We start from the raw sequence: 43094 nt of genomic DNA, 5'->3' as shown, positions 1-43094 counted from the left end.
CTCGTCCCCCTTGTGCGTGTAGAGGGTGAAGCGCAGGAGCGGGGGCCGGGCGGGGTCGAAACGGCGGGCGCGGTCCTCGGCCAGCAGCCGGGCCAGCTCCGGCCCGGGGTCACCGTGCCCGGTGAGGTCGGCTTCGCGCCAGGGCACCGCCACCTCCCGCGGAATCACCTGCACCGGCCGCCCCTGACCGCGCTGCCGGAACGCGGCCCGCAGGTTCGCGTGCCGGCGCAGCAGACCCTCGGCGGCCGCACGCAGCGCACCGGTGTCCAGCGGGCCTTCGAGGTCGAACGCCACCTGCACCGCGTAGGCGTCAGGAGTTGCGGCGTCGTAGACCGCGTGGAAGAGCAGCCCCTCCTGGAGCGGTGAGAGCGGAAGGACGTCCTGCAGTCCCGGCTTCCTCATTCCCCGGCCCCCCACTCAGCCTCCAGCGCGTCGATCTCGTCCTGGTCCAGCGCGACCAAGGGGAGGTCCGAGGGCGTCCGGCCGCCTGCTCCCGGCCGGGCGGCGTGCGCGGCGAACGCCTCCAGGGCCTGTGACCACAGGCCGCTGAGTTCGTGCACGTCCTTCTCGGACAGGGCCCGCTCGTTCCATGTCCAGGAGGCCACCAGCCCGGGCCCGTCGGCACGGTTTGCGGCGAGGACGTTGACGTCCAGGTGACGTCCCGAGGGCAGCGCGGCGTCAGCGGGGTCGAAGAGGGCGTCGGCTTCCTCGGCCACGGTCCATGCGCCGGTGTCCGCGGCGGAGAAGCGTCCGAGGTAGTTGAAGCCGACTTGCGGAGTGGCCGTCCTGGACAGGCGTGGCCGGGTGGTGGGGTTGAGGTAGCGGGCGAGTCCGTAGCCGATGCCGTGATCAGGGATCGCTCGGAGCTGTTCCTTGACGGTCTTGAGGGCTTGGCCGGCGGCTTGGCCGCCTGCCAGCGCCTGGGCGAGGTCGACGTCGCGGAGGCCGAGCCGTACGGGGAAGACGCTGGTGAACCAGCCCACGGTGCGTGACACGTCCAGCCCGGGAACGAACTCGTTCCGTCCGTGCCCTTCCACGTCGACCAGCAGCTCGGCCCCTGCCCCGCCACGCCGCTGGTCCCGGGCCAGGATCGCTACGGCCAGGGCTGTCAGCAGCACGTCGTTGACGTTGGCATGGAACGCGGCCGGTACGTCGGACAGCAAGGGCGCTGCACGATCCGCGGGGATCGTCACCACCAAGGAGCGCGACGTGCCACCACCCTCCCGTGGTGGCTGATCGGCAAGGAGTGCTCCCGGCCCGTCGAGTACCCGCTCCCACCAGGCCGCCTCGGCGATCCGCTTCGGTTCGCGGGCGTGCTCCACGAGCATGTGGGCCCAGCGGCGGAACGACGTCGGTACGGGAGCCAGGTCGACGGGGCGATCCGCGGCGATCGCTGCAGCGGCTGCGGCCAGGTCCGGCAGCAGAATGCGCCAGGACACCCCGTCGACCACCAAGTGGTGCAGCACGAGCAACAACCGGCCCGGACGGGCACGGCCGGCATCGCACCACACCGCCTGCACCATCACCCCGTCACCGGGCCGCAGCCGCCCGCGTGCCCGGCGTGCCTCGTCCGCGATCACCGGGCCCAGCGCGTGCTCGTCCTCGCCGCCGGTGTCGATCCGCCGGACCAGATCCGCGGCGGTGACAGAGCCGCGAGGGCTGCAGTAGAGCGACCATGCGCCGTCGGCCGGCCGTTCCAGGCGCGTCCGCAGGACGTCGTAGTGATCGATGACCGCCTGCAGGGCACCGGCCAGTTGCCGCTCGGTCAGGTCCGGGGGAGTGGTCAGCAGGACCGCCTGGCTGAACGCGTCGAGCGACTGCTCCTGCCCCTGTTCCCGCAGCCAGTGCATGACCGGGGTGGCCGGTATGCGGCCGGTGCCGGGATCCGAAGCCCGCTCCCGCGCCTCGTCCGCGACGACGACCTCGGCGAGTGCCGCAGGGGTCTGGTGCTGGAAGACGTCCTTGGCGCTCATGGCCAGTCCGGCGGCGCGGGCCTTGGACACGAGCTGGATGGACATGATGCTGTCGCCGCCCAGCTCGAAGAAGTTGTCCTCGGCGCCTACTTCGGCCACGTCCAGCACCTGGGCGAACAGCCCGCACAGCAGCTCTTCCCGCGGCGTGCGCGCAGCCCGCGTCCTCGCCACCGCGGCGAGGCCCGGCGCCGGCAGGGCCGCCCGGTCCAGCTTCCCGTTCGGCAACAGGGGCAGGTCGTCCACCACCATGAACACCGCCGGGACCATGTAGTCCGGCAGGGCGCGCCGGGCGAACTCCCGTACCTCCGCGACGTCCACGGCCGCCCCGGCCTCCCGGACCACGTACGCCACGAGCCGTTTCCCCGAAGGCCCGTGGTCCTGGGGCACCACGACAGCCCTGGCGAGGCCGGGATGGCGGGAGAGGGCGGCCTCGACCTCGCCGGGCTCGATCCGGTGACCCCGTACCTTCACCTGGTCGTCCGCCCGGCCCACGAACGCCAGCTCACCACCGGACGTCCAGCGGACGAGGTCCCCGGTGCGGTACATGCGCGCGCCGGACGGCCCGAACGGATCCGCTACGAACCGTTCGGCGGTCAGCCCGGGGCGGTTCACATACCCCCTCGCCACGCCCGCCCCGGCCAGATACAGCTCTCCCGTCACGCCCGGCGGCACGAGCCGCAAGCCGTCGTCCAGCACGTACGCCCGTACGTTGGCGATCGGTGCGCCGATCAGCGGTGCGGCGTCCGGATCGTCGCCCGCGTACCAGGCTGTTGCGTAGACGGTGGCCTCGGTGGGGCCGTAGATGTTGGCGATCCGGCAGCCCGGCAGTGCCGTACGGAGGTCGCGTACGGTGCGTGCCGGCAGGGCTTCGCCCGCAAGGACCACCGTGCCGGCCGTGACCTCGGTGTCGCCGGCGAGCAGCGGGGACAGGGCCGACGGCACGGTGCTGATCAGGCTGCCGGTCCAGCCGCGGCCCTCGGGCCGCTCGGTCAGGGCGAGGACGTCGCGGACGACCTCGATCGTCCCGCCGGACGCCAGCGGGGCGAACATCTCGAAGACCGACACGTCGAAGTTCAGCGACGTGGAGGCCAGCACGCGGGACAGCTGTCCGGAGCCGAACTCCGTCACGGCCCAGTGGACGAGGTTCGCGGCGCTGCGGTGGGTGACCACCGTGCCCTTCGGCCGGCCCGTCGAGCCCGAGGTGTAGATGACGTAGGCGGGATGGTCGGCACCGGCCTTGCGGGCTTCGGCCGCGCCGAGGTCTCCCGTGGCCCGGCGGCCGGCGTCCTCGCTCGTCCCGGGCTCGTCGAGGACGATCAGCGGTGTCCGCGTACGGGGCAGGCCGGCGGCGACGGCGCTGGTCGTCAGCCACATCACGGGGCGGGCGTCGGAGAGCATGAACGTGATCCGGCCGGCCGGGTATCCCGGGTCGACGGGCAGGTAGGCGGATCCGGCCTTGAGCACCGCGAGCAGGGCCACCATCATCTCGGCCGAGCGGGGCACGGCGAGACCGATCAGGCGCTCCGGTCCCGCACCGCGCCCGGCCAGGTACCGGGCCAGCCGGTTGGCCCGGGCGTTCAGTTCCGCATACGACAGCTCCGTGCCCTCGAAGATCACGGCCGTTGCGTCCGGTGTCCGTGCCGCCTGGGCCTCGAACAGCTCGGAGAGCGTGGCGCTTTCCGCGAGGGCCGCGGGAGCGGGCCTGCTGGTGGCGTTCCACTCCACCAGCAGGCGGTGCCGCTCCTCGGCGGTCAGGACGCCGACCCGGTCCAAGGGCTGCCCGGGGTCGGCGGTCACCGCTTCCAGCAGCAGGCGCAGCCGCGTCACCATCGTCTCGGCGGTGGACCGGTCGAAGAGGTCGGTGCGGTAGTCGAGGCTGCCTTCGAGGCCGCCCGGCGTGCCGTCCTGCGCCGGGGATTCCCGGATGCTGACGGTCAGGTCGAGCTTGGCGACGCCGGCCTCCACGGGCTCGATCGCGCAGTCGAGCCCGGGGAGCGCGGGCGCGGCCTCCGGGGTGTTCTGGAAGGCCAGCATCACCTGGAACAGCGGGTGGCGGGCGAGCGACCGGTCCGGGTTGAGCAGCTCCACCAGCCTCTCGAACGGCACGTCCTGGTGCGCGTAGGCGGCCAGATCGGTCTCGCGGACCCGGCCGAGCAGCTCACGGAAGGAGGGGTTGCCGGAGGTGTCCGTGCGCAGCACCAGCGTGTTGACGAAGAAGCCGACCAGGTCGTCCAGCGCTTCGTCGGTGCGCCCGGCCACCGGGCTGCCCAGGGGGATGTCCGTGCCCGCGCCCAGGCGCGTCAGCAGGGCGGCGACCGCGGCCTGCAGCACCATGAACAGGCTGACCTGGTGGTCCCGGGCGAGCCCCAGCAGGGCTCGGTGCAGCTCCGGAGCGATGCGGAACGCGACCGAGTCGCCGCGGTAGCTCGCCGTGGCGGGGCGGGGGCGGTCGGTGGGCAGAGCGAGCTGACCGGGCAGCCCGTCCAGGGCGCCGCGCCAGTAGGCCAGTTGCCGGGACAGGAGGCTGTCCGGATCGTCCTCGCTGCCGAGGACGTCGTGCTGCCAGAGCGTGTAGTCGGCGTACTGCACCGGCAGCGGCGGCAGGTCCGGTGCCCGGTCCCGGCACCGCGCGGCGTAGGCCTCGCCGAGGTCGCGCGCCAGCGGCGCCAGCGACCAGCCGTCGGCCGCGATGTGGTGCACCACGAGCGCCAGCACCTGTTCCCGGGTGCCCACCGTGAAGAGCCAGGCGCGTAGGGGGAGCCCGGTGGCGAGGTCGAAGGGGTGGCGGGCGGCTGCCTGCAGCACGGCGGGCAGGTCCGCCTCGCTGGTCCGCACGATGTCGAGCACGGGCCGCTGCCAGGTGTCGGCGATGTGCTGGCGCGGCACGCCCTGTGCCTCCGGGAACGTCGTCCGTAGGCTCTCGTGCCGGCCGAGGACGTCACCCAGTGCCGCCTCCAGGGCGTCCGTGTTCACGGTGCCGGACAGCCGTATGCACAGCGGGAGGTTGTACGTCGGGCTCGGCCCTTCCAGCTGGTTGAGGAACCACAGCCGGCGCTGCGCGAAGGACAGGGGGATCTCGTCCGGCCGTGCTGCCGCGCGCAACGGCACGCGTGCGGGGGCCTGCCCGTAGAGCCGCCCGGCCAGGCCCGCGGCGGTCGGCGCGTCGAAGAGCGTGCGGACGGAGATCTCGGCGCCCAGCGCGGAACGGATCCGGGCGGCCAGCCGGGTGGCGAGGAGCGAATGCCCGCCCAGCTCGAAGAAGTCGTCGTCGGCCCCCACCGCGGGGACGCCGAGCACCTCGGCGAAGAGGCCGCAGAGCAGCTCTTCCTGCGGTGTGCGCGGCGTGCGCGGTGCCGGGGGCGCCGCACCGGCTTCGAGCGCCTGCAGCGCTGTACGGTCCAGCTTCCCGTTCGGCAGCAGGGGCAGGTCGTCCAGCACCACGAAGGCCGCCGGGATCATGTAGTCCGGCAGCGTGCGCCGGGCGAAGCCCTGCAGGCCCGCGGCGTCCACCGTGGCCCCGGCCGCCGGCACCACGTACGCCACGAGGTGCTTGCCCGCGTGCTCCCGCTCCTGGGCGGCAACGGCCGCCCGGAGGAGATCCGGGTGACGGGACAGAACGGCCTCGATCTCGCCCGGCTCGATCCGGTGGCCCCTGACCTTCACCTGGTCATCGGCCCGGCCGGCGAACTCCAGCTCGCCGTCGGGGTTCCAGCGGGCCAGGTCTCCGGTGCGGTACATGCGCGAGCCGGCCGGGCCGAACGGATCCGCGACGAACCGCTCGGCCGTCGACCCGGGACGGTTCGCATAGCCTCGCGCCAGCCCGGCCCCGGCGACGTACAGCTCGCCCACCGCACCCGGCGGCAGCAGACGCAGCGCGCTGTCGAGCACGTACACCCGCGTATTGGCGACCGGTGCGCCGATCGGTGCTGCCGGCGGCCACTGCGGGACCCGCTCCGGCAGGTGGTACGCGGTCACGACATGCGTCTCGGTGGGCCCGTAGTGGTTGTGCAGCCGCCGCGCCCCCTCGCCGAAGAACCGCCGCACCGCCGCCGTCAGCGTCAGTGCCTCTCCGGCCTGTGCGACGTGCCGCAGCGCCGGAAGCCCGCGCCCCTGCTCGACCGCCGCGGTGCACACCGCGTCCACGACCAGGTCCGGGGCGAACAGCTCACTGATGCCGTGCCGCTCCAGCCAGTCCACGAGCCCGCCGGCGTCGCGGCGGACGTCTTCGGGGGTGATCACCAGCGAGCGACCGGACGTCAGTGCGGTGAGGATCTCCTGCGCCGACACGTCGAAGCTGATGGTGGTGAACTGTGCCGTGCGACCGGCTCCTTCGCCCTCGCCGCCCGGCATGGCCGTCCTGTGCCACTCCAGCAGGTTCACCGGCCCGCGGCACGGCATGGCGACGCCCTTGGGCCTTCCGGTCGAACCCGAGGTGTAGATCACGTAGGCCAGGTGCTCCGGTGAGAGGGGGCGGACCCGGTCGGCATCGGACAGGTCCGTGCCCGGCCTCCGGCCGACGAGAGCCTCGGTCTGCGGGTCGTCGAGCACCATGCGGGGCACGGCCCCCGCCGCGGGGACTCCGTCCGCAACCGCCGTCGTGGTCAGCAGCAGCGTTGCCTGTGCGTCCTCAAGGACGAAAGAGAGGCGCTCGGCCGGGTGCTGTGGATCGAGCGGCAGATACGCGGCCCCCGCCTTGAGCACCGCGAGCAGCGCCACCACCAGCTCGGCCGACCTGGGCAGGAACAGGGCGACGACCCGCTCGGGACCGATGCCGCGCCGGACCAGCTCCCGCGCCAGCCGGTTCGCGCGCACGTTGAGCTCCGCGTAGGACAGCACGCTGTCCCCGGAGATCACCGCGGGCCTGCCCGGCGTCCGGGCCGCCTGCGCCTGCAGCAGCTCCGGCAGGCTCAGCGGCGGGACCGGCCGCGCCGTGTCGTTCCACTCCTTAAGCAGCCGGCGCCGCTCCCCGCCGGTCAGCACGCCGGTCCGCCCGACGGGCCGTCCGGGACCGGCCGCCACCGCCTCGAACAGCCGGCGGAGCCGTGCCGCGATCGTCCGGGCCTCGTCCTGTGTGAACAGATCCGGCCGGTAGCCCAGCGAGAACCGCAGGTTCTCGCCCGGGAACGCGATGAGGGTCAGCGGGTAGTGCGTCGCGTCGTGGGCCGTCAGACCCGTCACCCGGACGTCCGTCAGGGCCGCCTGCACGGCATCCGTGTCGAGCGGATAGTTCTCGAACACCGTGGTGGTGTCGAACAGCTCCCGCATCCCCGTCATGCGCTGGATCGCGGCCAGCCCCAGGTGCTGGTGCTCCAGCAGCGCCGACTGCTCGTCCTGCAAGCGCGCCAGCAGCTCCGACCAGGATGCGTACGGGTTCCAGCGCACCCGTACGGGCAGGGTGTTGATGAACAGGCCCACCATGTCCCCGACGCCGGGAATCTCCGGTGTGCGGCCCGAGACGGTGGCACCGAAGACCACGTCGCGCCGGTTCAGCAGGTGCCCCAGCAGGGCTCCCCATACCCCCTGGACCACGGTGTTGAGCGTCAGCCCGTGCGCCCGTGCCACGCCCGCCAGCGCCGACGTCAGCTCCTGCGGAAGCTCCCACCCGATCTCCTCGGGCGGGCTCACCGTGCTGCCGCTGCCGGCCGGGGCCAGCAGCGTCGGCTCCGCAACCCCCGCCAGCGCCTGCCGCCAGGCCTCCTCGGCCGCGCCCCGGTCCTGCTCCGCCAGCCAGGCCAGGTGGGTGCGGTACGGCACGACGGGCGGCAGCCCGGCAGCGTCCCCGCGGCGGGAGTACAGGGCGAACAGCTCCCGGACGAGGTTCGGCAGCGACCAGCCGTCGATCAGGAGGTGGTGGCTCAGGAACACCAGGCAGTGCTGCTCGGGGGCGAGCCGCACCAGCGTGAAGCGCAGCAAGGGCGGGCGCGCCGGGTCGAAGCGCCGGGCCCGGTCGTCGTCCACCAGCCGGGACAGCTCCTGCCGCTGCTCCTGGGCGTCCCGGCCCTCCAGGTCCACCTCGCGCCAGGGCAGCGCCACTTCCCGCGGGATCACCTGCAGCGGCTCTTCCGCGCCTTCCTGCCAGAAGCCCGCCCGCAGGTTCGGGTGCCGGTCCAGCAGCGCCGCCACCGCGGCCCGTAAGCCCGCCGCGTCGACGCGTCCGCCGAGGTCGAAGACCAGCTGGACGGTGTAGACGTCCGGCGCCTGCTGATCGAAGGCGGCGTGGAAGAGCAGCCCTTCCTGGAGCGGCGAGAGCGGAAGCACTTCCTGCACGGCCGCGGGGCCGCCCCACACCTCCGCCAGCCGGTCGCGCCGCTCCTGCGTCAGCGCGACCAGCGGCCGGTCCGGCGCGCTGCCCGGCCGCCCGGCGCCCGCCCGGTCCTCCTCGACGGGGACGGCGACCGCGGCCAGAGCCGCCGCGGTCTGGTGCAGGAACACGTCGCGAGGGGTGATGACCAGGCCCGCTTCACGGGCCCGGGACACCAGTTGAATGGAGACGATGCTGTCCCCGCCCAGAGCGAAGAAGCCGTCCTCGGCGCCGGCCCCGTCCACGCCCAGCAGCTCGGCGAAGAGACCGGAGAAGACCTCCTCCTGCGGCGTGCGCGGCGGGCGGCCGCCGGGTGCGGGCGTGACCCCGGGTGCCGGGAGGCTCGCGCGGTCGAGCTTGCCGCTGGGCAGCAAGGGCAGCTCGTCCAGCACCACGAACGCGGCCGGGACCATGTACTCCGGCAGCAGGCCTTGGAGGTGTTCGCGCAGTCCGGCGACCTCCACGGGGGAACCGGTGGCGGCCGGCACCACGTACGCCACGAGCCACCGCCCGGACGGACCGTCCTCCCGCAGCGTTACGGCGGCCCGGGCGACGCCGGGGTGCCGCGCGAGCGCCGCCTCGATCTCGCCGGGCTCGATGCGGAAGCCCCTGACCTTCACCTGGTCGTCCGTGCGGCCCAGGAACTCCAGCGTCCCGTCCGGGCGGCGGCGCACCAGGTCTCCCGTGCGGTACAGGCGGGAGCCCGCCGGGCCGTAGGGGTCGGCGACGAACCGCAGCGCCGTCGTCCCGGGCCGGTTCACGTATCCCCGGGCCAGCCCCCGCCCGGCCAGGTACAGCTCGCCCGCCACCCCCGGCGGCACCAGCTGCAGGGCGGCGTCCAGCACATGGGCCCGCATGTTCCAGATCGGCGTGCCGATCGGCACCGTCCCGGTGAAGCCTTCAGTCCCGGTGAAGTCCGCAGGGCACGCCCAGGCCGTGACGTCGACGGCGGCCTCGGTCGGCCCGTAGAGGTTGTACAGCCGCGCCGCCAGCGTCTTCCGGAACCGTGTGACCAGACCGGCCGGCAGCGCCTCACCGCTGCTGAACACCCGGCGCAGCGTCGTGCAGTCCCGCGCGGCGGGCGTGTCCAGGAAGGCCTGCAGCATCGACGGCACGAAGTGGGCCGTCGTCACCCGCTCCGTACGGATCAGGACCGCGAGGCGCGCGGGGTCCTTGTGCGCCTCCGGCGGGGCCACCACCAGCGTCGCGCCCTCGATCAGGGGCCAGAAGAACTCCCAGACCGACACGTCGAAGGTGAACGGCGTCTTCTGCAGGACGCGGTCGTCCGCGCCCAGGCGGTACTCGGCCTGCATCCAGTGGAGGCGGTTCACGATCGCGGTGTGCGGCACCGCGACGCCCTTGGGCTTGCCCGTGGAGCCGGAGGTGTAGATGACGTAGGCGGGGTGGAGCGGGCCGAGCCTGCCCGTACGACCCGGATCGGTGTCCGGGCAGGCGTCCAGGGCGCCTGCCGCGCCGAGCTCGTCCAGCGCGACGCGGGGCGTGTGCGCGGGCAGGGCCGGCCCGCTGCCGCCGGTGGTCAGCACGGCGACCGGGCGTGTGTCGGCGAGCATGAAAGCGGTCCGCCCGGCGGGCTGGTCCGGGTCGACGGGCAGGTAGGCGGCGCCGGTCTTGAGGACGGCCAGCAGGGTGACGACCAGCTCCGCCGAGCGCGGCAGGGCAACAGCCACGACGCGTTCGGGCCCGGCGCCCCGCGTCATCAGGAAGTGCGCGAGCCGGTTCGCCCGCGCGTTGAGCTCGGCGTAGGTCAGCCCGGTCTTCCCGAAGACCACTGCCGTGGCCCCGGGGGTGCGCGCGGCGCGTGTCTCGAAGAGAGCCGGCAGATCGGTCTCCGGCACCGGCCGTGCCGTGTCGTTCCACGTCGCCAGCAGGTGCTCGCGCTCCTCCGGGCCGAGGATGCCGATCCGGCCGATCGGCTGCCCGGGGTCGGCCACCACGGCTTCCAGCAGCCGCTGGTACCTGCTCACCAGGGCCCGTACGGTAGCGGCGTCGAACAGGTCGGTGCTGTACTCCACGAGGCCGTCGATGCCGGCGGGAGCGCCGTCCTCGCCCCGGCGCTCGGTGAGTTCGACGGTGAGGTCGAACTTGGTCGTGCCCGTCCGCACCCCCTCCGCCCCGGCCCGCAGGCCCGGCAGCTCCAGCCGGGGCTCGGCGGTGTTGTGGAAGGCCAGGGCGACCTGGAACAGCGGGTGATGGGCGAGGGAGCGGGCGGGCCGCAGGTCCTCCACCAGCCGCTCGAACGGCAGGTCCTGGTGCGCGAAGGCCGCCAGGCCGGTCTCCCGGACGCGCTCCAGCAGCGTCCTGAACGACGGGTCGCCGGAGGTGTCGGTGCGCAGGACCAGGGTGTTGACGAAGAACCCGACGAGATCGTCCAGGCTCTCGTCCGTGCGCCCGGCGACGGGGGAGCCGATGGGCACGTCCGTGCCCGCGCCGAGCCGGGTCAGCAGGGCCGCCAGCGCCGCCTGGGCGACCATGAAGACGCTCGCCCGGCCCTCCTTCGCCAGCCCGGCGAGCCCCCGGTGCAGCCCGGCGCTCAGCGTGAAGCGCAGATCGGCGCCCCGGTGGCCGGCCACGGCCGGGCGCGGTCGGTCGGTGGGCAGCTCCAGGCGGCCGGGGAGACCGGCAAGCGCGCTGCGCCAGTACGCGAGCTGCTGCGCCGCAAGGCTCTCCGGGTCCTCCTCGTCGCCGAGCAGCTCCCGCTGCCAGAGCGTGTAGTCCGCGTACTGGACGGGCAGCGGCGGCCAGGCGGGGGCCGTGCCGGTGACCCGCGCCCGGTAGGCGGTGCCCAGGTCCCGGGCCAGGGGTCTCAGCGACCAGCCGTCACCCGCGATGTGGTGCAGGACGAGGACCAGGACGTGGTCGCGGGGGCCGAGCGTGAACAGCGTGGCGCGCAGCGGCCGCTCGACGGCCAGGTCGAAGGCGTACCGGACCGCTTCGCCGACCCTCTCCGCCAGCTTCGTCTCGTCGGTCTCGCAGAACTCCAGGGGCGCGTCCGCCGCGTCGAGGACGTGCTGCCGCGGCAGGCCGGAGCGCTCGGGGAACGTGGTGCGCAGGGTCTCGTGCCGGCCGGTCACATCCGCCAGCGCCGCGGCGAGGGCGTCGTGGTCCACCTCCCCCGACAGCCGTACGGCCAGCGGGACGTTGTACGTGGCGCTCGGGCCCTCCAGACGGTGCAGGAACCACAGCCGGCGCTGCGCGAAGGACAGCGGGACCTCTTCCGGGCGGGGCACGGGGCGCAGCGCCGGCCGGGCGGGCCGCGCTTCGGTGAGCCGTCGGGCCAGGCCGGCGACGGTCGGTGCCTCGAAGAGCAGCCGCACCGGCAGCTCGATGCCCAGCTCCGCCCTGACCCTGCCGGCCAGCCGGGTGGCCAGCAGGGAATGCCCGCCGAGGTCGAAGAAGCTGTCGTCGACGCCGACGGCGGGCAGGCCGAGGACGTCCGCGAACAGCCCGCACAGGAGCTCCTCCTGCGCGGTGCGCGGTGCCCGGCCGGTCGATGCCGCGCCGAAGTCCGGTGCGGGCAGGGCCGCGCGGTCGAGCTTGCCGTTGGGGGTCAGCGGCAGGCGGTCGAGCACGACGACGGCGGCCGGCTGCATGTAGTCCGGCAGCCTGTCCCGCAGGTACGAGCGCAGGGCGGTGACCAGCGTGCCGGCCCGCTGACCGGCGTCGGGGTCGTTGGTGAAGGCCGGGAGCTCCTGGTGACCGGCGGCCGCGGCGGGTGCGTAGACGTCCACCGGCGTGGCCGACGCGGCCTGCGCCGCTTCGGCGAAGACGACGTCGAGGCTCCCGTCACCGGCCGTGCCGCACCATGTCACGGCGACCCAGTAGCCGAGCTCCGCGCCGAGTGCGTGGAACGCCTCCGGGTCGGGATCCGTGCCCTCCTCACGGCCGGGCTCCCGCAGGGGTTCGCCGCCGTCGTCCAGCATCCGCATCGCGGCGAGCTCCCCGGACAGCCGGGCGTTGGGGACCCCCACGAGCCGCAGCTGCCCGGGGCGCCGCGCGGACAGCTCCTCGCGCAGTTCCCGCAGCCCGCCGACGTCCTGCCCCCACCGCAGGCTCCGCACCTCGCTCAGCGCGAGGGGTTTGGCGGGCTGCTTGTGGAGCACCGCGTCGTAGCGGTGCCGGGTCAGCTCGTTGTGGTGCCGGCCGCGCTTGATCCGCAGATCGATGCCGTCGACACCCGCGACGGTGTGCCGCAGGGCGGCGAAGAACTCCGGGTCGACCAGCAGTTCCTTGTCGCGCGCCACGTTCTGCTCGACGGTGCGCCGGATGCGGGCCGCGTCCTTCGAAGGATCGGGCGTGTGCATCTGCACGGCGGTGTGGAAGCACCGCTGGAGGCGGAGGTTGCGGACGTCGCCGACGAACACGGCCCCGCCCGGGACCACCAGATCCGCCGCCTTCGCCAGCACCTCCGTCAGATAGCGGGCGCCGGGGAAGTACTGCACCACCGAATTGATGATCACGGTGTCGAAGAACCCGGCGGGCAGCCCGTCTAAGACGTGGGCCGGCTGGTGCCGCAGCGTCACCCGGCCGGTCAGCGCGGGGTCACGCCCGGCCCGGGCCCGGAGCGCCTCGATCGCCGGGGCGGAGAAGTCGGTCGCCCAGTACGCCTCGCACCGCGGGGCCAGCGGCTCCATCAGCAGCCCGGTGCCGGCGCCGATCTCCAGGACCCTGCGGGGGCGCAGGGACAGGATGCGCTCGACCGTGGCCGCACGCCACTCGCGCATCTCGGCCAGGGGGATGGGCCGGCCGTCGTAGCTGCTGTTCCAGCCCGTGAAGTCCGGGCCGGCCGGGTGCGCGGCGGCGTCCTCGTAGAGCGCGTCGTAGACCGACAGCCACTCGCCGACCTGCTGCGCCTCCGCGTCCGCCTCCGCCGGGCCGTTGCCCGCCGGCCCGTTGTCCATCGGCCCGTTGTCCATCGGCCCGTTGTCCATCGGGTCGTTGTCCATCGCGTTGTCGCCCATCGGGCCGGCTGTTCCCGCCGGCACCGCGTAGGCGACGAGGCGGTTGTCGCCCGGCCGGTGCTCGTGGGCGACGACGGCGGCCTGGGCGAGGCCGGGGTGCCGGGACAGCACGGTCTCGATCTCGCCCGGCTCGATGCGGAAGCCACGGATCTTCACTTGGTCATCGGCCCGGCCCACGAAGTCGAGGACCCCGTCGGCACGTCTGCGGACCAGGTCGCCCGTGCGGTACATGCGGGAGGCGGCCGGGCCGGAGGGATCGGCGACGAACCGCTCGGCGGTCAGGCCCGGCCGGCCGAAGTAACCCCGCGCCACCCCGGCTCCCGCGATGTAGAGCTCGCCGGTCACGCCGGCCGGCAGCGGGCGCAGAGCGCCGTCGAGCACGTACAGCCGCATGCCGTCCAGGGCCCGGCCGATGGGCACGCTGCGGCCGACGCGGTCCCGCGCCCGTACCGCGTGGCGGGCGGCGAAGGTGGTGGTCTCGGTGGGGCCGTAGCCGTTGACCACCACGGTCCGCGGGCAGTGGTCGAGCACTCTGCGGACGGCCGTGGCCGGCACGACGTCGCCTCCGGTCCACACCTGCCGGACACCCGCGAAGCTGCCGGGGAACTCCTCCGCCATCACCTGGAAGAGACCTGCGGTCAGCCACAGCGCCGTGATGCCGCCGCCGGAGACGAGGCGCGCGAGCGCCCCGGTGTCCAGCTCGCCGGGCGGCGCCACGACGACCTGGCCGCCGCTCAGCAGGGGAACCCACAGCTCGTAGGTCGAGGCGTCGAAGGCGTGCGGAGAGTGCAGCAGCACCCGCTCGTGGTCACCGCCGTGCCAGCACCGGTCCGATGCCAGGCTCAGCACGTCCCGGTGGGTGACGGCCACGCCCTTCGCCGCGCCGAGCGAACCTGAGGTGTACATGATGTACGCCAGCTGTTCCGGGTGGCCGTCCACGGCAGGATCGGTGTCGTCCTCGTGGGCGGGGTGTTCGTCCGCGCCGACGACGAGGAGATCCGCGCCGTCGTGCGGGAGGGCTTGATCCTGGGAGGCCTGGTCGGTGAGCAGCACCCGGGCCTCGGTCTCGGCCATGATGGCCTGCTTCCGCGCGGCCGGGTAGCTGTGGTGCAGCGGTACGTAGACGCCGCCCGCCTTGAGCACCGCCAGGACGGACACGACGAGGCCGGCCGATCGCCGGAGCAGGAGGGCCACCCGCGTTTCGGGGCCGACCCCTGCCGCGATCAGCCGGTGGGCCAGCCGGTTGGCCCGTGCGTTCAGTTCCCGGTAGGTCAGCTCCTCCTCGTCCGACCGGACGGCGAGCGCGTCCGGGGTGCGGGCCGCCTGCTCGGCGAACCTGCGCTGGACGGTGCCGGCACTGCAGTCCGCGGGCACGGAGCCCGCGGTGGCGTTCCACGCCGCGAGCCGGCGGTGCTCCTGCGGCGACAACAGCTCCAGCGCGCCGACCGGCCGGCCGGCGTCGGCGTCGGTGTCGTTGCCGGTGCCGAGGATCCGCAGGAAGCGCTGGTGGTGGTCGGCGAGTTCGTCCTCCTCGTACAGCGCGGGGTTGGCGTCGAAGTCGATCCGCGGTCCCTGGTCCTTCGCCCGCTGGTAGACGGTGATCGACAGGTCTTCGACCTGCCCGGCCGACAGGGTGTGGGACGTCGCGGGGGACTCGCCGAACCGCAGGTCGTAGTCGAACGGCATGATGTTGACGACCGGGCCGAACAGTCTCCGGTCGTCGCGGAACAGGTCCAGGTCCCGGCGCAGGTCCTCGTACCGGTAGCGCTGGTGGCGCAGTACGGAGAAGACCTCCTGCGACGCCTGCCGGACGAGGTCGGAGAGGACGGTGTCCGGGCGCACCGCCAGCCGCAGCGGCAGCACGTTCGACACCATTCCCGGTATCTCCTGGGAGCGCGTGGTGTCCCGGCCGGTCACGCCCAGGCCGACCGTGACGTCCCGGGCGCCCGTCATGCGGTGCAGGTAGGCGGCGGTCGCGGCGACGACGACCGCGGGCCAGGTCGTCCGGGCACCGCGGGCCACCGCGCGCAACCGGTCCATGCCCGTACGGGGGAGCTGCGCCGTCACCCGCCGCACGCTCGGTGAGGCCGTTGCGAACCTGTCGGCGAGGCTCGCCGGGTCCGGTACATCTGCGAAACGCTTCGTCCAGTACTGGCGGTCCTGGGCGAACTGTTCGGATGCGCGGTAAGCGCGTTCTTCTTCCAGGAGGAGACGCAAGGGGCCGAACGGCGCGTCGCCGGCCGGCAGGCCGCGCGACAACGCCGTGTAGATGTCGCAGATCCGCCGTATGACGAGCGCCGCGCCGAAGCCGTCCATGACGATGTGGTGGACGCGCTGGTACCAGAAGAACCTGTCCGGCGCCGCCCTGAACAGGGCGCAGGTGAAGAGCGGGACGGACGCCAGGTCGAGCGGTCGCGCCAGGTCGGCTTCCATCCAGGAGAGGGCGGCCCGTCGCGGATCCGGCTCTCCGCTGACATCGATGAGCGGTACGGCCGGGCCGTCCAGCGGGGTGACGATCTGCCAGGGGCCGGCAGTGTCGGTGACGAACCGGACCCGGAGCGCTTCCGCCTCCGCGAAGGCCCGCCGCGCCGCTTCCCCGAGCAGGGCGGCGTCCACGGGGCCGTGGATCTCCAGGTATTCCCCGAGGATGTAGGTGGGGTTGTCCGGGGCCAGCTGCTGGGCGTACCAGATGCCGGACTGGGCGGCCGACAACGGAAGACGGGTGTCCCGCGAATCGAACATACTCTCCCCGCAGAGTCCAGCGACCGATGCAGCCGGCGGTTCGAAGCGTGCTGAGCACACTCGCATCACCGAAGGTGAGGAGTGCTGAGGAGGGGGGACGACGCGTCTGTGAGCCGCCGGCTGCGATGGCATGATCAGTTCAGGTCAGAGCGATCTGCCGATTGTTGAGGGTGCTACCGGATCGTGTCAATGGAACATCACCGGCCAACTCCCGCCTCACAGAACAGGCTTGAGGGCGCTGGGGGAGCGGCCGCATCCGGCCCTCCCGTGCCCGGTCCACCGGCCCGGGGCGCCTTTCCGGCAGCGGGTTGCCGGCGGCTTTCGGCGTCGCCCGGCGATGACCGGAACGGGTACTGTCCGGGCGGGAGTTCACCCGCTGTTCACAGGCGGTGGCCCGAAGCGGAGGAGCCCCAGGCCGCCCACGCCGCCACGGCGAATCCGCCGCCCTCCTTGCGGACCTCCAGGGCGCCCGCCCCGGCGAAGTGCGCGGGAACGACCAGCTCGCGTTCGGCCGCGGCGCGTTCGAGAATACGGCGGCGGCTGGCCGCGGCCCGCTCCGGATCGAGGCAGAAGCAGCTGTTGCAGGCGGGGTGGAGGACCTGCACCGGGCTGTGGAGCAGGTCGCCGGCGAAGACGGCCCGGTCGCTCCCGGACGCGAGCCGCAGCACGGACGAGCCGGGCGTGTGACCGGGCGCGGCCTCCAGCGTGAGGTGTTCGTCGATGCGGTGGGTGCCCTCCCACACCACGGCCTGACCGGCCCGGTGAACGGGCGCGATGCTGTCCTCGTAGAGCAGCCGGTCGTCCTCCTGCAGGCCCTTCCCGTATCCGTTGCGCGGGCCGTAGTAGAAGTCGTCGGCGGCAGGCATGAGGTATTCGGCGTTGGGGAAGGCCGGTACCCACTCCGCCCCGGCCGCGGTGGTGTTCCAGCCGACGTGATCGATGTGCAGATGGGTGTTCACGACGACGTCCACGTCCTCCGGCCGGACACCGGCCTCCGCCAGCCGGCCGAGGAAGTCGCCCTGCCAGTGGTGGAAGTGCGGGGAGCCGGGCCGCTCGCGCCCGTTGCCCACCCCGGTGTCGACCAGGACGGTGCGTCCGCCGCTGCGCAGCACCCAGCTCTGCAGGGCCACGACCGCGGTGTCGCTGTCCGGATCCCAGTGGTCCGGCGCCAGCCGGGCCTCGTTGTCCTTCCACATCTCCCGGGTGGTATCGGGGACGAGGCTCCGGGCGGGGAGGAGGGGGCCCTGCCACTCGACGACGCGGATGACCTCGACGTCTCCCAGGGTGATGCTCTGTACATGCGCGTTGTTCATGTCGTCGACCGTAATCGGGCACGGATGAGCGCCTCAATGCTTGCTCTGCTCGTAGGAATACGTGAGCGTCTCATCTCTGCCGGAGGCCGGCGATAACCTGGCCCGCATGGACGTGGTCAGCGACGCGATCTCCGCCGTGCGCCTCGGGCGCCCCTCCTTCAACCGGGTGCGAGTGGACGGGAGCTGGTGCGTACGCCTGCCCCCGTACGAGGGGGCGGGATTCCACGTCGTCCTGGAGGGGAGTTGCCTGCTGGTTCCCGACGGCGGCGCTCCGGTTCCGCTCGGCACGGGCGACGCGGTGCTGCTGCCGCACGGCAACGCCCACGTGCTCGCCGACGGCCCCGTCGACGCGGCGGCGGTGGAATCGGCGATGCCGTTCGGGCAGTGGATGGCCGAGGCCGAGGCCGCGGCGCCGCGGGCAGGCACCGGACCCGGCGCGGTGGAGCTGCTGTGCGGCAAGTACCGGCTGGACCGCAGTCGCGTGCACCCGCTCATGGCGGAGCTGCCGAAGGTCGTCCACCTGCCCGGCCGCGAAGGAAGCCACCCCGAGCTCCGCGCCGCCATCGGCCTGCTGGGCGGCGAGCTGGACGCCCGGCGGCCCGGTTCGCACACGGCCCTGCCGAGCCTGCTCGACCTGCTCCTCGTCTACATGATCCGGTCCTGGATGGCCGAGAGCACGGCCGGAGCGTGGCCCGGCGCGCTCGGCGACGAGGTGACGGCCGCGGCCCTGCGCGCGCTGCACGCGGACCCGTCCGCGCCGTGGACCAACGACCGCCTGGCCGCGGAGGCGGGCGTCTCCCGTCCCACCCTGGCGCGCCGGTTCACCGCCAGGGTCGGCCGGTCTCCGATGGCGTACCTGACCTGGTGGCGCCTCACCTTCGCCGCGACCCTCCTCCGCGACACCCCGGACACGCTCGCCTCCATCGCCCGCCGCGTCGGCTACGCCACCCCGTACGCCCTCTCGCACGCCTTCAGCAGGGAGTTCGGGACGACACCGGGGCGGTACCGGGCGCGGCTGCAGGGCGGCGGCTGAGCGCGGGGCCCGGCGCTGCGGCTTGCAGGCTCGTAGCTTTCGGCCTCGGGGCCTTCTGCCTCGGGGCCTTCAGGGAAAAGGGACGGGCTCGCCGCTGTCCCGGTGACAGCGGCGAGCCCGTCCTGTGTCTTTGCGGTGAGTCCCGGCGCCGGAAGCGCGGGGCTCGCCGGTCCCTCTACGCCGTGGCGGGTGCCGCCGCCGCGTCGGTGGACTCGGCGTCGTCGCGCGGGATGCGGTGCATGCCCTTGCGGTCGTAGAAGCGGGTGACGCCGAAGCCGAAGAGCACGGCGGCGACGAACGCGATGCCCATGGAGATCCATGCGCGGGTCAGACCCGCGGCGCCCTGCGCGTCGTAGTAGAGGATGGAGCGCATGCCTCCGGTGATCTGACGGAGCGGCTCGAACTCCGAGAGCCCGCGGAAGAAGCCGGGCAGGGCCTCCAGCGGCACGGTCGCTCCGGAGGACGGGACGGCCATGGCGACGAAGACGATGGTGGAGACCAGCATGCCGGGGGTGCCGAAGACGGCGAGCAGTGCCAGCGCGCCGACGCCGACGGCCGCGATCGTGCCCACGGAGTAGAGCCACAGCAGGCCGAGGTGCGAGGCGTCCATGCCGAGGACGCCGACCGTGGCGAGCTCGACGAGGGAGCCCATGACCACGGAGAGGCCGAGCATGAGGACCGTGCCGACGCCCAGCGTGCGGACCCGGGACGTGTGCCGGACGGGCATGCGCTGGCGGAAGGGGCCGAAGTCGGTGTGCAGGTAGCCGAGCGCGGTGTCGACCTGGGAGACGATCGCGTTGGCGCCGAGCACGCCGCAGACGACGAGGACCAGCGCGTAGTAGAAGGCGCTCAGGCCCATGGCGCTGTGCGTGCCGAGCGGGTGGCCGTCCGCCACCTCGACGTTCACCGGGTCGGTGAGCATCAGCTTGGCGGCCGGGGCGAGCTGGGCCTTCTGCGCGGCGGCGCGGCTCAGGAGCTGCTTGCCGAGCTCGGCGGAGGCGGCGTGGGCCGCCTTCTGGTTCGCCTGGCTGGCCATGGAGGAGCCGATGCTGCCGGCGGACTGGTTGGTCAGCACCGTCAGGGTCGGCCGCGCGGCGTCCGCCGGCTTGGGGCTGGACAGCCCCGCCACCGTGGCGGTGAAGTTCTCCGGCACGACGAGCGCGCCGTAGACCTTGCCCTGGCCGAGCCGCTTGTCGGCCTCCTTGCGGCTGACGACCTGCCAGTCGAAGCTGTCGTTGTCCGCGGCGGACTTCTCGATCCCGGCGACGACCTGCTCGCCGAAGTTGAGGTGCTTGCCGTTGGCGTCGGCTCCGCGGTCGCTGTTGACCAGTGCGATGGGCAGGTCGCGCAGGTTGCCCTTGGGGTTCACGTTGCCGCCGACGTAGAGCAAGGCGAACAGGATGGAAACCACCGCGACGATGAGGCCTGATCCGATCCACAGCCGCGGGCTGCGGAGCACGGAGGAGGGCTCGGGGGAAGGCATATTCGCTCCGAGTTATTACCTAGAGTAACTGGATACTAGAGGTATCCAGTACCTAGATAGTGGCAGTATCTTCCAGGAGTGTCCAGTCGTCGCAGCAGGATGCCCGGCCGACGCACCCCCAGCGAGGAATCCGCATGAAGATCTCGGAGCTCAGCCGCACGACCGGCGTGCCGGTCGCCAGCATCAAGTACTTCCGGCGGCAGGGCCTCATGCCCGCAGGCAGGGCGACGGCTGCGACCCTGGCCGAGTACGGACAGGAGCACGTCCAGCGGCTGCGGCTGATCAAGGCGCTGACCACGCTGGGCGGGCTGTCCATCGCCGCCACGCGCGACGTCCTGACCGCCGTCGACCAGGCGCACAGCACCGACGGAACCCTGGGCGCGGTCAGCTACGCCCTGCCGGTGCCCGTCGCGGAGTCCCCGGCCGGTGACGCCGCCCGGGAGGCGGAGATCGGCGCGGCCGCGGAAGCGGAGGTCGCGGACCTGATCGCGGCCATGGACTGGCAGACGCCCGGCACGTCCCCGCACGTGGAGGGGCTGACGGCGGCCCTGAGGGAGCTCAGGCGGCTCGATGCGGACTTCCGCCCCGGCGAGCTCGTCGCGTACGCGCGGCTGGCCCGGTCCATCGCCCGCCTGGACCTCGACCGCGCGGCCGCCTTCGGCGACGACCCGGAGGCCCAGGCCGAGCAGGCGGTCATCGTCTTCGCCCTCTCCGCGCCCGTCCTCGAACTGCTCCGGCGGCTCGCCCAGGAGGACCAGGTCCGCCGCCGCGTCGCCGGGGACGCCCTCGGCGAGCCCGGCCCGGAGCCGGAGGACTGCGGCGCCCCGGGGTCGGATGATCGCGGTGCCCCGGCGTCGGGTGATCGCGGCGTCGCGGACGCAGGGTGACCGGGCGTCGCGGACGGCGGATGACCGCAGCGGACTGACCGGCGCACGCCCACCGCTCGCCCGGCCCGGCGGTCACAGCTTCTCGCTCGAACGTGGGAACCCTGGCGGAGTGGCCACCCTGCCGCCCCTGCCCGCACTAAGGTTCGGGATCCCCTAAAGGTTCACGGCCCCGGGGCGGGGCCGGCACGTGCGGGAGGGAAGCATCGTGTCCAGCTATCAGTACCGGTGTGCCGTGTGCGGCATCACCTGGGACGAGGTCACCAACAAACGGCAAGCCGAGCAGGAGCGCGACCGGCACCGCCGCGAGGCCCACGACGGCGGCGTCCCGGACGGCGACGGCATCCGCGCCCAGGACTCCGAACCCTGGCCCGGCCGAGGGATGCTCCTCGCCGGGCTTCTCCTGATCGTCATCGTCATCTACAGCAGCCGGCACGGCCAGTAGGTCCGAGGAGGGGCACCGCCACGTGCCGTACCGCGAGGGTTGCAGGCAACCGGCGGCGCTACCGTGCCGGGTTGAGGCGGACATCGAACACCGGCGGGATGTGCCGGGAAGAGCCGGTTCGTAGGGTCTGTCGTTGTGACGACGCGCAGGTGGACGGTGTTCCGGTCCCGTCCCGGACGCGCGTGAAGGCACACCCGGTGATGCGCCGCCCGGCGCGTCACGCCACCGAATCGGCAGGGGAGAAAGACTTGTCCGGTCGCAGAAATCTGCTCACGGCGGTGGCCGCCGCCGCTCTTCTCGGTGCACCTCTCGTCGTAGGGGCCCCGGCGTCCGCCGCGCCGGCCGCCCACGCGCCCGCGGCGGCTGCCGCCTCCTGCATAGGCGGCGCGTGGAAGTACGACAAGCCGGCCGGCTGGTCGTACGCCCCCACGGGCTCCGGCTACTACGTCACGACCAGTCGTTGTGCCGACATCCAGGTCAAGCCGGACAACGCCACCGTGATCCAGCTGTGCTACCTGAAGAACCACGACCCCTCCAAGACCACCTGTAAGGGCCAGGTCACGGTGCAGCCCGGCAAGTGGACCGTTCTGGGAACGGACTTCAACGACAACGTCTATTTCTACTTCCGGTTCACGAACGCCAGTGTCCAGAAGACGGGGCTGGTCGCCGCCTGACCACGGCTTGAGCACCGCCTGACGTGACGGCTTCGCGGCTGTCCCTGCCGATCTGACGGGCAGGGACGGCCGCGGAGTCATGTCCGGGGTGAGGGCCGGAGGGAGGCCGGTTAGGGTCACGCCATGTCTTCAGCCTCTGCAGCCGCACCCGCACCCGCACTCGCATCAGCGTCCGCACCAGCTCACACCTTCCGTCCTGCGACCCGCGCCGACCTGCCGGCCGTGCTCGCGCTGCTCGCCGACGAGGAGCGCGTGGTGGACCCGGCGACGGTCGTGGTGACCGCGGCGTACGAGAGCGCGTTCACCGCCATCGACACCGACCCCCGCAACGAACTGCTGGTCCTCGTGGAGGAGACCCGCGGCCGAAGCGGTGACGGCACGGTGGTGGGATGCCTGCAGGCGACGTACATACCGGGCCTCGGCAAGGGCGGCGTCGAGCGGGCCCTGATCGAGGCGGTGCGCATTCGCGCGGACCGGCGCGGGGGCGGCCTCGGGCGGACCCTGATGGAACGTGCGATCGCACGGGCACGCGCACGGGGCTGCGCGCTGGTCCAGCTGACCAGCAACAAGCAGCGCGTGGACGCCCACCGCTTCTACGCCGCACTGGGCTTCACGCGTAGCCACGACGGGTTCAAGCTCGCGCTCTGAGACCGCTGAGGCCGCTCACCCGCCTCTCCTGCCGCTCCTGTTCCCCTCCTGCCACCGTCCGGTTTCTGCGCGTGCCTGCGCGCGCAGTATCGAGAGGGTGGCGCAGCGGAAGGGGAGGCCATGACCGTGATCGTCGGGCTCGTGCACAACGGCCGGGTGCACCTGGGCGGGGACTCGGCCGGCGTCGCCGGCCTCAGGCTCACCGTGCGCCGGGATCCGAAGATCTTCCGCAACGGTCCGTACGCCATGGGGTTCACCACCAGCTTCCGCATGGGGCAACTGCTGCACCACGCGTTCAGGGCCCCCGTGCCCAAGGGCGACCTGGACCGCTTTATGGCCACCGTCTTCGTCGACAAGCTGCGCACGTGCCTCAAGAACGCCGGCTGGGCGCGCAAGGACTCCGAGCAGGAGCAGGCCGGGACGTTCCTCGTCGGCATATACGGTCGCCTGTTCGCCGTCTACGACGACTACCAGATCGCCGAGCCCGCCGACGGGTACGCGGCCGTGGGCTGCGGGGACGCCTTCGCGCTCGGTGCTCTGCACGCCACCGCGGGGCTGAGCCTGCAGCCGCGCAAGCGTCTGGCTCTCGCACTTGAGGCTGCCGGTCACCACAGTGCCGGAGTCTGCGCGCCGTTCAGCTACGTCACGGCGCGGAAGCGGCACGCCTGACAGCGGGGCGCTCCCGGCGGCTCACCCTAGGCCGTGGCGGGGTGGCCGTAGAGGAAGCGCTGCAGCACGTCGGCCTCCGCGCGGAGCCGTGCGACGCGGTCGGCGTGAGCGGGCGCCGTCAACTGGGCGGCGGCCTGCAGCCGTTCGGTGACCTCGGCCCGTACGATCTCCAGCACGGTGTCCTCGCTCAGCTCGCGGCGTGCTGCCTCGGTGGCGCCGGCGCCCACCGGCGAGTGTTCGAGAACCTGGCTGCCCGCCGCGGCCTCGTCCAGGGGCACCGCTTCCGCGTTGTCCAGGGCGGCGAGCGATGCGCGTATGGCGCTCACCGCCGCCTTGTCGCGGGCGCGCATCGCGTCCGGGAGGGCTTGACGCATTCGAACACGTAGAGACATATCCGGACCTTATGCGGGTGCTTCCGGTGCCGCAACGCGATATCGCCGCAGCAGCGGCGTCCTGACGGCCCGCAGGTTTCACCCGGCGTGATTGGCTACGCCGCATGGATGCCAACCGAGAGTCTTCCGGCGGCGCGCATGCGCGGCAGGGCAGCGCACCGAAGGAAGTTCTCCCCTTCGACCCCGAAGTGGACGCCGCGCTGGCGGTTTTGGGCAAGGAGGCGACAGAGCCCCTCACCCCGGACAACCTCCGGGCCCGGCAGGAGCGGGACGCCGCGAAGCGGCCCCGGCCGACCGCCGAGGACCTTCGTGCCGGCGGCCTCTTCGAGGTGACGGAGCTCAGCGTGCCCGGACCGCCCGGCGGCCCGGACGTCACGCTCGTGAGCGCGCGGCCCTCCGGGCTCGCGGGGCCGCTGCCCCTGCTGTACTACATGCACGGAGGCGCCATGATCATGGGTAATGCGTGGTCCGTGCTGCCGCGGATCCTCCGCGACTGGGCCCTCCCCCTGAAGCTCGCCGTCATCTCCGTCGAGTACCGGCTGGCGCCGGGGACCCGGTACCCGGGCCCGCTGGAGGACTGCTGGGCCGGGCTCGTCTGGGCGGCCGGGCACGCCGCCGGCCTGGGCATAGGCGCCGACCGCATCATCCTCGGCGGCAAGAGCGCCGGTGGCGGACTCGCCGCGGCCCTCGCCCTGCTGTCCCGCGACCGGGGCGGCCCCCGGCCCCTCGGGCAACTCCTGCTGAGCCCCATGCTCGACGACCGCGGCACCACCTTCTCCAGCCACCAGATGAGCGGCCGGGGCGTGTGGGACCTCACCTCCAACGCGACGGCCTGGCAGGCGCTCCTGGGCGACCGCTACGGGGCCGCGGACCTGCCGCCCTACGCGGCCCCCGCCCGCGCCACCGACCTCTCCCGGCTTCCCCCGGCCTACATCGACGTGGGCTCGGCCGACATGTTCCGCGACGAGGGCGTGGCCTACGCGAACGCGATCTGGCAGTCCGGCGGCCACGCCGAACTGCACGTGTGGCCCGGCGCCTGCCACGGCTTCGACGGCCTGTCCCCGCACGCCACCCTCACCCAGGACGCCCGCGAAACCCGCACCCGCTGGCTGAAGCGCCTCCTCACACCCCGCCCAGCCGGATGAACGCGACACGGGCGCGTCGGAAATCCGCTTGAAGCCGCCCGCGCACAGGGCTTGCTCGCTCGCCTTTGCCCGCTTCGTCGGCCTCCATCTTGCGGGGTGTCCGTTGAGGTTCATCGCTGCATCCGCGTGTGGTGCTGATCTGCGGGATGAAGGACCGCGAAGTGCGGTGGGAGCTCGATTCGTATCGTTGGATCTTGCATATCCTGTGGCGGTAGCCGCGCGCGGTACGCGAATCGCCGTGAACCGCCTTCCGTACCGTCCGCCACGTCCCGCCGGACTTGCGATCAGGGTCGCATCGGCATGTCGCCGCGATGCCGCGCCGAATCGCCTCTCACGGCTCGGCCTTGCACGCCTGCGGCATGTGGAGTCCGGTGGGCCGTCCTGGCAAGTGCCATGCTGCCGACCGCCGCTGAGAGAAGCTGCGCTGCCGGTTCGGCGCGGTGCAGATCTTGCGAAAGCGGACCTACACATTCAGTGAAGCGGCCCCCCGTGGGCGTCAGAGCCGAGGTCCCGCCGCCCCCTCCCCATGGGCGCTTCGCTCAGCCCCTGCTCTCGTGCGGCAGGGCATGTGCTTCAACTGTGGCGGGTCCGCCGGACGAGGTGGACCGTCGTGAAGATGACCACCGCCAGCAGGGCGACCACCGCGAGAACGAGGAAGGGGCCCGGCATCGACACGAACAGCGCGGTCCCTGAGAGGACCACAGGGGCGAGAGCGGTCCCCGCGACACCGGCCAGCTTGTCGCTGGCGGTCCAGCGGCGGGAGCGGAGCAGCAGCACCAGGCCGATGAGCCAGGCGACCCAGGACAGGACCGGGATCAGCCAGAACAGCACTCCTCCGGCGATCAGCAGGGTCAGGGCCACGGTGTCCCTTTTCGCGGAGCCGCCCGCTGCCCGGCTGTCAGCGGCCGGCAAGTCGGCGCGCGCGGCGGCGGCGATCTCCTGAGGGTCGCCGAGCTGGCGGAGGATGGCGCGGACCGCCGGGTCATCGCCGTCCTCCGGTGCGTTGCCGGTGCGGGCTTCGGCTCTGGCGACGGCGATGTGGGAGCGGACGTCGGCCAGCAGCTCGCCCCGTCGGCCCGCCGGCAGGTCGGCTGCGGCATGTTCCAGCTCGGCGAGGTACTTCTCGGCGATCGGGTTGGGGGGCAGGTCAACGGTCATGGCTGGGGTGCCTCGTTCTTGGAGAGGAAGTACTGGACTGCATCGTGGAAGCGGGGCCACTCGGTGGTGAACTCGTCAAGCGCGCGATGACCGGCAGGTGTCAGCTGGTAGTAGCGCCGCGGCGGCCCGCTGCTTGATTCCTGCCAGGTGGTTTCCACCAGCGACTCGCGGCGCAGCCGGGACAGCAGCGGATAGATGGTCCCCTCGCTGGTGACCATGACGTCCATCTGCCCCAGCTCACGCAGCAGCTCGACGCCGTACCGGCTGCCATCGCGCAGCAGAGCGAGCACGCAGTACTCCAGCACACCTCGGCGTAGCTGGCTCATTACCTTACTGGCGCCACCGTGTTCCATGCATTGCATGGTACCCGGCTGTGCCGGGATCACTGAAATGTGCGCTTGCGGCGCTGCCCGATGGTTCTGCCTACGCCGGACGAAACGGACAGCGCACCCGCACCGCCCCGCAAGGCGCCGTGAGTGGCGGGGCGGGCTGGTCAGAGCTGGTCGGCGACGCTGATGCCGGTGAGGTGTTCGGCTTCGGTCCACAGGCGTGCCGCGACGGTCTTGTCCTGGGCTCGGCGCGGTGGGCGGGTGGCTTTCGGGGGGCCGGTCATGACCCAGCGGGGGCCGAAGTAGCCGCCGGGTGTGACGTCGGGGCTGGTTGCCGCGTACAGCAGTGGTTCCGTGCCTTGCTCCGGGCCCTGGGAGGGCACGATCTTGGCGGCCAGCGAGGTGAACCCACCGGGTCGGTCGCCGCCGAGGGTAGGTCCCGAGGTCATCAGGTTGGTGCGGGTGGTGCCGGGGTGTGCGCCGACCGACAGCAGCGGCCACTGCTGGCGGGCTGCGATGTCCGCCAGGTGCAGGGTCATCATCAGATCGGCCAGTTTGGACTGGTGGTATGCCTTGGTGGGGCTGTAGTGGCGGGTGGACTGGAGGTCGTCGAAGTTGATCCGGCCGGTGGCTGCGCCGAGGCTGCTCATCGTGGCCACGCGTGGTGCGGGGGCCGACAGGAGCAGCGGCAGCAGCTTGACCGTGAGCGCGAACGGGCCCAGGAAGTTGCTGCCCAGTTGCAGCTCGAATCCGTCCGCTGTTTCGTGCCGGCTGGGCACGTTCGCCACTCCGGCGTTGTTGAGCAGCAGGTCCAGCGGCCTGTCGTCGGCGATCAGCTTGACGGCGAAGTCGCGGACCGAAGCGAGGTCGGCGAGGTCGAGCCGGCGGACCTCGACCTGGGCGGCGGGGTGGGCGGTGAGGATCTCCGCTCGCGCTTGCTCGCCCTTGGCCGGGGTGCGCACGGCGAGTACCACGTGTGCTCCGGCTGCGGCCAGGCGTTTGGCGGCCTCTTTGCCGGTGCCGCTGTTCGCGCCGGTCACGACGGCGAGCTTTCCGTGTTGATCGGGAACCCGGTACATCCCTGCCTCCTAAAAGACTGCTGGTCTCTAACACGGTCAACCGTAACAGACCGCCGGTCTAGCGTTAAGAGACCGGTGGATAGTTACGATGTGAGGGTGGAATTCCAGCGCGCACGAAGTGCCGAGCAGCGACTCGAAAGGCGGCGGCAGATCTTGTCGACGGCAGCCGTGATGCTGACGGAGATGCCGGTTGCCAAGCTCAGCCTCAACGAGTTGAGCCGCCGGACAGGGCTGGCCAAATCCAACGTACTGCGCTACTTCGAGTCGCGCGAGGCAGTCCTGCTCGAACTCTTGCTGTCCGAGATGCGGAACTGGATCGCCGAAGTGGAGCGCGCGACCGGACCGGGCGACGGAACACCGCGCGAGCGCGGGGACCGGCTGGCCGAGATCCTGGCCGCCTCCCTGGCACGGCGGCCAGTGTTGTGCGACCTGCTCGCCGCACAGGCCGCGGTGCTGGAACACAACATCTCCACCGAGGTCGCCGTCCGGCACAAGCACGCGGCCTGGCAGAACACACAGGCCCTGATCGAGCTGGTCCGGCGGCACCTCCCCGAACTCGGCACCGAGGGCGCGGCCCAACTGGTGGAGACGACCGTGCTCACCGCCATGGCGGCCTGGCCGTGCAGCCACCCCCCGGAGGCGCTGCAGGCCGCCTACGACTCGGACCCGGCGCTGGGCGCCCTGCGGATGGACTTCACCGACCTGGTGCGCCGCACGGCGCAGGTGACCGCCTCCGGACTCCTCGCCCGCCACGAGACGGCCTCCGCACGCCCGGCCTGAGCGATCGCCTATGCCGGCGCAAAACGGGCACCTCACCCTGCAAGGCAGGGCCGGCGCGGCATGTGCTCAGGTCCGGGGGTGCCGCACCGTGAATGAGGGCTCCTTCGGTGCCGGCGAGGGTGACGACGTCGCTGTGCTGGGCGGGGTCGGCGCACCCGGACGGTGGCCCCATCGCGTCCTGCGGCACGGCCCGCCATCCCGGCGTCAGAGCCCTCGCGGACGGTCGGGCCGGTCCCATCGACGACGCCGTCGACTGACCCCACGGGGCGTCGCGTACGGCCTGCGGGCGTGCGGGCGTACCCCGACCCACTGGCCGCTTACTGAACCGTATCTGATCCGAGGTGACCTATTACTGCGGAAAGGCTCCGTGGTCTGCCAGTGCGCGTGAGCGCTGTCGCGGCGGCGATGCGGCAGGCGCGGGTGTTGCCAGGCAGGGCGTGGGTCGGTCGTGAGGTGCGGGCGCGGTGCCACGGTCCGACAATGGCGTCCATGAACCGTGTGGAGAACGTGCTGTTCATGCGGGCTGAAGACGCCGGCACGGGACATCAGGCGCTGGACCGGCTGCGCCGCGCCGACGCCGACGGCGCCCTCACCCTGCGCGGGGCCGCCGTGATCGCCCGGGACGCGCAGGGTTCCGTCGACTTCCCCGACACCCTCGACACCACCGGCACCGCTCGGGGCTTCCTCGCAGGCGGGCTGATCGGCGGCCTCGTCGGCATCCTCGGGGGCCCCTCGGCGTCATGGCCGGTTTCGGAGCCGGTGGTCTCATCGGCGGCGCCCGGGACGCGCGGCGGGCCACCGCGGACAACGTCGCCCTCCAGCTGCTGACCGAGGAGGTGCCGCCGGACACCACGGTCTTGGTGGCGGAGGTCGCCGAGGACGGCCCGGAGGCGGCGGACGAGGCGCTCGCGCCGTACGGGACGCCCGTACGGCACCCGGCGGACCGGGTCAGGGAAGAGGTTGAGGCGGCGATCGCGGAGGGCAGGAGGAGCGCGTGACACCCGCGCGCCCGGACCGTCCCCCTCCGCCCCGCCGCACCGGCACGGCGAAGCAGCGGCCCGTGCTCCGCCTTGCCGGTGGTCGTCCCCCCCGGTGCCGGTTTTGGTGCTGGTGTCGGGGAGGCCGCCGGATGACCCGCGAGAGTCCCCGCCCGAGCAGGGCCGACGCGCCCCGCTACCTGCCCATCGCCGAGCACGGCCTCATCGGTGACATGCGTACGGCCGCGCTCATCGGGACGAACGGCACGATCGACTGGTACTGCTGCGCGCGTTTCGACGCACCGAGCGTCTTCGCCGCGATCCTAGACGCGGACCGCGGCGGGGCCTTCGAACTCGCCCCGGAGGTGCCCGCCCGGACGAAGCAGTTCTACTTCCCCGACGCCAACATCCTGATCACCCGGTTCTTCGCGGACCACGGCGTCGGTGAGATCCAGGACTTCATGCCGATCGTCGACGACTCGCGGGAGGCGGACCGCCACCGCCTGATCCGCCGGGTGCTGTGCGTCCGCGGGGCGCTGCCGTTCAGCGCCCGGGTGGCACCGCGCTTCGACTACGGGCGGCAGACGCGCACCGTGAGCGTCCGGAACGGCCATACGGTCTTCGAGTCCCCGGACCTGTGCCTGGGTCTGGCGTCCAGCGTCCCGGTCGAGATCGACGGTCCGGACGCCCGGTCCTCCTTCACGCTGAAGGAGGGCGAGGCGGCGGTGTTCACGCTGGACCGGATCTGCGAGGGAGTGGAGCCGCGGGGCCGCACGCCGCTTGAGGCGGAGGAGATGTTCGGTGCCACGGTGCGGTACTGGCGCCGGTGGCTCTCGCGCTCCCGCTACCGGGGGCGTTGGCGGGAGACGGTTCACCGTTCCGCGCTCACCCTCAAGCTCCTCACGTACGCCCCGACCGGCGCCATCGTGGCCGCGCCGACGACCAGCCTGCCCGAACAGATCGGCGGCGAGCGCAACTGGGACTACCGCTATGTGTGGGTGCGGGACGCCGCGTTCTGCATCTACGCACTGCTCCGGCTCGGATTCACCGACGAGGCCAAGGCGTTCGTGGGCTTCCTGTCCGGGATCATCCGCGCCGGATGCGGCTCCGCACCCGGCACTGGAGCCGGGGTCGGGGCCGGGGCTGAAGGCCCGCTGCAGATCATGCCCGGGATCGACGGCGGAAGCGAGCTCCCGGAGGAGGAACTGCCCCACCTGGAAGGCCATTTGGGCTCGTCACCCGTCCGTATCGGCAACAACGCCGTCACACAGCTCCAACTGGACATCTAAGGAGCCCTCATCGACTCCCTCTACCTCTACGACAAATGGGGGGAGCCGCTGTCCAGCGACGACTGGGACACCGTCGGCACGCTGGTCGACTGGGTCTGCGACCACTGGGACCAGCCGGACGAAGGCATCTGGGAGACCCGCGGGAAGGCCCAGCGCTTCCTCTACTCACAACTGATGTGCTGGGTCGCGATCGAGCGGGCGATCCGGATCGCCCGCCACCGCGGCCTGCCGGCGGACATGCTGCGCTGGATCCGGGCGCGGGACACGATCTACCGGCGGATCATGGAGCGCGGCTGGTCAGCGGAGCGGCGGGCGTTCATCCAGCACGAGGGCGACGACGTCCTCGACGCCGCCGTCCTGATGATGCCGCTGACCAAGTTCATCTCGCCCACCGACCCGAAGTGGCTGGCCACCCACGACGCCCTGGGCGAGGGCCTGGCGTCCGACTCCCTGGTATACCGCTACGATCCGCAGCGCAGTCCGGACGGCCTGCGGGGCGAGGAGGGCACCTTCTCGATCTGTTCCTTCTGGTACGTCGAGGCCCTCTGCCGCGCCGGCCGGGTGGACGACGCCCGGCTGGCCTTCGAGAAGATGCTCACCTACGGCAACCACCTCGGACTCTTCGCCGAAGAGATCGGCCGCACCGGCGAACAGATCTTCCCCCAAGCCTTCACCCACCTGGCGCTGATCAGTGCCGCGTTCAACCTCGACCGGGCACTGGGGTAAGTCTGGTCTCCGCAGCCATGGTCCGCGTCGGGGCGGGCCGTCGCATCCAGGGACGGGCCTGGGGTGGTGTCGCCTGTGACATGCGGGACAGACACCTCGCCGCGCTGCGGGCCGTCTTCAAGGCCGAGGGACAGCCCGGACGAGGCGGGAGCACTTCCCGCGCTGGAGCGCGTCGCCCGGAGCACGGCGCACGAGAAGGCCCGGCGCTTCGGTTCCCGGCCAGCCGTCGACTGAGAGGCGCGTGCGCCGTACGAGGTGGGGCCGCCTTGTACGGACCGTGGTGCGTGCCTTGGTGGCGCCGGCCTAGCTCGGGTGATCCGAGTACCCGGTATGGCCTCGGTCGCCGTCGTTGTCCCGGGCGCGAACCCCCGGCGCACCCGAGCCCGTCATCGCCCGGTACCCGCCGGAACTGGTCGGACAGTGACCAACACACCATGCACACCTGGCAAGCGACCGAGGCGGCCCGCGTCGGCCAGCCCGCCGACGTCTCAGGCACCTGACGCACCCGCCCTACGGAGCGCCGCAGACAACGCTGACCCCAGCAAGCCCATCCACCCATTCGGCCCAGCCCGCAGCGCCGTCTGGCCAGCAGAGGGCCAGCATGGCGTAAAGGGATACCCGGACACGCACGGGAGCACATCGTGATCAAGAAACTGCATGAAGCCGGGCTGCGCAGCGAACACGCTTACACCGCGGCCCTGGCCTCCATCGGACTGTCGTTCCTGTCCTGGGCTGCCTCCGTCAAAGGCGAATCAGCCGGCATTGACCGTGCCGACCGCTGGGGCATCTTTGTGGGCGAATGGGCCCCGACCTTCTTCGGTCTCGGCCTAGCCCTCGCCCAGTACGAGGACGACTGAACCACCATAGGCGGGGTCGGTGTTCGTCACCCACCGCAGCCCGGGCCCCGGCAAGGTCCTCGCGGCCGCGAGGTGCGCCCGGTCACCGGGCTGGCACGGCGGTGGTATGGGCAGGAGTACCTCGCCCCTCGGCGGCCACGCAGGCCGCCTCAGTCGCCTCGAACTTTACCCAGTCCCGCGGCCAGCGCCGCTCGGCCGTACGGCAGTTCAGCACCACGGCCGACCCGTCACCGCGGCGCGCGAAGAAGTCCGGCACGTGCGACAGCGGCCGACCGTCCGCGGACGACCAAAACAGCCAGAACGGCTGCGAGGAGATGCCGACCACCGCCGGGTTGAAATCCAGCAGCATCACATGGTCGCGCTCCAGCCAGGGCTCGTACCCGGCCGCCTTCGCCGACCACCACGGACCCGGCAGATTCCGCTGCCCCCGGTACGACGCGAACGCGCGTACCGGGGGTGCGTCCTCGAACCGCACTGCCGACACGTCGCCCAGCGGACGCCGCAACTCCGACCCGTCCGCAGCGAGGTACGCGACCTCGTACCCGGCTGCCGGTGGCCCAGCGGAATCACCCGGCAGGACCTCTAATCCATGCACCGCGTTCGGCTAACCCCGCCTGCTTGCAAGGTCACGCTGACCCATGCAAGACCCGATGCAGCTTATAGCTGACATCTGCAAGGTCAACCCGCGCTGGACAGCCCCTGTCCGTTGTTGTTCAACCTTGCGGTTGGGCCCAGTGACTACCTGGGTGACGAAGGCCGACTGAGCCGACAGCCGGGACGGCATGTGAATTGCGATCTTGCGGATTGCGTGAGTCAGGCACTGGCGGCATCAGCGGAGTGGCGTGTGTGCGCCTGGCTGCTACGCGGTGCTCATCGGGTGGCGGGGGGGTAGTACGTCAGGCGTTTGACTTCTCGCAGGATGGGAGTGGTCTCGATGGACTGCACGCCGGGGAGGGTGCCGATGCGGTGGTCCAGGTACTGGTACAGCTCGTCGGTGTCGCGAAACAGCCCGGTCGCGAACAGGTTGGATGCGCCGGTGGTGACGGCCGCGAAGGGGATTTCCGGGTGGGCGGCCAGGGCGGTTCCGACGGTGCCGAGCTGTCCGGGGGCCACGCGTAGCCAGAAACGCACCTGCATGTCGTAGCCGAGGTATTCCGGGATGTAGTCGACGGCGAGGCGCAGTGCCGCGGTGGAGCGCAGGTGGTCGAGGCGCCGGGTGATGCTGGCGGGGGAGCGGTCCGTGGCGTGGGCGAGTTCGGAGACGGTGGCGCGGCCGTCCTTGGCCAGTTCGGCCATGAGCTGTTCGTCAACGGCGTCCAGCCCAGTCTCCGACACGGAGGGCTCGGACGCCGGCGCCGGGGGCGTCGTGGTCCGGTCTTCGTTTCCCTGCGCGTCGGGGACGGGGATGTGCCAGGCGTCGGAGGCGCCGTCGAAGGCGTGCAGCAGACAGTAAGCGCTGACGGAGACGACCTGGGGGGTCTGGGGGAGCTTGTGCAGCAGCAGGGCGTCGCGTTCGCCGGTGGTACGGGTCGCGAACGCGCAGTGCAGCTCGGTGCCACCGGAGGCGATGCTGACCCAGGCGGTGTCGGGGCGCCGGGCCAGGGCATCGGCGATCTTGGCGGAGGCGTCGGGTGTGCAGCTCACGCGCAGCAGCCACCGGGTCGCTCCCGCGGGGTGGCGTCCGGGCACGCCGATGACGCGCAGGCCCATCGCGTGCAGGCGCCGGTAGCGGCGGCCGACGGTGTGTTCCGAGACGCCGACAGCAGCGGCGAGGCGGGCGAACGGCGCCCGCCCGTCTCGCTGGAGCTCCCGCACCAGGCGCCGATCAACCGCGTCAAGGGTGCCGGAAACCATTGCTTCCCCGCTCTCCCGTGATGGATCTTTTCACATTCCAGCGTACGGCTTCGGAAACAACGGTTGGGGCAGCGACGGTGGGCGGAGCCGAACGCGGCACCGCACCACTTCTCCCCTTTTCGCAAGGAAGCCCCTCATGTCCCCCTCCCCTCCCTCCACGGCAGACCCCGGACGCTGGAAGGCCCTGTTCTTCATCTGCCTGGCCCAGCTGATGGTCGTCCTCGACGTCACCGTCATGAACATCGCCCTGCCCTCGGTCCAGCATGACCTCCGCTTCTCCGACGGCACCCGCCAATGGGTCGTCACCGCCTACTCGCTCGCCTTCGGCGGGCTGCTGCTGCTCGGGGGCCGCCTCGCGGACCTGTGGGGACACAAGCGAGCCCTTGTGGCCGGCATCATCGGCTTCGCCGCCGCCTCCGCCCTCGGCGGCGCGGCCCTGAACACCGGGATGCTGATCGGCGCCCGAGCCCTGCAGGGCGTCTTCGGCGCCATGCTGGTTCCCGCCGTGCTGTCGCTGATGTCGGTGATGTTCACCGACACCACCGAACGCGCCAAGGCATTCGGCGTCTTCGGCGCCCTGTCCGGCGGCGGCGCGGCCATCGGCCTGATGCTCGGCGGGGTGCTCACCCAGGCGCTGAACTGGCGCTGGACCCTGCTGATCAACATCTTTTTCGGCGCCATCGCCGCCGCGGGGGCTCTTCGCACCGTGCAGGCCCCGGCCCCGGACCGGGCCCGCCCGCGGCTCGACGTTCCCGGAGTCCTGCTCGCTTCCAGCGGCCTGATCGGCTTCGTCTACGGGCTGTCCCATGCTTCCTCCGGTGGCTGGAGATCCGCCGGCACGCTGGTTCCGGTGGGCGCGGGAGTGGTTCTGCTGGCCGCGTTCGCGGTCCTGCAACGGCGGGTGTGCTCGCCGCTGCTGCCCCTGCGCGTCCTCGCCGACCGCAACCGCGGCGGCGCCTACCTCGCGGTGGGCCTGGCCGTGATCGGCAACTTCGGCATGTACCTGTTCCTGACCTACTACCTGCAGAGCGTTCTGGGACTCAGCCCGGTGCAGGCCGGGGCGGGATTCCTGCCGATCGCCGCCGCCTCGGTGATCGCCTCCACCCGGATCGGTCCCCGCCTCGCCCCGCGCCTGCCCAGCCGGGCCGTGATGGGCCCCGGCTTCCTCATCGCCGCCGCCGGGCTGCTCCTCCTCACCCGGATCACCCCCGAGAGCTCCTACTGGACCGTCGTCCTGCCCGGCATGCTCGTCACCGGCCTGGGCCTGGGCACCGCCCTGATGCCCGCCTTCAGCTTGGCCACCCTGGGCGCCGATCCGCGGGACGCCGGCATCGCCTCGGCCATGGTCAACACCTCCCAGCAGGTCGGCGGCGCGATCGGCACCGCCCTGCTCAACACCATCGCCGCCACCACGACCGCCGCCTACACCCGCCATCACCCCGGCCAGGCCACCGAAGCCCTCGTCCACGGCTACAGCACTGCCCTGTGGTGGGCCGCCGGCATCCTCACCCTCGCCGCCTTGGCCGCCACCCTCCTCATCAACCACGATCCCCGCCCTCGGCCGTACCCGGACACCCGGGAACCGCGCCAACCCGACCACGCTCCGGCCGCACACCACTGACCCAGCCCCCGACCAGCACACGTAAGGAACGACATGTCTGTCTTCGATGTCCAGATCGACGCCCTCACCGGCGGCCCCGCCAACCTCGCCCAGTACAAAGGAACAGCCGTACTGATCGTCAACGTCGCCTCCCAGTGCGGTCTGACCCCGCAGTACGCGGCCCTGGAAAGGCTCCAGCAGCGCTATACGGCGCGCGGCTTCACCGTCCTGGGCGTTCCCTGCAACCAGTTCATGGGACAGGAACCCGGCACCGCCGAGGAGATCGCCGCCTTCTGCTCCGCCACCTATGGCACCACCTTCCCGATGACGCAGAAGACCGACGTCCACGGCGAGACCCGCCATCCCCTCTACGACGAGCTGGTCACCACCCCCGACGCCGACGGCTACACCGGCGAGGTCCGCTGGAACTTCGAGAAGTTCCTCATCGCCCCCGATGGCGCCGTCGCCGCACGTTTCGCGCCGCAGACGGACCCCGAGGCGGAGGTGATCACCGCAGCGATTGAAGCCGTCCTGCCCATCTGAACACCCACTCCCGGTGTTGCCACCACCGACCCGGCCCCACACCGTCGTCAATGCGTCGGTGGACACGAGACGGCAGCTGCGGCGCCGTTGTCGACCAGTTCCGGCGCGGGGGCGGAGGGCGAGGGGCTGTTCCTTCGAGTTCCCGGCGCTTCCTCGCGACCTCTTGCTTCATGAGGTCGTCAGTGCGGGTGCTGTGCCAGATGGTGCCTTCCCACTTCACGTATCGAGGTTCGCGATCGCGGAGGAGGACGGGCTTGAGGTGGCCGTGGAAGAGGAGCGTGCTGCCCTGGTCCTTGCGGCTGCGGCGGCTGAACCACATCGCGCTCTTCTCGTGCCGGGCGAGCCGGTTCGCGGCGAGGCCGGGGAGGGTGCCGCGGACGCGGCCGGGCGTGTAGGTGGTCAGCGGCCGGCTGGGTGGCCGCCAGGAGTCGGCGAGCGCCCAGTGCCCGATGGCGTCGCCGCCGCGGTCGGGCGGGCTGTAGGGATAGGTGACGCGTCTGGCGACCTCCGCGAAGAACCGGGCCTGCTCGGCTTCGGAGCCGTCGGCCATCCGGCGCCAGTAGGACGAGGCGATCAGCGGGGCGAGGGTGACGGCTTCGGGATAGACCGCGGCGAACAACCGGGAGGTGCTGTAGTCGACGTAGTCCTGCTTCTCCCGGTCGAAGGGGATCAGCAGGTCGAGGCGGTCGTCCCAGGTGTCCCAGACGCCGAACGGCTCCGGTCGCCCGTCCACGGACCAGATATGCGCGCAGATCATGAGGGCGGTCAGCACCGCGTCGTAGGTGGCGGCCCAGCCGTAGCGCCGCAGGACGAGCAGGTGGCGTCGCTGGGCGTCGATGACGTCCGGGAGCCGGGCGAGATCGACGGCGGGGTGGTCGATGTCGGGCGGGCCGATCCACCGACCGTGGCGCAGGCAGACGTAGGTGTGGTGGGGAAGGAGCCGGACCACCGGGCCGCCGGGATGGCGGACGTCGCAGAGGTGGCAGCCGGTCTGCGGCTGGTGGCGGAACATCTGCCAGTCGGGTGGCGGGTCACGTAGTTCCGGCATGGCCCCGGCCAGGGCGTGGACGCTGCGGCCGGTCAGCGCGGCGAGCCGTTCGGGGACGACGACGCGGCGGCCGGCTCCGGGGTGAGCGGGCCGGGTGACTTGTAACCACAGGCCGTTGATGTCCAGGCCGTGGAGGGTGGCCAGGCGGCTGATGTAGGACGGGGGGATTTCGTGCCGGGCGGGCGGGACGGGGTCGGGAAGCGTGTGGAGCATCAGGCCGCGCGCCTCCGCCGTCCGGTCGCCTTGGCCGGGGCGGTGAGCTGTTCGGACTGCTCGGCGGCGAAGTCGACGGGGACGATCTCCAGCAGCTCTTCGCTGATCCGCTCGCTGCCGTCCTCGATGGCCAGCACGGCGGCGCCGCGGATGAGCTGGGACAGGCTGCCGATCATGCCTCCGGTGCGGTGGAAGAGGTAGTCGCTCATCGCGGTGAGCGTGCCCGGCGCGTGCTCGTGGAGGCGGAGCATGGACTCCAGCGTGCCGACCAGGCCGGCCCACGCGTCCTTGTCGGCGGTGGTGGCGTAGGAGAACGGGGCGGCGGGGATGACGACGAACCGTCCGGCGATCTGTCGGCCCCGGGTTCCGGCGAACAAGCCCTGGCTCTCGATGTCGATGCCCGCGTAGGCGAATGTGGCGGGCAGCCGCTCGGCGAAGTACTTCAGCTGGTCGGAGGCTTCCGCCCCCGCCCGGCTGCCGAGGTTGAGGTTGTGCAGCTCGTCCACCAGGACCAGGTCGACGTGGACGTGTGCGGCGGTGGCGCAGACGGCGTCGACGACGTCGGTGTGGGTGGCCCGGGCCGGGAAGGTCAGCCCGAAGAACCGGGCGAACTCCATCGCGAGCATCTTCGGGGTGGCCGCGGGCGGGACGGTGACGTAGATGACCGGCAGACGGGCACGGTCGTGCGGGTGGCGCTTGCGGGTGGCCAGCTCGTGCGCGCGGCCGAGCTGGGTGAGCGCGGTCGTCTTGCCCGTGCCGGAGGCACCGGAGAGGATCACGCCGCGGCGGGCGGAGACCTGGTGGCGGTTGAGCTGGATCAGCAGCCGGGAGGTGGAGATCACCTTCCGGATCGTCGGGGTGTTCACCAGCGGCAGGTCCGCGTGATACTCCCGCCGCACCTCGTCAGCCCGGGCGCGTTCCCGCCCGGTCAGCGCGGCCCGCTCGGCGGCGGTCAGCAGCTTCGGCGGGACGCTCTCGTGCTCGACGTAGCGGCGCCAGCCCTCCTTGGTCGTCAGCGGGGAGTCCGGCGGGGCCTGCTCGCCGGATTCTGGCTGCGGCGTCGCGGTCGCGGGCGTGCTCATAGCCACCTTTCGGCTTCGGCGTGGGCGTCGAAGACCCCGAAGGGCACCACCTCCGCGGACGGTGCCGCCGCGGAGTCCGGCTCGGGGTCAGGCGTGTTCTCGGTCTCGGGCGTAGCAGTGGGCGCCGGGAGAGCGGCGACGGTGCGGGTGCGGCCGATGACCCGCGCGGAGCGGAGGTCCGGCCCGTGCTCGGCGCGGGTCAGCAGCGCGTCCAGGACGCGGGCGACGGCGGTCTCGTTGGTGTCGTCCAGGCCGGCCGCGGCGGCCAGGCGGCGGGCGTGGTCCCAGGTGAAGTCCGCGAAGGGTGCGTTCACCAGGGGCAGGTGCACCCAGGGCGCGGTGATCCAGCCGCTGGTGGTGCGGACGAAGACGCGGGAGAGGTCGTAGGGGTCGTAGTGCACCTCCCAGAGCCCGCGCTTGGCCGCGTGGCCGGCGTGCTGGCGCCGCCACGGCCCGAGCTCGGGCGCGTCGTAGGTGCGGTGGCCGATGCGGATGCCGTAGTCGTTGATGGCCCGCCAGGCCACCGGCAACAGCTCCAGGTAGTCCTCCCCGCGCAGCACCAGCGGCAGGTAGCCGGCCGCCGCGACCAGGGAGGCGTACTTGTCGTTCGGCGACATCGCCTTCCCCGGACGGAACGGGTCGCGCAGCGCGTCGTGCGGCCGCATCTGCCACCCGGCCAGCAGCCACTCCTCCAGCAGGTCCTGGAGTTCGGGGATCGTCCAGACGGCGGCCTGTTCGACGCGCTCGCCGCGGCGGGTCACGTCCCGGCCGGTGTAACCGGCCAGGTGCTGGCAGAACAGCGTGTTGACCGCCGAGAAGGTGGCTTCCACGATCGCCTTGTCCGTCGGCGTGCGCGGGCGGGCGCGCTGGACGGAGATGCCGAGGCGTTCGCAGGCCCGGATGAAGGTGTCGGAGATGAACACCTTCCCGCCGTCGATGACCACGGTGTCCGGAACGATCACCGGTTTCGCGGCGGCCTGCTCCATCCGCGCGTCGATGTCGAGCAGCTTCCGGTGCGGCATCCGCGAGGCCGCCATCCGCAGCGAGGTGGACCAGCCCGGCCGCATCGGCTCCGGGACCAGCATCCGTGCCAGCAGCAGCGCGGCGTCCACCGCCTTGGTGCCCACCGGCCGCAGCACCGCCGCGCAGACCGTGCGGGTAGCGACGTCGACCGCGATCGTCAGATCGGCGCGGGCGGTCACCCCCGAGTCCAGGACCACCATCACGTCGAGCGGGGTGGAGTCGATCTGCACCTGCTCGCCCGGCCGGTCCGCGAACGTCGGCGTGAATGGGCCCGCCGGCCGATTCGCCGTCTGCCGCCGCGTGAGGGCTGAGCCGAAGGTGTGCCGCCCCGTGGAGAGCGCATCGATGAGACGGTAAAAGGTGTTCCGGCTCGGCAGGGGCACCACCCCTTCCCCGTGGGTGGCCTCCACCAGCTTCACCGCCCGCCGGATCACGCGCGACCGCGTCCCCGTCGAGACCTGCGTCTGGTCATCCAGCACCTGGCGGACTGCTGCCACCACCCGCGCATCCACCCGCCCGGTGGCCTCCCGTACCCGCACCAGCCGCTGATCGACCAGTCCCCATAACCCTTGCCGGGAGTAGCGGGACCGCTTGTCCATCACCGTGCGCAGGCTCACGCCGAGTTCGTCGGCCTTCGCCTGGGCCCGCTCCACCACGGTCCGCGCGGCCGGGTCGTACTCGCTCCGGGCGGCCGTGCCCGGCTCGGCGCCGGGCGGCAGCCCGGTCTCCACCTCCACCACGTGCCGCTGCCACTCCACCGCCGCCGCCCGCGCCGGCTCCGGCAGCGTCTCCAGCAGCCCGGCCGGCTCCATCTCCGGCAGCGGCTCGACGCCGGTAACAGCGAAGTCCGGCGCCGCCATCAAATACGAGGCCAGCACCACCGACTCCGCCCCGCCGGCCGACCGCAGCCGCACCGCCGTCCCGGCCAGCGCCACCACCTGATGGTCGTCGCCGTCGAAGGTCACCCAGTCACCCGGCCGCAGCACCGAGCCGCCGCCCGCCGTCACCGGCTCACCCCCAACGAGACCAGCGAACTGCTGTGCAGGGGCAGCGAGGCATCCACTGCCAGCTCGTGCGACCACAGCAGGTGGAACAGCACCGGCAGCACCGCCATCGGCTCACCCGCCGCCGCGGCGCCGTCCATCAGCGCCACCGGCTCGGCGAACACCTCCCGCAGCACCGAGGCCGCCGGCTCCAGCCGGTGCCGCGGGTGCCGGTAGCCCGCCAGCCACCGAACGTTGCGGACCACGACCGCATCCGGGGCGCTCAGCAGCCGGAACTCCCACCCCACCTTCGCGCAGGCCGCCTCCGTCGCCTCGAACTTCGCCACATCCCGCGGACGACGGCGTTCGGCCGGGCGGCAGTCGATGACCACCGCCGTCCCGTCATCGCGACGCGCGAAGTAGTCCGGCGCGTGCGAGACGGCCCGGCCGTTCGCCCCTGACCAGAACAGCCAGAAGGGCTGCGAGGCGATACCGACCACCGCCGGGTCGAAGTCCAGCAGCATCACCTGATCGCGCTCCAGCCAGGACTCGTAGCCGATGTGCCGGCCCGTCGTCGCCGACCACCACAGGCCCGGCAGGTTCCGCTGCCGGCGGTACGACGCGAAGGCGCGTACGGGAAGGGCGAGCTCGAACGGCACCGCCCACGCGTCCGCCAGCGGGCGCCGCAACTCCGAACCGTCCGGGGCGACGTACGCGACCTCAAAACCGGTCACCGGCGGACCCGCAGAACCACCAGGCAGGACCTCTAACGCATGCTTCACGTCCGGCTAACCCCACCCCTCGATGCAAGGTCACGCTGACCTATGCGAAGCGTGATGCAGCTTAGAGCTGACATATGCAGAGTCAACCCGTACCGGACACGGGGACCCGGAGCGATTCTCATAGGGGAGCGTTTGCGATGATGAGTCGTTACGTACCTTCGCCCGTGAGGTGATTTCTTGAAGAAGGTGGCACTGCGTCCCTACGCACTGTTGCCTCGGCATTACGACGACCGGAAGGTCCTGGCCACCACGGTGGACGCGTGGGGCAGAGCCCTCTGGCTGCTCTGCCCTGACGCGGAGCTCGTACCGAACCCGTACGGAAAGGCGTGGCCGCGGCCCCGGGGCTACCCGTACGACGCGCTGGTCGTGATCAGCGACGCGGGAGACGTACAGGAACGTGTCCTGCACGGCGTGACGCTGTTGCCGCGGAACCTGGACGCCTTGCCCAACGGCCGGCTGGTGCTGCAGAGCCACGGGGCCGTGGGAGAGCGGAACGCGCAGATATACGGCCGTGACGGCCGGCGGCGGCGCGGTTTCGCCATGGGGCGTGCGATCGAGTTCATGATGGCGGACCGGCGGAACAACCTGTGGAGCGCCTATTTCGACGAAGGGGTCTACGCCGACCCCATCAGCGCCGCGGGCCTGGTCCGCTGGGACAGCGGGGGCAACCGCCTGTGGGGCTACACGGCCCCGCAGGGCGTCGAATACATCGACACCGTCTACGCCTTCAACGTCGCGGACACCGTGGCCTGGGCCACCTACTACCCCACGTTCCCCCTTCTCGAAGTGCGCGCCGACGGGCACGTCCGCCTGCGGAAGAACGCCGTGCGCAGCCCCGTGGGCATGGCCGTCCGGGACGATGAGATCCTCATGCTCGGCGGTGGTGCCGGCGGTCGCAGGGACCGGTTGCACCACTGCCGTATGACCGCCGGCGAAGTCCTCCTGACCGAGGAAGCGGAGCTCACCCTCCCCAACGGCGCCCCGCTCAAGCAGTACGCACGCCCTGTCGGCAGGGGAGAGAGCCTCTACCTGCGGGGTAAGTCCGTCAGGCAGTGGTACGTGCTGAACGTCCAGGACGAGGCCAGGGCTTGTTCAGGGAGACCGGCGGGATGACGGAGGCGGCGTTCAGATACGCGCGTTGAGGGTCATGAAGGACCGCCGCTCGATGAAGTGGTCGAAGGCCGGGCGCACGTCGGCTCCTGCGAGTTCCACCCCGCACATGTAGAGCTCGGGACGGCCGGACAGCAGCTCGAAGTCCCTCACGGCGTCCTCGAAGCGGCATATCACCCCCGGTTCGGATGCCGAATCGATCAGCAGCACGTGTTCGTGCAGGGCCATGGGCGTCTGCCGGGCCCATTCCACCGCCTCGTCGTCCGAGACGCCGTCCAGTGTGAGCGAGCGATGCGGGATCTCCCGCCAGTCGATGCCCGAACCGGCCCACGGAAGCGAGCAGAGGTACGCATCGAACCCGGCTGACAGCGACACCGGCCCCGCGTCCGCGCCGTGTTCGTCAAGCCAGGAGGAGATGTCGTCGATACGCATGCACAGAGGCTAGATCACGAGACGCTCGCGCCATGCCTCGGTACCGTTGCCTGTCGGCCGCACGACATGTGGTGTTGCGGCGAAGTGCCAGGCGAGCTCCGCGAGGGACCGGCGTTGTTTTCCGTCTATCGGAGGAATCTCAGGGGGGTACGGGACGGCTGCACCGGGGGACGTGCACGCTGTTCCGCGTGACGGGGTGGCGGAGATCAGGGTACGCGGTGATGCTGGCCACGGCTGCGGTGCTCACAGTGACGGGCGAGGCGGCGGCGGACGACGGCGGTGCGCATGCCGTAGTGGGCAACACGACGGTGAACGCGGTCCTGCACCGCCTGCCGGGTCTGCTGCCGCCCCACCCGCCCACGCACGCCAAGGTGAACGCCCTGGGAGGTGCCGCGCAGGCGGAAGTGACCGACAACGGTCAGGGATGCCTGGACGTCACGGCGCAGGTGCTCACGGTGGCAGCGGCGGAAGTGTGGCTGAAGTGCCGTAACACGCCGCCGCCGGCACCCCCGGCGCCGCCTGCTCCCGCGCCTCCGGCCCCCGCGCCT

30 protein-coding genes and 1 pseudogene are annotated in these 43094 nt (G+C 72.0%); 16 read left to right on the top strand and 15 right to left on the bottom strand.

Annotated features, from left to right (window positions below; translation table 11 throughout):
* The 3 genes from ACSNOH_RS12355 to ACSNOH_RS12345 form a co-directional block, all read right to left on the bottom strand.
* Positions 1–402, bottom strand: a 402-nt coding sequence (locus ACSNOH_RS12355; RefSeq protein WP_436721309.1) for a condensation domain-containing protein, incomplete at its 3' end; no start/stop codon positions are given.
* Positions 399–15995 (bottom strand): amino acid adenylation domain-containing protein, encoded by a 15597-nt coding sequence (locus ACSNOH_RS12350; protein ID WP_436721308.1) that lies wholly within the window; start codon positions 15993–15995, stop codon positions 399–401. The genes ACSNOH_RS12355 and ACSNOH_RS12350, both read right to left, overlap by 4 nt.
* 380 nt (positions 15996–16375) lie before the next feature.
* Entirely contained in the window at positions 16376–17308 is a 933-nt protein-coding gene (locus ACSNOH_RS12345; protein WP_436721307.1) for an MBL fold metallo-hydrolase, read from the bottom strand.
* Between the two features lie 106 nt (positions 17309–17414).
* On the opposite strand from ACSNOH_RS12345, the gene ACSNOH_RS12340 reads away from it, so the two are divergent.
* On the top strand, positions 17415–18341 hold the full coding sequence (locus tag ACSNOH_RS12340) for an AraC family transcriptional regulator (protein ID WP_436721306.1): 927 nt from the start codon (positions 17415–17417) through the stop codon (positions 18339–18341).
* A 175-nt stretch (positions 18342–18516) separates the two neighbouring features.
* On the opposite strand, the gene ACSNOH_RS12335 is transcribed toward ACSNOH_RS12340, so the two are convergent.
* On the bottom strand, positions 18517–19824 hold the full coding sequence (locus ACSNOH_RS12335; RefSeq protein WP_436721305.1) for a YhgE/Pip domain-containing protein: 1308 nt from the start codon (positions 19822–19824) through the stop codon (positions 18517–18519).
* 134 nt (positions 19825–19958) lie between these two features.
* On the opposite strand from ACSNOH_RS12335, the gene ACSNOH_RS12330 reads away from it, so the two are divergent.
* The 5 genes from ACSNOH_RS12330 (at position 19959) to ACSNOH_RS12310 (ending at position 23144) form a co-directional block, all read left to right on the top strand.
* Entirely contained in the window at positions 19959–20711 is a 753-nt protein-coding gene (locus tag ACSNOH_RS12330) for a MerR family transcriptional regulator (protein ID WP_436721304.1), read from the top strand.
* A 205-nt stretch (positions 20712–20916) separates the two neighbouring features.
* Positions 20917–21153: a hypothetical protein gene (locus ACSNOH_RS12325; RefSeq protein WP_436721303.1), complete on the top strand. Its 237-nt coding sequence runs from the start codon at positions 20917–20919 to the stop codon at positions 21151–21153.
* 248 nt (positions 21154–21401) lie between these two features.
* Positions 21402–21827, top strand: coding sequence for a hypothetical protein (locus tag ACSNOH_RS12320; protein WP_436721302.1), 426 nt, complete (start codon positions 21402–21404; stop codon positions 21825–21827).
* Between the two features lie 123 nt (positions 21828–21950).
* Complete coding sequence (locus ACSNOH_RS12315; protein WP_436721301.1) at positions 21951–22475, top strand: N-acetyltransferase family protein; 525 nt, start codon at positions 21951–21953, stop codon at positions 22473–22475.
* A gap of 120 nt (positions 22476–22595) precedes the next feature.
* Complete coding sequence (locus ACSNOH_RS12310) at positions 22596–23144, top strand: hypothetical protein (RefSeq protein ID WP_436721300.1); 549 nt, start codon at positions 22596–22598, stop codon at positions 23142–23144.
* A gap of 26 nt (positions 23145–23170) precedes the next feature.
* Here the strand turns inward: ACSNOH_RS12310 and ACSNOH_RS12305 are convergent, their stop codons facing one another.
* Positions 23171–23494 (bottom strand): hypothetical protein, encoded by a 324-nt coding sequence (locus ACSNOH_RS12305; RefSeq protein WP_436721312.1) that lies wholly within the window; start codon positions 23492–23494, stop codon positions 23171–23173.
* Between the two features lie 146 nt (positions 23495–23640).
* Here ACSNOH_RS12305 and ACSNOH_RS12300 point away from each other — a divergent pair, with 146 nt between their 5' ends.
* A complete protein-coding gene (locus ACSNOH_RS12300) occupies positions 23641–24681 on the top strand; it encodes an alpha/beta hydrolase (RefSeq protein WP_436721299.1) in 1041 nt (346 codons plus the stop codon).
* 573 nt (positions 24682–25254) lie between these two features.
* On the opposite strand, the gene ACSNOH_RS12295 is transcribed toward ACSNOH_RS12300, so the two are convergent.
* The 3 genes from ACSNOH_RS12295 to ACSNOH_RS12285 form a co-directional block, all read right to left on the bottom strand.
* Positions 25255–25839 (bottom strand): HAAS signaling domain-containing protein, encoded by a 585-nt coding sequence (locus ACSNOH_RS12295; protein ID WP_436721298.1) that lies wholly within the window; start codon positions 25837–25839, stop codon positions 25255–25257.
* Positions 25836–26192, bottom strand: coding sequence for a PadR family transcriptional regulator (locus tag ACSNOH_RS12290; protein WP_185944556.1), 357 nt, complete (start codon positions 26190–26192; stop codon positions 25836–25838). The genes ACSNOH_RS12295 and ACSNOH_RS12290 overlap by 4 nt, the downstream gene beginning before the upstream one ends.
* A 140-nt stretch (positions 26193–26332) precedes the next feature.
* Complete coding sequence (locus ACSNOH_RS12285) at positions 26333–27247, bottom strand: SDR family oxidoreductase (protein WP_436721297.1); 915 nt, start codon at positions 27245–27247, stop codon at positions 26333–26335.
* Between the two features lie 96 nt (positions 27248–27343).
* On the opposite strand from ACSNOH_RS12285, the gene ACSNOH_RS12280 reads away from it, so the two are divergent.
* From ACSNOH_RS12280 to ACSNOH_RS12260, 5 genes and pseudogenes are all read left to right on the top strand, one after another.
* Positions 27344–28027 carry a TetR family transcriptional regulator gene (locus ACSNOH_RS12280; RefSeq protein WP_436721296.1) on the top strand — a complete coding sequence of 228 codons (684 nt, stop codon included), beginning with the start codon at positions 27344–27346 and terminating at the stop codon, positions 28025–28027.
* 489 nt (positions 28028–28516) lie between these two features.
* Positions 28517–28855 carry a hypothetical protein gene (locus ACSNOH_RS12275; protein WP_436721295.1) on the top strand — a complete coding sequence of 113 codons (339 nt, stop codon included), beginning with the start codon at positions 28517–28519 and terminating at the stop codon, positions 28853–28855.
* 8 nt (positions 28856–28863) lie between these two features.
* On the top strand, positions 28864–29025 hold the full coding sequence (locus ACSNOH_RS12270) for a hypothetical protein (RefSeq protein WP_436721294.1): 162 nt from the start codon (positions 28864–28866) through the stop codon (positions 29023–29025).
* Positions 29026–29156: 131 nt separating this feature from the next.
* Positions 29157–31019: pseudogene (locus ACSNOH_RS12265) on the top strand (glycoside hydrolase family 15 protein).
* A gap of 638 nt (positions 31020–31657) precedes the next feature.
* A complete protein-coding gene (locus tag ACSNOH_RS12260) occupies positions 31658–31876 on the top strand; it encodes a hypothetical protein (RefSeq protein ID WP_436721311.1) in 219 nt (72 codons plus the stop codon).
* Positions 31877–31958: 82 nt separating this feature from the next.
* On the opposite strand, the gene ACSNOH_RS12255 is transcribed toward ACSNOH_RS12260, so the two are convergent.
* Together ACSNOH_RS12255 and ACSNOH_RS12250 are read right to left on the bottom strand one after the other, a co-directional pair.
* On the bottom strand, positions 31959–32360 hold the full coding sequence (locus ACSNOH_RS12255) for a TnsA-like heteromeric transposase endonuclease subunit (RefSeq protein ID WP_436721293.1): 402 nt from the start codon (positions 32358–32360) through the stop codon (positions 31959–31961).
* Positions 32361–32746: 386 nt separating this feature from the next.
* Positions 32747–33730 (bottom strand): Lrp/AsnC family transcriptional regulator, encoded by a 984-nt coding sequence (locus tag ACSNOH_RS12250; protein ID WP_436721292.1) that lies wholly within the window; start codon positions 33728–33730, stop codon positions 32747–32749.
* Between the two features lie 136 nt (positions 33731–33866).
* Here ACSNOH_RS12250 and ACSNOH_RS12245 point away from each other — a divergent pair, with 136 nt between their 5' ends.
* Positions 33867–35351, top strand: coding sequence for an MFS transporter (locus ACSNOH_RS12245; RefSeq protein WP_436721291.1), 1485 nt, complete (start codon positions 33867–33869; stop codon positions 35349–35351).
* A 33-nt stretch (positions 35352–35384) separates the two neighbouring features.
* The gene (locus tag ACSNOH_RS12240) at positions 35385–35873 is read left to right on the top strand and encodes a glutathione peroxidase (protein ID WP_436721290.1); all 489 of its coding nucleotides are present in this window, start codon (positions 35385–35387) and stop codon (positions 35871–35873) included.
* Here the strand turns inward: ACSNOH_RS12240 and ACSNOH_RS12235 are convergent.
* Genes ACSNOH_RS12235 through ACSNOH_RS12220 form a run of 4 tightly spaced genes read right to left on the bottom strand, consistent with a single transcriptional unit; the run spans position 35839 to position 40956 of the window.
* Complete coding sequence (locus ACSNOH_RS12235) at positions 35839–37134, bottom strand: hypothetical protein (protein WP_436721289.1); 1296 nt, start codon at positions 37132–37134, stop codon at positions 35839–35841. The two genes, ACSNOH_RS12240 and ACSNOH_RS12235, sit on opposite strands and share 35 nt — an antisense overlap.
* Positions 37134–38216: a TniB family NTP-binding protein gene (locus ACSNOH_RS12230; protein ID WP_436721288.1), complete on the bottom strand. Its 1083-nt coding sequence runs from the start codon at positions 38214–38216 to the stop codon at positions 37134–37136. Before ACSNOH_RS12230 ends, ACSNOH_RS12235 begins: the two co-directional genes overlap by 1 nt.
* Positions 38213–40246 carry a Mu transposase C-terminal domain-containing protein gene (locus tag ACSNOH_RS12225; protein WP_436721287.1) on the bottom strand — a complete coding sequence of 678 codons (2034 nt, stop codon included), beginning with the start codon at positions 40244–40246 and terminating at the stop codon, positions 38213–38215. Before ACSNOH_RS12225 ends, ACSNOH_RS12230 begins: the two co-directional genes overlap by 4 nt.
* A complete protein-coding gene (locus ACSNOH_RS12220) occupies positions 40243–40956 on the bottom strand; it encodes a TnsA-like heteromeric transposase endonuclease subunit (protein WP_436721286.1) in 714 nt (237 codons plus the stop codon). The genes ACSNOH_RS12225 and ACSNOH_RS12220 overlap by 4 nt, the downstream gene beginning before the upstream one ends.
* A gap of 234 nt (positions 40957–41190) precedes the next feature.
* On the opposite strand from ACSNOH_RS12220, the gene ACSNOH_RS12215 reads away from it, so the two are divergent.
* On the top strand, positions 41191–42117 hold the full coding sequence (locus ACSNOH_RS12215; RefSeq protein WP_436721310.1) for a hypothetical protein: 927 nt from the start codon (positions 41191–41193) through the stop codon (positions 42115–42117).
* 12 nt (positions 42118–42129) lie between these two features.
* On the opposite strand, the gene ACSNOH_RS12210 is transcribed toward ACSNOH_RS12215, so the two are convergent.
* A complete protein-coding gene (locus tag ACSNOH_RS12210) occupies positions 42130–42546 on the bottom strand; it encodes a hypothetical protein (protein WP_436721285.1) in 417 nt (138 codons plus the stop codon).
* A gap of 221 nt (positions 42547–42767) precedes the next feature.
* Between ACSNOH_RS12210 and ACSNOH_RS12205 the strand changes: the two genes are divergently transcribed.
* A partial coding sequence (locus ACSNOH_RS12205; protein ID WP_436721284.1) for a hypothetical protein occupies positions 42768–43094 on the top strand: 327 nt, incomplete at its 3' end.

It is taken from the genome of Streptomyces sp. URMC 127 (assembly GCF_051386535.1).
GTDB lineage: Bacteria > Actinomycetota > Actinomycetes > Streptomycetales > Streptomycetaceae > Streptomyces.
This window is presented reverse-complemented; position numbering and strand designations above follow the sequence as displayed.

Excerpts from the sequence above, each read along its gene's own strand:
- ACSNOH_RS12350 (WP_436721308.1), bottom strand. The coding sequence starts at position 15,995 with ATGTTCGATTCGCGGGACACCCGTCTTCCGTTGTCGGCCGCCCAGTCC.
- ACSNOH_RS12345 (WP_436721307.1), bottom strand. The coding sequence starts at position 17,308 with ATGAACAACGCGCATGTACAGAGCATCACCCTGGGAGACGTCGAGGTC.
- ACSNOH_RS12340 (WP_436721306.1), top strand. The coding sequence starts at position 17,415 with ATGGACGTGGTCAGCGACGCGATCTCCGCCGTGCGCCTCGGGCGCCCC.
- ACSNOH_RS12335 (WP_436721305.1), bottom strand. The coding sequence starts at position 19,824 with ATGCCTTCCCCCGAGCCCTCCTCCGTGCTCCGCAGCCCGCGGCTGTGG.
- ACSNOH_RS12330 (WP_436721304.1), top strand. The coding sequence starts at position 19,959 with ATGAAGATCTCGGAGCTCAGCCGCACGACCGGCGTGCCGGTCGCCAGC.
- ACSNOH_RS12315 (WP_436721301.1), top strand. The coding sequence starts at position 21,951 with ATGTCTTCAGCCTCTGCAGCCGCACCCGCACCCGCACTCGCATCAGCG.
- ACSNOH_RS12310 (WP_436721300.1), top strand. The coding sequence starts at position 22,596 with ATGACCGTGATCGTCGGGCTCGTGCACAACGGCCGGGTGCACCTGGGC.
- ACSNOH_RS12305 (WP_436721312.1), bottom strand. The coding sequence starts at position 23,494 with ATGCGCGCCCGCGACAAGGCGGCGGTGAGCGCCATACGCGCATCGCTC.
- ACSNOH_RS12300 (WP_436721299.1), top strand. The coding sequence starts at position 23,641 with ATGGATGCCAACCGAGAGTCTTCCGGCGGCGCGCATGCGCGGCAGGGC.
- ACSNOH_RS12295 (WP_436721298.1), bottom strand. The coding sequence starts at position 25,839 with ATGACCGTTGACCTGCCCCCCAACCCGATCGCCGAGAAGTACCTCGCC.
- ACSNOH_RS12290 (WP_185944556.1), bottom strand. The coding sequence starts at position 26,192 with ATGGAACACGGTGGCGCCAGTAAGGTAATGAGCCAGCTACGCCGAGGT.
- ACSNOH_RS12285 (WP_436721297.1), bottom strand. The coding sequence starts at position 27,247 with ATGTACCGGGTTCCCGATCAACACGGAAAGCTCGCCGTCGTGACCGGC.
- ACSNOH_RS12275 (WP_436721295.1), top strand. The coding sequence starts at position 28,517 with ATGAACCGTGTGGAGAACGTGCTGTTCATGCGGGCTGAAGACGCCGGC.
- ACSNOH_RS12250 (WP_436721292.1), bottom strand. The coding sequence starts at position 33,730 with ATGGTTTCCGGCACCCTTGACGCGGTTGATCGGCGCCTGGTGCGGGAG.
- ACSNOH_RS12245 (WP_436721291.1), top strand. The coding sequence starts at position 33,867 with ATGTCCCCCTCCCCTCCCTCCACGGCAGACCCCGGACGCTGGAAGGCC.
- ACSNOH_RS12240 (WP_436721290.1), top strand. The coding sequence starts at position 35,385 with ATGTCTGTCTTCGATGTCCAGATCGACGCCCTCACCGGCGGCCCCGCC.
- ACSNOH_RS12235 (WP_436721289.1), bottom strand. The coding sequence starts at position 37,134 with ATGCTCCACACGCTTCCCGACCCCGTCCCGCCCGCCCGGCACGAAATC.
- ACSNOH_RS12230 (WP_436721288.1), bottom strand. The coding sequence starts at position 38,216 with ATGAGCACGCCCGCGACCGCGACGCCGCAGCCAGAATCCGGCGAGCAG.
- ACSNOH_RS12210 (WP_436721285.1), bottom strand. The coding sequence starts at position 42,546 with ATGCGTATCGACGACATCTCCTCCTGGCTTGACGAACACGGCGCGGAC.